Consider the following 56,796-nt stretch of genomic DNA (forward strand, 5'->3'; position numbering starts at 1 on the left):
CAGCGGGTTCGCGGCGCCGTATCTCACCGGCTGGCTGGCCGACCTGACGGGAACCCAGCGCGCGGGGCTGTGGGTGGTGGGGGCATCGATGGTGCTCGCGGGTCTCGGTGTGTTCGCCCTGCGATCCGGAAGCGGCGCTACCGGCTCGACCGACAGCGCACCGAGTTAACCCTCGGCCGCCAATTGCCCGCAGGCCGCGGCGATCTCCTGCCCCCGGGTATCGCGCACCGTGCAGGGCACACCCTGTGCCTCCACTCGTCGCACGAATTCCCGCTCGACGGGTTTCGGCGACGCGTCCCATTTGGAGCCCGGCGTCGGGTTGAGCGGGATGAGGTTGACGTGGACGCGGGAGCCGAGTGCCTTGTGCAGTTTCGAGCCCAGCATGTCGGCGCGCCACGGCTGGTCGTTGATATCGCGGATCAGGGCGTATTCGACCGAGACCCGACGGCCGGTCTTGTCGGCGTAATACCGTGCGGCGTCGAGTACTTCGGCGACCGACCAGCGATTGTTGACCGGCACCAACGTATCTCGCAATTCGTCGTCCGGTGTGTGCAGGGAGACGGCCAGCGTCACCGACAGGCCCTCGTCGGCCAGTTTGCGGATTGCGGGGGCCAGGCCGACGGTCGACACGACCACGTTGCGCTGCGAGATACCCAGGCCGTCCGGGGCGGGCGCGGTGATTCGCCGGACCGCCGCCACCACGCGCTTGTAGTTGGCGAGCGGCTCACCCATCCCCATGAACACGATGTTCGACAGCCGGCCGACACCGCCGGCCACCTCGCCGTCACGCAACGCCGCGGCGGCCGCGCGCACCTGGTCGACGATTTCGGCGGTCGATAGATTGCGATTCAGTCCGCCCTGGCCGGTCGCGCAGAACGGGCAGGCCATACCGCAGCCGGCCTGACTGGAGATACACAGCGTGTTGCGGTCGGGATAGCGCATCAGCACGCTCTCGAGCAGCGTGCCGTCACCTGCGCGCCACAGGGTCTTGCGGGTGGTTCCCTCGTCGCACACCACTTGCCGCACCTCGCTGAGCAGCGGCGGGAACAGCGCCTCCGCGATCTTCTCCCGCATCGGCTCGGGCAGATCGGTCATCTGCCGCGGGTCGGCCTGCAACCGCGCGTAGTACTGCCGGGCGATCTGATCGGCCCGGAACTTCGGCAGTCCGAGCTCCTCCACCGCCTGCCGCCGCTGGGCCGAATCGAGGTCGGCGAGATGCCGCGGCGGCATTCCACGGCGCGGGGCATCGAAAACGAGCGGCAGGGAGGTAGTCATAACCCTTCCAGTGTCGCATTGCCGGTACCGGCCCGCCGCCTGCGGGCAGGGATAACCCGATCACAGTTACGGCGCGGCCGAACGGGTATTCCGGAGATACGCATATCCGCCATAGCGATCGGGAATGATCGAAATATGACCAGCGACGCAGTACCGAGCCACGGACCGGATCCGGTCCCGCACACCGATCCCCCGCGCGTCGACACTCCGCGCGTCGACACTCCGCCCTCGACCGCACCCGTCCGGCGCAACCGAGCCCTGAAAACCCGCGCGGGCTACACCTGGGTGGCGCTGGTGGCGGCGGCGGTAATCGGGGTGCTGCTGTTGATCTTCATCCTGCAGAACCTCGATCAGGTGCGGATCCACCTGTTCTTCTGGCAGTTCAACCTGCCGCTCGGCGTCACGCTGCTGCTGTCGGTGATCGCCGGAGCGCTGGTGATGGCGCTGGCCGGCGGCTGGCGGATCATGCAGTTGCGGCGCGCGGCGAAGCGGCGCTGAACCCGGAGCGGCGGGGTCTCAGAGCAGGGCGGTCAGCACCAGCCAGGAGACGAACGCCGAGGGCAGCATCGAGTCGAGGCGATCCATGATGCCGCCGTGTCCGGGCAGCAGCGTGCCCATGTCCTTGATGCCCAGCTCGCGCTTGATCTGCGATTCGATCAGATCCCCGCAGGTCGCAACGAGCACGACCGCGATGCCCAGCAGCACGCCGATCATCGAATTGGCCTGCAGCAGCAGCGTCACCGTGAGCAGTCCGCCGATGATGCAGAACACCAGCGAGCCGGCGAAACCCTCCCAGGACTTCTTCGGGCTGATGGCCGGCACCATCGGATGGCGGCCGAACAGCACCCCGGCCACGTAACCGCCGACATCGGAGCAGACCACCAGGATCATGAAGGTCAGCACCCGGAGATTGCCGTCGTCCTGTTGCAGCATCAACACCGCGAACGAGGCCAGCAGCGGGATCCAGGACACCACGAATACCGTGATCGCGGTGTCGCGCAGGAAGTTTCGCGGCGTGGCCGACAAGCCGTGGTCGAACAGCCGCCAGACCATGCACACCAGCGCGGTCGCCGCGAACGCACCCGCCACGCCCTGGGGGCCGTAGGGCCAGGCCAGCCAGATCATCGCCTGCCCGCCGACGATCAGCGGCACCCGCGGCACCAGGACATCGGCCTCGCGCAGCCGCTTGGCGACCTCCCAGGTGGCGATCGCCATCGCGACCGCGATGACTCCGATCAGAACCTTCGGAACGAACAGCAGGATCGCGATCAGCGATGCGCCGAGGCCGACACCGACCGCCAGCGCGGCCGGTAAGTTGCGACCGGCGCGTGAGGGCTTACCGCTCGGCTGCGCCGAGGGCGTGTCGGGAGCCGGTGTTGCACCGGCCGGGTCGCTCACCGGCATCGTCTCGCCGGCTGCGGCGTCTTCGGCCACGATTGTCCCGTCGCTCACTTATTCGTCCACTCCGTCCCCGGGCCCGTGCCGCATCGTCGCGCCGGGCCGAGTCTCACACCTCGAGCAGTTCCGATTCCTTGTGCTTGACCAGCTCGTCGATCTGGGCAACGTACTTCTGGGTGGTCTTGTCCAGTTCCTTCTCGGCGCGACCGACCTCGTCCTCACCGGCCTCGCCGTCCTTCTGGATGCGGCTCAGCTCATCCATCGACTTGCGCCGCACATTGCGAATGGCGATCTTGGCGTCCTCACCCTTGGATTTCGCCTGCTTCACCAATTCCCGCCGCCGCTCCTCGGTCAGCTGCGGAATCACCACGCGAATGATCGTGCCGTCGTTGGTCGGATTCACGCCCAGATCCGAATTGCGGATCGCGGTCTCGATCGTCTGCAACTGCCCCTGCTCGTAGGGCTTGATGACGACCATGCGCGGTTCGGGCACGGTGATGCTGGCCATCTGGGTGATCGGCGTCGGCGAGCCGTAGTACTCGACCACGACCCGGTTGAACATGCCCGGGTTGGCGCGGCCGGTCCGAATACCTCCGAGGTCGTCCTTCGCCACCGAGACAGCCTTTTCCATCTTCTCCTCGGCGTCGAAGAGCGCTTCATCAATCACGACCGTTTCCTCCACAGCATCGTTTCGGGGCCCGGAATTCGCGAGGACCGATCCCCGCAGGGTTCAGGACCGAACCAGTGTGCCGATTTTCTCACCGGCCACCGCGCGGGCGATATTGCCCTTGATCAACAAATTGAACACCAGCATCGGCATCTGGTTGTCCATACACAAACTGAACGCGGTCGCATCGGCCACCTTGAGTCCGCGCTCGAGGACTTCCTTGTGGGTGATCTCGGAGAACATGATCGCCTCCGCCTCGACCTTGGGGTCGGCGGTGAAGACGCCGTCGACGGCCTTGGCCATCAGCACCACCTCGGCGCCGATCTCGAGCGCGCGCTGCGCCGCGGTGGTGTCGGTGGAGAAGTACGGCATGCCCATACCGGCCCCGAAGATCACCACGCGGCCCTTCTCGAGGTGCCGCTTCGCCCGCAGGGGCAGATACGGCTCCGCGACCTGTCCCATGGTGATGGCCGTCTGCACCCGGGTGTCGACACCCTGCTTCTGCAGAAAGTCTTGCAGCGCAAGGCTGTTCATCACGGTGCCGAGCATACCCATGTAATCGGAGCGGGCCCGCTCCATGCCGCGCTCCTCGAGTTCGGCGCCGCGGAAGAAGTTGCCGCCACCGATGACCACCGCCACCTGCACGCCGGTCGAGACGACCTCGGCGATCTGCTCGGCTACGGTCTGGACCACATCCGGGTCGAGCCCGACCTCGCCGCCGCCGAACATCTCCCCACCCAATTTGAGGAGTACTCGGCGATAGCCCTTGCGGTCGGGCGCCGTATCCGGGTCCGTCATCGGTCTCCTAGTCCTCGGCAGTCGAGCGAGCGCACGCACGGGAAATTACCCTCCCGGGTGCGATTGTTCGCGCGGGACGGTAACACGCTGCGTCCATCCTGCACCACGCGAGGTCGAGCCGGTGAGCCGACCCTCGAATACGCCGCAATTCCCGGATCCCACTCCGAAACGTTGTTGTTTCAAATAAGGTGCGGCCGCATGAAGATCACTCGCCGGACGGTTCACTTTCTCTGCGCCGCAGCGTTGCTCGGCGCCGCACCCCTCGCCGTCGTCTCTCCCGCCACGGCGGCGGTCGTTCCGCTGACACCGGAGGCCACAGCGGCGCCGGACAACCTCGATTCCGCCACGCCGACCAGTTTCACCGGACCGATCCCGACCGGCAGCACCGCGGCGGCGTTCGGCAGCGTGGACAACAGCACGCCGATCATCAGCCTGCTCCCCGTCATACCGTTCCTGGCGAACTGGGCCATCACCGGGAGCAACGAATGCATCATGCCGGGAACGGGCCACTGCGGCACCGGTGGCTGATCGATACCGAAAGGCCCCCGGCGCAACGGAATTCGTCGCGCCGGGGGCCTTTGCGGTGTATCAGGCCTGGCCGACCTCGAAGCGAGCGAAGCGGGTGACGGTGACACCGGCCTCGTCCAGCAGCTGCTTGACGGTCTTCTTGCTGTCGGTGACCGACGACTGCTCCAGCAGGACGACGTCCTTGTAGAAGCCGTTCACCCGGCCCTCGACGATCTTCGGCAGCGCGGCCTCCGGCTTGCCCTCTTCCTTGGCGGTCGCCTCGGCGATCTCGCGCTCCTTGGCGACGACCTCGGCCGGGACCTCCTCGCGGGTCAGGTACTTGGCCTTCAGCGCGGCGATCTGCATCGCGGCGGCGCGAGCAACCTCGGCGGCGGCGGCGCCCTCACCCTGGTACTCGACGAGCACGCCGACGGCCGGCGGCAGGTCCGAGGACCGCTTGTGCAGGTAGGTCGCGACCGGGCCCTCGAAGGACACGACGCGACGCAGCTCGAGCTTCTCGCCGATCTTGGCGGCCAGCTCCTGCACCACCTGGTCGGCGGTCTTGCCGTTGACGTCGACGGCCTTGAGCGCCTCCAGATCGGCCGGGCGCACCTTGGCGGCGGCGTCGACGATGTCGCCGGCGGTGTTCTGGAACTCGTCGTTCTTGGCGACGAAGTCGGTCTCGGAGTTGAGCTCGATCATCACGCCGTTCTGCGCGGCGACCAGACCCTCGGCCGTGGCGCGCTCGGCGCGCTTGCCGACATCCTTGGCGCCCTTGATCCGCAGAACCTCGACGGCTTTATCGAAGTCGCCGTCGGTCTCCTCCAGGGCCTTCTTGCAGTCCATCATTCCGGAGCCGGTGAGCTCGCGGAGCCGCTTCACATCCTGGGCGGTGTAGTTCGCCATCGTGGCGAGCCTCCTCGAAGATTTACGAAAGTTGTCAGGTCTCTTAGCACCACCATGCCGACCGCTTCCGAACAGGAAGGGCCGGCAAGGTGAACAGACAATCGCGGTGGGAACCGCGCCGGATCAGAAGTCGGCCGGGGTCTTGGTGGCCGGTTCTTCCTTCAGCTCCGCCTCGGCGGCGGTCTCGGCCGGAGCCTCGGCGGCAGCCTCGCCGCCCTCGGCGGCCGGGGTCGCCTGCGCCAGCAGTTCCTGCTCCCACTCGGCGAGCGGCTCGCCGGCGCCGGCTTCGGGCTTCACATCGCCCGAGGCGCGGGAGGCACGGGCCTGCACGCCCTCGGCGACCGCGGAAGCGACAACCTTGGTGAGCAGCGCGGCCGAGCGGATCGCGTCGTCGTTACCCGGAATCGGGTAGTCGACCAGGTCGGGGTCGCAGTTGGTGTCCAGGATCGCGATGACCGGGATGTTCAGCTTGCGAGCCTCACCGACGGCGATGTGCTCCTTGTTGGTGTCGACGACCCAGATGGCCGAGGGCACCTTGGCCATATCGCGGATACCGCCGAGGGTGCGCTCCAGCTTGTTCTTCTCGCGGGTCAGCATCAAGATTTCCTTCTTGGTGCGGCCCTCGAAACCACCGGTCTGCTCCATCGCCTCGAGTTCCTTCAGGCGCTGCAGCCGCTTGTGCACGGTGGAGAAGTTGGTGAGCATGCCACCCAGCCAGCGCTGGTTGACGTAGGGCATCCCGACGCGAGTCGCCTCGGCCGCGATCGACTCCTGAGCCTGCTTCTTGGTGCCGACGAAGAGAACGGTGCCACCGTGGGCGACGGTCTCCTTGACGAACTCGTAGGCCTTGTCGATGTAGGTCAGCGTCTGCTGCAGGTCGATAATGTAGATGCCGTTGCGGTCGGTGAAGATGAACCGCTTCATCTTCGGGTTCCACCGCCGGGTCTGGTGACCGAAGTGTGCGCCGCTGTCGAGCAGCTGCTTCATGGTTACGACAGCCATAGCCGCGTATCCGCCTTTCCTGTGCCGGTTGACGCAGAAACCGAGGGTCGGTCTCTGCCCTGGCGTCCGTGGCCGCCGGACCTTCCGGAAGAATTTTCGGGAGGACCAGCCGACGGCACCGTGATCGGACGCGCGAAGTCGATCCGCGTACAGCGAACCGCGTGGCCAGTCTACGACCAGCGCAGGTGAGAACATAAACGGGGTGGTCAGCGCCCGGTTTCGCGGGCGGGCTCAGCGGACGCCGGGCAACCCGCCGATCCGCAGATCAGCTCACAGTCGCCAACCGGGCATCGACTCCAGCAACGCCACGACGAGCGCAGCAAGCGCCACCACGCAGATCGCCACGCTCGTCGTCGACATCGCGAACCGTCCGTCGCTCCAGCTTCCCCACGCATGAGTGTGCAGGGTCCGGCTGCGTACTACGCAGACGGTGGCCACCACGCCCAGCGCACCGATCGCCACCAGCGCGAGCACGAGGGCCGCACGGTCGCCGCTGGTCAAGGCCACGTGCAGGAACAGCAGCGCGTTGGCCATGGCCCCCACGGCGGTGCGCCACCACGACAACGCCGTCCTCTCGGCCTGCAAACCGCGATCGGCCGCCACGGCAGGCGGGCGCTCCGGCGGGATCGAGGTCATGACAGCAGCAGTCCGATGCCGGCCAGCACGGCGATCACCGCGATACCGATCGCCAGAATCGGCACCATCACCGTGTGCGGGAGCGGACGGCCCTCCCGCATCGCCGCCCCCACCATCCGCCAGCGACCGAGGGCGCCGAGTGCGATCACGGCCGCCAGCACGATGCAGCTGATCGCCAGCGCCGATCGGATGTCGTAATGCCCGAACGGCTGCACCAACTCGTGCACCGCGACCCCACCGGCGAGCAGGCCGAGGGCGGTGCGGATCCAGGCCAGGAAGGTGCGTTCACCGGCGAGGGTGAAGCGATAGTCGAGTTCGGGGCCCTCCGTCGCGTCGGACGCGGCCGGTTCGCCGCCGGTGTCCGTGCCCGCGCGGGCGGAGCGGGGCCCGGGGGGCGCCGACGATGCGGCGGCGGGCGCGCCGGGCGGGTTCGAGTCCGCGGTGCGCGGGTCCGGCGGTGTGGCCGGGGCGGAGTCGGGCGTCTCGGCGCTCATGATCCGAACCACCGGCGAACGCGGTCCACGGAGGAGACGGCGGCCGGGCGGCCGCCGGTCATGCACGGGCCGATCACCCGTCTGCCGAACGAAACAACATGCGCCGCGGAGGTTCTCGGGACGGCCGTGACCGATTCGGCGGAATCACGACACGCGACCATCGACTGCACCTTCCTCGGGCGAGTCCGGCGGGCTCGAGCGACCACCGCGGCGTCCCACCGGGAACGCGCCCTGTTCACATGCTTGCGAGTTGTCCACACACGCCGAGACCGATCTTTCCATGCCCGTCGGTTGCGGCGAGGGTGGGACGCATGCGCTGGTTGTCGAGATTTCTTCCGGGAGTGGTGATGATGGCCGTGAGCTGCGGCGGTGCGAGCGCGTCCGCCGCGCCCCCGGCCGGATTCGGCTGGCCGCTGGAGCCGCGCCCGGCGGTCGTGCGCGGCTTCGACAAACCGCCGCACGACTGGCTACCGGGCCACCGCGGAGTGGATCTCGCCGGCGCCGACGGGCAGCCGGTACTCGCCGCCGGTGCCGGAATCGTCGTCTTCGCGGGTGAGGTGGGTGGCAAACCGGTCGTCTCGGTCGACCATCCGGGCGGACTGCGCACGACCTACGAGCCGGTACGAGCGGACGTGCCGGTCGGTCGCCGGGTCGAGCGCGGGGCGGTCCTGGGGATGCTGCAATCCGGACATGCCGGTTGTCCCGGCGTCTGTCTGCATTGGGGTCTGCGGCGTGGCCGTGACTATCTCGACCCGCTCGGCCTGGTGCGCCACGCTCCCGTGCGCCTGAAACCGGTGCGACCGCCGGCGCCCTCGGAGGCCCGCCGAGGTCCGGCGGAGGCCCGCGCCGATCTAGCGAACGGCCTCGGCGGCGGATTCCTGTTCGGACAGTTCACGTTTCCACTGCCGGAAGCCCTCCTCGGTGCGCCCGCGCCGCCAGTATCCGGAGATCGAGGCCCAATCGGCCGGCACCCCGCGCTCGGTGCGGACGTAGCGCCGCAGATCGTGCATGACCTTGTCGGCCTCGCCGTGGATGAAGACGTGCACGCGGCCTTCGCGCCAGGGCTCGGCACGGACCGCGGCGGCCAGCGCTTCGCCGGGGGTGCGATCCCCACGATGTACCCACGCGAGTTCGACCGCCGCGGGGCGCGGGAAATCCAATTCGTCCGTGGGCCCGGCGATTTCGACGAATACCCGGCCGAGGGCGTCGGACGGCAGGGCGGCACACGCCGCGGCGATGGCGGGCAGAGCCGCCTCGTCACCGGCCGCCAGATGCCAATCCGCCTCCGACTTGGGGGAATACGCACCGCCCGGCCCGAAGAGTTCGATGCGGTCGCCCGGTCGAGCCGCGGCCGCCCACGGCCCGGCGACCCCCTCGTCACCGTGGTAGACGAAATCGATCGCGATCTCCTCGGCCTCGGGGTCGACGGCGCTCACGGTATAGGTGCGCGTCGTCTCACCGTCCGGGCCGGGGAACAGCAGTTTGACGTAGGCGTCGGTGAATCCGTTGGGATGGAAACCGGTGAAACCCGGGCCGCCCAGATACACCCGGATCATGTGGTCGGTCAGGCGTCGCGTGCGCCTGACCTCGAAGGACAGTTTGGTGCGAGTACGAGCCACAGTGCGATACCTCCGATATTAGGGTTACCTAAGGAAGCGTAGCACGACTTATCTCCGATAGCTCGAAGTATATCGTCGATAATGTCGAGAGGACGATCTCGCTTCGATGCGCCATGTCGCGGCACTGCGCTGCGGGTAAGGATGGTGTTATGGCGAATTTCCCGGCCGCCGAGCCGTTCACCTATCCGGAAGTCGGAGCGACCGCCGGGGAATTCCCGCCCGGCTATCACCACTTTCGGCTGCGCCGTCGCATCGGCAGCGGACGGGCGCTGTTCGAATCCGCCGGCGATCAGATCCTGGCCTACCGCATGCAGCGCGGCACCGGCATTTTCGAACACGCCGATACCCCGGCCGCCGAACCGGGAACGGCTCTGACGGTGCGCCTGGGTATCGCCGGTATCGGCATCACGGCGCCCTGCCGGGTGATCTACGTCGTCGATGAGCCGACCCGCCGCGGCTTCGCCTACGGCACCCTGCCGGGCCACCCGGAAATCGGCGAGGAACTCTTCGCGGTGGAATACGACCCCGCCGACGAGGCGGTCTACGGCGTCGTGGCCGCCTTCTCGCGGCCCGCCGCCTGGTACACGAAACTCGGCGGCCCTGTGGTCCGTGCGGTGCAGCACTTCATCGCGGGCCGCTACATCGACGCCATCCGGCCGTAGACGACTTCCGTTGTCGGCCTCGGCGGGCATGCGCGGCGATTGTCGGATCGGCGATAAGGTCGTCCCATCGGCGTGCGACATCGCAGTATCTTGCACGACAACGTGTTTCAGCCCGGCAGCTCAGCGGAACACGGCCACCCTGCGGTCGTGACATGGCCACCCTACGACGAGGCCACGGTCGCGCCGCGCCGCTGCCTCGGCGATTCCGCTCCTCAGGCGCGGGGATGGGCTTGGTCGTGCACCCGCTTCAGCCGTTCGATCGAGACGTGGGTGTAAAGCTGGGTGGTCGCCATACTGGCGTGACCGAGCAGTTCCTGGACCACGCGCAGGTCGGCTCCGCCTTCCAGCAGATGGGTCGCGGCGGTGTGGCGCAGGCCGTGCGGACCCATGTCCGGTGCTCCCGGTACGGCCGAAACAACCTCGTGGACAACGGTTCTGGCCTGGCGCTGGTTCAGCCGGCGGCCGCGCCGGCCGAGCAGCAGCGCTCGCCCGGATTCGGTGGTGGCCAGGTGCGGGCGCCCGAAGTTCAGCCAATTCTCCAGTGCCCGATCGGCGGGCAGGCCGAACGGCACCGAGCGCTCCTTGTTGCCCTTGCCCAATACCCGCACCAGCCTCCTGCCCCGGTCCACGTCATCGATGTCGAGTCCGCACAGTTCGCTGACCCGGATTCCGGTGGCGTACAACATCTCCACCACGAGCCGATCCCGCAGAGCCATCGGGTCACGCTGCGCCGCACCGGATTCCGCGGCGTTCATGGCGGCATCGGCCTGATCCTTGCCCAGTACGGCGGGCAGCACCCGGTGCGCACGGGCCGCGCCCAGCCGTGGACCGGGATCGGCCGCGAGGCGGCCGGTGTGGGTCAGCCAGGCGGTGAACGTCCGCGCCGCCGAGGCACGCCGCGCCATGGTGGTCCGGGCTGCGCCCCCGGCCGATTGTTCGGCCAGCCACGATCGCAACAGCGGCAGATCGATCTCTCCCACCGCGGCATCGGGCGACCGGGCGCACAGATGCTCCAACAGGGATCGCGCATCCCCGAGATAGGCCCGCACCGTGTGCGCGGACCGGTTGCGTCCCAGCAGCAGATGCCGTTCGTACTGCTCGAGCAGATCCACGAGATCGCCCGGTAATCCGTCCATTTCTCCACGTTCACCGGCGCCCGGCCGGCGCGCAAGCCACCGCGCCGACAGCAGTACGGAAGGACTCGCAGATCACCGCGGAGCACGCACGTCGCATTCGCCTTTCACGCCTCCTTTCGCACGGTGCGGAACCAGCCCGAACTGTCCGACCCGACCAGGCCGGCGACCTCGAGGCCAACCAGTGCCGCGCGCACCGCGTGGATGGCGAGGCCGCTCTCGTCGGCGATCTGTTTCGGCAGTCGCGAACCGGCCACCGGCAGTTCGGCGAAGACGGCCGCCTGGTCCCCGGCCAGATCGGCGCCGGCTTCGCTGCTCCCAGGCAGTGACAGTCGCAGCGGTCCGACCTCGTCGTGGATTTCGTCGACCCGACTGACGAGAATCGCTTCGCGGTCGCGGATCATCCGGTGGCAGCCGACCGACGCCGCGGCGGTGATCGGCCCCGGCACCGCGAGGGCCGGACGGCCCAGGCGCCGCGCCCATTTCGCGGTATTGCGCGCGCCGCTGCGCATGCCCGCCTCGATCACCAGCACCCCGTCGGACAGGGCGGCGATCAAGCGGTTCCGAGCCAGGAACCGGTGTTTGTGAGCGGCTGCGCCGGGCGGATACTCGCTCACCACCACACCCGTTTCGGCGATCTCGGCCAGGAGGCGTTCGTGCTGAGCGGGATAGGGCCGGTCGATCCCGCAGGCCAGCACGGCAATCGTGTTGCCGCCGACGGCCAGCGCCGCGCGATGCGCCATCCCGTCGATGCCGAAGGCGGCACCGGACACGATCGTCCAGCCGTGCGCGGCCAGTTCGCCCGCGAGTTCGGCGGTGACCTGTTCGCCGTATCCCGAGGAGCAGCGTGCGCCGACCACGGCGATGGCCTGTTCGGTGTACTGCTGCAGTGACAACGGACCGCGGGCCCACAGCACCAGCGGCACCCCGGCGTCGGCGTCGCGGGCCGGGTCGAGTTGCGTCAGGCCCAGCAGGCGCCACTGCGGCCACTCCGGATCGTCCGGCGTGATCACCCGTCCGCCGATGCGCGCCATCAGCTCGAGATCACGCTCGGCACGGTCGATCTCGCGCCGGCGTTCGGTCGGACCGCGCAGCGATGCGGGCAGATCGCATTCCCGCACCGCACGTGCGGCCTCCACCACGCCGACTCGTGCGATGAGCGCCGACAACGCCGGACACGGGCCCTCCACCACACGGGACAGATAGACCCACGCCAGCCGTTGTTCGTCCGCGTCGACGGTCACCAGGGACGCGACGCCACCACCCGAATCGCCGCCCCCGCCGACGCTGTGACCGGTCACCGCCACACCTCCGCCTCGCCGCGGACGCGGCCCGCATGTCGCGGGTGGTGTCGCGGAACCGGACAGGCCCGTATCGCGGTCGTGTCGTCGCCCGACCTGCGAAACACGCTGTGGCTCTCCGCTCGTTCCCGACTCCGGCCGCGCTCGGCGACCACCGTCCCCACGCGGCCCATCGATCGACGGATCATCAATTCCCTCCCTTAACTCCGCATTCGGTCATCCGTACCCACGCCCACGCCCACGCCCACGCCCACGCCCACGCCCACGCCCACGCCCACGCCCACGCCCACGCCCACGCCCACGCCCACGCCCATACGATGGGCGCCGACCGGCAACGCTCGACGCTTCAGGACACGCCGCGTTGCCGAAAGTTCAACGCCTGCAGCACGTCCTGCGCCGACGGCACTTCTCCCCCGCGTAGGTCGCAGACGGTCCAGGCGACTCGGATCGCCCGGTCCGCACCCCGGGCGGACATCCGGCCCTGGCGCAGCGCGCTCTCCACCGGCGCCAGCGCATCCGCCGGCAGCCGGAAGCGCTGGCGCAGCACATGTCCCGGTACCTCAGCGTTGACGGTCCACCCGTACTCGGACCAGCGCCGCGTCGCGGCCCGGCGCGCCAGCTCGACCCGTTCCCGCACGACCACACTGGATTCGGCGTCGGAGGAAGTGAACGTCCCGGCGGCGTGCGCATGCATCTGGACCCAGATGTCGATGCGATCCATGAGCGGGCCTGACAGTTTGCCCAGATACCTGCGGCGGGCCAGCGGTGCACAGATGCAGTCGACGTCGCGGGCCGGAGCGCACGGACACGGATTCGCCGCCAGAATGAGCTGGAATCGCGCCGGGTATCGCGCCACGCCGTCACGACGGGCGATGCGAACCTCGCCCTCCTCCAAGGGGGTTCGCAACGCCTCCAGCACCTTGGTGCCGATTTCGGCACATTCGTCGAGGAAGAGGACGCCGCGATGCGCCCGGCTGACGGCGCCCGGCCGTGCGGATCCGGAACCACCGCCCACCATCGCCGATACGGAGGTCGAATGGTGCGGTGCCACGAACGGTGCCGTCGTGATGAGCGGATGATCGTCCGACAGCGTCCCGGCCACCGAATGGATGGCGGTGACCTCCAGCGACTCCGATTCCGTCAACGCCGGCAACAGCCCCGGAAGACGTTGCGCCAACATGGTTTTGCCGATGCCGGGCGGGCCGGTCAGCAACAGATGGTGGCCGCCGGCCGCGGCCACCTCCAATGCCCAGCGAGCCTCGTCCTGTCCGACCACCTCGTTGAGATCGCCGATACTTCGTCGCGGGGCGGTGTAGCTACCGTCCGGAGCCGACAGTTCGCCCTCCCCGCGCAACCAGTCGATCAGCGCGCGCAGTGTCGGCGCCCCGAGCACAGTGATCCCGTCCACCAGCCCGGCCTCACCTAGCACCGACTCGGGCACCACGACGGTCCTGCGACCGGCGGTCCGCGCCGCCAGCACGGCGGGAAGGATGCCCCGCACCCGCCGTACCCGGCCGTCGAGGGCCAGTTCACCGAGCAGCACCGTACCGGCGAGCTTCGACCCGGGCACCGAATCACCGGCGTGCAGCACGGCCGCGGCCAATGCCAGGTCGTACACGCTGCCGACCTTCGGCAACGTGGCGGGCGACAGGGCGAGGATGACGCGGCCGTCGGGCCACTTCTCACCCGAGTTCGCGACCGCGGCCCGGACCCGGTCCCGCGATTCCTGCAGGGTGGTGTCCGGACGCCCGACCAGATGGACCGACGGCAATCCCTGCCCGATATCGGCTTCGATCTCGACGAGTTGTCCGTCCACCCCGGTCACGGCCACCGAATGAGCGCGTCCCAGGGCCATCAGAACGCCGCCCGGACGTGCTCTATCCGCGCGTCCCGGCCGGGGAGCAGCAGGACCGACACCACATCGAAGCGGACCCGCCGCCACGGTCCGCTCTGTTCGGCCAGCCACAGCAGCGCGAGCCGGCGAATGCGCTGCTGTTTGGCGAAGGTCACCGACTCGGCCGGTGTGCCGAACCCCAGCCCGGAACGGGTCTTGACCTCGACGAAGGCCGTGGTGTCCGCTTCCCGGGCGATGAGATCCAATTCGCCGTAGCGACACCGCCAATTTCGTTCGACGATCCGCATCCCGGCCCCCTGCAGGAACTGCGCGGCCAGTTCTTCTCCGTGGGCGCCGAGCGCCAGATTGTGTGCCACCTGCTCAGCATGCCGTCGGCGAAACTACGGTCCGCCGGTCTCACCTGCGGAAACAGAAAGCCTGTGGATGAACCCGGGGCTGTGGATCACCAGCCGGGCCGGCGACCGATCTCCCCAGGTCGGGCCCGCTCTCGCTACCTGCGCGCTATTCGGGGAGGCGCAGGTCCGGCTTCTCCAGTTCCTCGATATTCACGTCCTTGAACGTGATCACGCGGACGTGTTTGACGAAGCGGGCGGGCCGATACATATCCCACACCCACGCATCCGACATCCGCACCTCGAAATACACCTCACCGTCGGCGTTCTGCGGGCGCAACTCGACAGAATTGGCCAGATAGAAGCGGCGTTCGGTCTCGACGACGTACGAAAATTGACCGACGATGTCCTTGTACTCGCGATACAGCGAGAGTTCCATCTCGGTTTCGTACTTCTCGAGGTCCTCGGCGCTCATGCCTCGCTCCGCTCGCTCATCGGGTGGAATATCCTCCTCTATCGCCACGAACGCGTGTAGCGTGCTCACATCATCCCGCATGGGCGGTATCGGCGGCCACCCGCCCGGTCTCCGCGGCCTCGGTGCCCCGGACATTGCGCCACGACCGGCGGTGTTCGTCACTGGGCCCGAGCCGCTCCAGCGCCGCCAGATGCTCGGGCGTGTTGTAGCCCTTGTGCGCGGCGAAGCCGTATCCGGGCAGGTCACGGTCCATCGCGACCATGATGCGGTCGCGCGTCACCTTGGCGAGGATGCTGGCCGCGGCGATACAGGCCGCCGCCGCGTCACCACCGATCACCGGCAGCGACGGGACGCTGATACCCGGCACCCGGAAGCCATCTGTGAGTACGTAGCCGGGCCGCACCTCCAGACCCGCCACCGCCCGGCGCATGCCCTCGATATTGGCGACATGGATGCCGATCGCGTCGATCTCCCACGCGGGAATCACCACGACCTTCCAAGCCAGCGCCCGGCGCACGATCACCGGATACAACTGCTCGCGCACGGCCTCGGTCAGCTTCTTCGAATCGTCCAGTCCCGCAAGGGAATCGTAGGCCTTGGGCGCGAGCAGACAGGCCGCGACCACGAGCGGACCGGCGCAGCACCCCCGGCCCGCCTCGTCGACACCCGCGACCGGACCGAGACCACTGCGGATCAGCGCCGCTTCCAGCGTGCGCAGGCCACCGGCCCGCCGCATCACCACTCGCGGCGGCCAGTCTCCTGTGCGAACCACCGGCCGGATGATCTTGCCGCCCTTACCGTTGCGCGTCGTGCGTCGCGATGTCTCCGCCACTGCACCTACCGTTCGACTATCCCGTGACTCGATTATCTCGCGCCGCGCGCCTCAGTTCGTCTGCGGATTCTGTGACCGGACCGGGCCGATCCGGCTCGGCGGCCAGATCTTGAACACCGCCTTACCGCGCACTGCGTCGACCGGCACGGTGCCGGAGTACTCGTCGTCGACATGGGCGCGCGAGTCCGCGGATTCGTTGCGGTTGTCGCCCATCACCCACAGATTGCCCTCGGGCACCTTCACCGGGCCGAATTCGCGGCCGCGCGGGTCGATCGACAGCCCGCCGGCCACCTTGGTCGCATAGGCCAGCCCCGGCTGATAGGGGTAGATGTAGTGCGCGTACGGCTCGTCGAGCGGTTTACCGTCGACCATCACCCGGCCCTGCGCATCGCAGCACTGCACGGTCTGACCGCCGGTCGCGATCACGCGCTTGACCAAGTCGTTCTCATCCGGCGGCACCAGTCCGAAGAACGAGAAGAAGTTCTGCACGCCGCGCACGACGACATTGCTGGAGCGGTTGGAGTGGTAGGACTTGTTCCACGAACCGCTCGGGCCGACGAATACCACGACGTCGCCGGGCTTGGGATCACCGAAGTCGTAGCTCAGCTTCTCGACATAGATCCGGTCGCCCGTGCAGCCGGTGCAGCCGTGCAGCGTCGGTTCCATCGACTGTGACGGGATCACATACGGCCGGCCGATGAAATTCACCACCAGCGCCGCGATCACGGCGGCGATGACGATCAGGATCGGCAGTTCCTGCCAGAAGGGCCGCTGCTTCCGCTTACGCCTGCCGCGCCGACTGCGCGATGCGGACTCGTCTTTGCGTTCGCCACCGGCACGTTTGTCATCGGCTCCGGGCACCGCCACCGACTCGCTTTCGTCTGCCACGCCGAACAGGTTATCCCGCAGCCATGTTCGTCGTCGCCCCGGCGCACCCTGCGTGCCGAGAAGGCGCGCATATCCCGGCCGGTAAAAGAAAAACCCCCGGTCGCGAGGACCGGGGGCGGGCGTGAACGGGCAGAGCCCTGATGTTCAGCGCTTCTCCTTGATCTTGGCGGCCTTGCCGCGCAGATCGCGCAGGTAGTACAGCTTGGCCCGGCGGACGTCACCGCGGGTCACCACATCGATGTGGTCGATGTTGGGGCTGTGTACCGGGAAGGTGCGCTCGACACCCACGCCGAACGACACCTTGCGCACGGTGAAGGTCTCGCGGATGCCGCCGCCCTGGCGGCGGATGACCGCACCCTTGAAGACCTGGATGCGCTCCTTGTTACCTTCGATAACCTTCACGTGCACGTTCACCGTGTCACCCGGGCGGAAGTCCGGGATATCGGTGCGCAGCGACTTTTCGTCGACGAAGTCGAGGGTGTTCATTTCCGTCCTTTGGAAGTTCGCGTGAACAGAGGAACCTGGCGGCAACTGCTCGGCCGGTTCGTGCTCCGGATATTGGGCGGTGCGCCGGGTCGAATGCGCCCAGAGCAACCTGAGCATTGTGCCAGATCAGGCCGCTGCGGGAAAAATCGCCCCCAGGATCCGCGTCGTCCCGGCGTCAATGTCCGGTGTGCTGTGGGTGGGCCGCCGTCAGGTCGCCCGCGTCGGCCGGTCCCGGCGTACCCGCCGGTGGCGGCGCGGCGGCAGGCCCGGTGCGGTCCGGTCCGTCGCGCATGGTGGCCCGCATCGCTCTGGTCCGCAGGTGGGCGGGCGGAGCGGGGACCACGGTACGCGCCAATTCTTGCTCGGCCGCACTGCGGACGTGCGCGACATCGGGTTTGCCGGCGACCAGATCCTGCACGAAGATCTTGGCCCGGATCACCGGCCGCCGGTACCGGCGTTCGCGCACGACCGCCCGGTACATCAGGCGGCGGCGCTCGCCGTAGCGCCAGCGGGCCCACGGCGCACCCGGCCGGCTCAGCCGCAGTGCGCCCACGACGAGCAGCGGCAGGAAGAACATGCCGAACAATCCGGTCCAGATCTTGCCCTTGGCGATGACGATCGCGGCCAGCACCAGATTCACCAGCGCGAAGACGCCGAGGAAACTGCGTCCCGCGACGCTGTTGTCGTGCCGGATGTCGTTGACGTCGAGCAGCCACAGCGGGTGGAAGCCGAGCAACAGCAACCCGGTGACCGCGACCGCGACGAACACCGCATCGACGGAGGTGCGTCCCTGTTCCTCCCAGTACACGTCGCGCAGGTAATAGATCAGCGCGAATTCGTCGAGCACCAGCGCCGCGCCGATACCGAAGGTCGAGGCGAGCGCGGAGATCGTGCCGACCCCGGTGTTGTAGGTCGCGACCAATCCCAGTCCCGAGGCCAGAACCAGCACCACGCCGAACACCATGTGGTGAATGTGCACGTTGCCGGCGCGCAGGTTGCCCGGCCACCAGCGCACCTGCTTGCGAATCATCCGCACACTGAGCCGGATCAACAGGAATCCGACGATGAAGCCGAGCAGGAAGCACAGCAACGGCAGGCGTCCCTCCGCGAGGATCGCGTCGTCGAACCAGCGCCGCACAGCCGTCGTCCCCTCATTCGGAACCGGGGTGTCGGGGTAGTGATGCCCCGCGAGGCCGATCATCGAGACCTGACCCCGCGACTCCATTGTCTCGTACCCGGCCGCCGCAGTCGGGGCAAACCCGAATGCGGCGGCCGCCGAGGCTTACCGCCCGAAACCGGCGCGGCGCAGCGCATCCGCCATCGAGCCCGACGGTTCGGGCGCACCGCGACGCTGCTGATTGCGGCCCTGCCCCTTGTTCTGGCCGCCGCCCCGGTTCTGCCCGCCGCGATCCTGGCCGCCGCGATCCTGGCCGCCGCGGCCCTGATTGCCCTGGCCGCCGCGCGGCTGACCACCCCGGTTCTGCCCGCCGCGCTGGCCCGCGCCGCCCTTCTCGGCTTTGCCCGCGCCGGGCTCGTCGTCCAGACGCAGGCTCAGGCCGATGCGCTGGCGGGCGACGTCGACCTCCAGCACCTTCACCTTCACCACGTCACCGGATTTCACGATCTCGCGGGGATCGCGGACGAACGAATGCGACATGGCCGAGACGTGGACGAGACCGTCCTGATGGACACCCACATCGACGAAGGCGCCGAAGGCGGCCACGTTCGTCACCACACCTTCGAGCACCATGCCGGGTTCGAGGTCGGCGACCTTTTCCACGCCGGCGGCGAATTCGGCGGTCTTGAATTCCGGGCGCGGGTCACGGCCGGGCTTCTCGAGTTCGGCGATGATGTCGGTGACGGTCGGCACACCGAATTTCTCGTCGGTGAATTCGCCCGGCCGCAGTGCCCGCAGGGCCGAGGTGTTGCCGATCAGGCCGGGCACGTCGCGTCCGGTCGCCTCCAGGATCCGGCGCACCACGGGATAGGCCTCGGGGTGCACGGCCGAGGAGTCCAGCGGGTCGTCGCCGCCGCGGATGCGCAGGAAGCCCGCGCACTGCTCGAATGCCTTGGGGCCCAGCCGCGGAACCTCAAGCAGCGCGGTGCGGCTGCGGAACGGGCCGTTCTGATCGCGATGCGCGACAATCGATTCCGCGACCGAGGAGGCGATGCCGGAGACACGGGACAGCAGCGGCACGGAGGCGGTGTTGACGTCGACACCGACCGCGTTCACCGCGTCCTCGACCACCGCGCCCAGCGACCGGGCCAGCAGGGTCTCGGAGACGTCGTGCTGGTACTGGCCGACGCCGATGGACTTCGGCTCGATCTTCACCAGTTCGGCCAGCGGATCCTGCAGCCGCCGCGCGATCGAAACCGCGCCGCGCAGCGAGACGTCCAGTTCCGGCAGTTCCTGCGAGGCGTACGCGGAGGCGGAATACACCGAGGCGCCCGCTTCCGAGACCACGATCTTGGTCGGCTTCCGCGCGCCGGGCGTCGCACCGATCCGCGAAATCAGTTCCACGGCAAGGGCATCGGTCTCCCGGGAAGCGGTGCCGTTGCCGATCGCGATGAGCTCCACGTCGAACCGCGCCACCAGCGCCCCGAGCACCGCCAGCGACTTCTCCGTCTGGCCCTGCGGTTTGTGCGGATAGATCGTCTCGGTGGCCACCACCTTGCCGGTGCCGTCCACCACGGCCACCTTCACGCCGGTGCGGTAGCCCGGGTCCAGGCCCATGGTGGTGCGGGTGCCGGCGGGTGCGGCGAGCAGCAGGTCACGCAGGTTGGCGGCGAAGATGTCGACGGCGTCCTTCTCGGCGGACTGCCGCAACCGCATCCGGATATCGATGCCGAGGCTGACCTGCAGTTTGGTCCGCCACGCCCAGCGCACGGTGTCGAGCAGCCAGGTGTCGGCCGGGCGCCCCTGGTCGGCGATGCCGAACTTGTGCGCGATCCGGCCCTCGTAGATGGTGCGCTGCCCCGGCTCCGGTTCCTCGGTATCGGATTCGAGCGACAGGCTCAGCACGTCTTCCTTCTCGCCGCGCAGCAGCGCCAGGATGCGGTGCGAGGGCAGTTTGGCGAACGGTTCGCTGAACTCGAAGTAGTCGGCGAATTTGGCCCCGGCCTCTTCCTTGCCGGTCCGGACCCGCGAGGTGACCTGGCCGCGCTCCCACATCAATTCGCGCAGTTCACCGACGAGGTCGGCGTCTTCGGCGAATCGCTCGACCAGAATCGCGCGGGCCCCGTCGAGCTGTTCGGCGGTGTAGCCGGACGGATCGGTGGTGGGGTCGCCGATGAGGGCGTCCGCGACCGGTTCGTGTCCGGCCTCGCGGGCGATCTGCGCCTTGGTGCGCCGCTTCGGCTTGTAGGGCAGGTAGATGTCCTCGAGGCGAGCCTTGGTCTCCGCGAGCATGATCTGCTGTTCCAGCGCGGCGTCCAACTTGCCCTGTCCGCGAATGGATTCCAGGATCGAGTTCCGGCGCTCGTCGAGTTCGCGCAGGTAGTGCAGCCGCTCCTCCAGTTGCCGCAGCTGCGCGTCGTCGAGCCCGCCGGTCACCTCCTTGCGGTAGCGGGCGATGAACGGCACGGTCGACCCGCCGTCGAGCAGCTCTACGGCGGCACGGACCTGTTCGTCACGGACCGAGAGCTCCTCGGCGATCCGCCTGCCGACACTGGCCAGGCGCACCTTTCCAGGGGCGGCGGCTTCCGTGCCGGTGGTTGCTTCGGTGCTGACGGGTTCGGAGGCTGTCGTCACGCTGGCTGACACTACCGTCGGCCTCCGACAGCGGACCAGGTGGAGCGCCCGGTGCGCACGCAGCCGCACCCGGTGCCGGCGCGCCGCGAACGGAAATGACCGAAAACCGGCTGGCCACAGCCTCGCCGACCTCGTGACTGCGAACGAACTGGGCAACCCCGGCGACCACACATCCGCACCCCGTATGGGCGCGTCGGCCACGTCCTGCACGCGATGCGGCGACACGGCTAATGCGACGCCTCGACCGGTGAAGTCCTGTCGCGCAGAGTTTTCGGCTACTCCGGCGGCAGCAGATCCGGGCGGCGCTCCCGGGTGCGCCGCAGTGACTGTTCACGGCGCCACGCGTCGATGCGCGCGTGATTGCCCGACAGCAGAATCTCGGGCACATCGAGTCCGCGCCAGCTCACCGGCCGGGTGTAGCTGGGGCCTTCGAGCAGCCCGTCGGAGAACGAATCCTGTTGGTGGGAGGCCTGATTGCCCAGGACGCCGGGGATCAGGCGCACCACCGCCTCGGCCATCACCAGCACGGCGGCTTCCCCGCCGATCAGGACGTAGTCGCCGATGCTGACCTCTTCCACCCGGACCCGGCGGGCGGCATCGTCGAAGACGCGCTGATCGATCCCCTCGTAGCGGCCGCAGGCGAAGACCAGATGCGATTCGGCGGACCAGCGCTGGGCGGTTTCCTGGGTGAACGGCACTCCGGCCGGGGTCGGCACGACGAGCAACGCCTCGTCCGGGCACACCTCGTCGAGCGCGTCACCCCAGACGACGGGTTTCATGACCATGCCCGGCCCGCCCCCGTAGGGAGCGTCGTCGACCGACTGGTGCACGTCGTGGGTCCAGCGCCGCAGATTGTGCACGCCGAGCTCGACGATGCCCTTCTCGATCGCCTTGCCCAGCAACGCCGTCCGCAGCGGCTCGAGATATTCGGGGAAGATGGTGACGACGTCGATGCGCAGAGCTGACGAGCGCTGCGCGGGATCGTCGGCTCCGGTGCCCATCGCTACTCCTCGTCCAGCAGGCCTTCGGGTGGGTCGATCACGATCAGGCCCTCGGCGACCGACACGGTCGGCACGATCGCGGTCACGAAGGGCACCAGGATTTCCCGGCCGGCACGCCCGCCGGCGCCCGCACCGGCCCGGATCGACAGCAGTTCGCCCGCGGCCGAATGCAGGACCTCGTTCACGGTGCCGATCTCGGTGCCGTCCGCGAGCCGAACGCTCAGACCTTCGAGTTCGTGGTCGTAGAACTCGTCGGGATCCTCCGACGGCGGCAGTTCCGCGGTATCGACGAGAAACAGAGTGCCGCGCAACGCATCCGCGGCGGTACGGTCGCCGACACCCTCGAGACGAACGAGAAGCCGGCCCGAATGCTCTCGGGCCGACTCCACCGTGAATATGTCCACCGCTTCGCTTCTCGGCGCCCGGCCACGCAGGCGGGCGCCGGGAGCGAAGCGGAGTTCGGGTTCGTCGGTACGTACCTCGACCACGAGTTCGCCGCGCACACCGTGCGATTTGGCGACCCGCCCGACTACCAGTTCCATCTACTGATCGGTATCGACCACGTCGACCCGGATACCGCGGCCACCGATGCCGGCGACCAGGGTGCGCAGCGCGGTCGCGGTACGACCGCCGCGGCCGATCACCTTGCCCAGATCATCGGGGTGGACGTGGACCTCGACGGTGCGTCCACGCCGGCTGGTGATCAGATCGACGCGCACGTCGTCCGGATTCGCGACGATGCCGCGCACCAGGTGCTCGACGGCATCGGCGACGACCGCACTCATTACTCGGCAGCCTCGGTCGCGGCCTCGGCCTCACCCTCGGCGGCCTTGGACTTCTTCTTCTTGGGGGTGACGGCCTCGGCGACCGGCTCGCTGTCGGCGGCGGCCAGGGCAGCGTTGAACAGGTCCAGCTTGCTCGGCTTGGCGGCCTTGACCTTCAGGGTGCCCTCGGCGCCCGGCAGGCCCTTGAACTTCTGCCAGTCGCCGGTGATCTCCAGCAGACGCTTGACCGGCTCGGTCGGCTGCGCGCCGACACCCAGCCAGTACTGCACGCGCTCGGAGTCGACCTCGATCAGCGAGGGCTCTTCCTTCGGGTGGTACTTGCCGACGTTCTCGATGGCGCGGCCGTCGCGGCGGGTGCGCGCATCGGCGACGACGATGCGGTACTGGGGGTTGCGGATCTTGCCCAGACGGGTCAGCTTGATCTTGACAGCCATGGCTGTATCAATGCCTTTCGATGGCGGCCGCCCGAGGGCAGCCTGAGTGGTCACGGCGCAATTCAGCAGCCCGCACGGGGTGCGGACCCGGTTTTGCGTTGAGTGTGTGACCGCCGCGCGGTACGTAACCGGAGACGGGCTGACACTGTCCCCGAATACGGAACCGCGAGCGAGTCGCGGTCGTCGACGAGGACGGTCGTTCATTGTGCCAGACGCGCCCGCGCCCGGAGAAATCGCCCCGCACCGAGCGGGCCGTTTCCCCGAGCACGCGCAGGTCGGTGACCAGCGCCGTTGCCGCGCAGTTCGTCGCCCCGACGGCCCTAGCGGTGTCCGGTGACCGGATCCCGGCCCGGGTACACCCGCCCGCGCAGGACGACGTAGGCCGGGGCGTCGAGCGCATCGCGACTCGACCGCGGATCGGTGCGGTAGACGACGAAATCGGCCGGTGCGCCGTCCTCGATACCCGGTCGGCCGAGCCACTCCCGGGCCCGCCACGAGGCCGCGGCCAGCGCCTCGTGCCGCGACAGCCCGGCACCGGCCAGCGCGTCGATCTCGTCGGCGATGCGGCCGTGCCGGATCGAACCGCCGGCGTCGGTGCCGGTGTAGATCGGCACCCCCGCCGCGTGGACGTCGGCGACGGTGTCGCGGACCCGGCGGTGCAGATCGCGCATATGGGCGGCGTAGACCGGGAATTTGGCCGCACTGTCGGCGATATCGGGGAAGGTGTCGATATTCACCAGCGTGGGCACCAGAGCGGTGCCGTGTTCGGCCATCATCTCGATGGTGTCGTCGGTGAGTCCGGTGCCGTGCTCGAGGCAGTCGATTCCGGCGTTGATCAACCCTGGTAGCGCGTCTTCACCGAAGACGTGCGCGGTGACGCGGGCTCCCTCCCGGTGCGCGGCGTCGATGGCCTCCTTCAGGATCGCGTCGCTCCACAACGGCCGCAGATCACCGGCGGACCGATCGATCCAGTCGCCGACGATCTTGACCCAGCCGTCGCCGAAGCGGGCCTGTTCGGCGACGATATCGGGCAGGTCGCGCTCGTCGTTCAGTTCGATGCCCAGTTCGCGGATATACCGCTTGGGACGGGCGATGTGGCGGCCGGCCCGGATGATCTCCGGCAGTTCGTGATGATCGTCGATGAAGCGGGTGTCGATGGGGGATCCGGCATCGCGCAGCAGCAGCGCACCCGCGTCGCGTTCCACCTCCGCCTGCGCGATCGCGCCCTCGCGATCCTCGTGCCCGCCGCCGTAGCGAATGCCGACGTGGCAGTGCGCGTCGACCAGCCCCGGCACGATCCACCCTGTGTCACACACGGTTTCGGCGTCACGCACCGGTTCGAAGGAGATCACCCCGTCGCGGACCCACAGATCGCGCACCTCGTCGCCGGGAAGGACCACCCCACGCAGATGCATCCGCATATCGCTCCTCACCACATCGCCGGAAGCCGATCGCCGCCCGATCCCAACCTACCGGGACTTCCGCGGCGAGGCCGGTCGGCGATAGTCGTCACCTCATTCGCCGACGGGGCGGGCCGCGCGCAGCAGGATGTCGGCGACGGCTCGCGCCTGTCGCGCCACCTCGGGGTCGTCGTGCATCGCGGCCGTGACCATCGCGCCGTTGGCGACGATCAGCAACTGGTCGGCCACGGATTCGGGCAGCGCACACTCGGTCACGAGATCAGCCAGATAGTCACGCACCGCACGCTTGTGCCGGGCGGCGATCCGGCCGACCTCGTCGGATGTGCCGCCCAGTTCCCCCACCGTATTGATGAACAGGCAGCCGCGGAAATCGGGCCCGCTGAACCACTCGTACAGGAAGTCGAACACCGCCAGCACCCGCTCCCGGGGAGTGCTCGCGTTGTCGTCGACGTACCGCGCGAGCGCGGTGCGCACGTCGTTATCGCGCCGCGTCAAGACCGCGTGCACGAGATCGGACTTCGAGGGAAAGTCGCGGTAGAGCCGTTTCAGCGGCACATCCGCGGCATCTCGGATCGCGTCCATACCGACGCCCTGAATTCCGCGTTCGTTGAACAGCCGGTCGGCCGCGCCGAGGACCCGCGCGGCATCCGCTTCACCCTGCACAACCGTCTCCCTTGCGTGAGAACCATCGTTCTCCTATGCTACCGGAGTCCGCCGAGAACGCTCGTTCTCCCGATGACGGATCTTCCGATCGAAAGGAATCACCATGTCCGCCTTCGCCACCCGACAGCACACGACCACGGTCCGTGGACTCGAGGTGTTCTATCGGGAAGCCGGAAATCCGGACCGTCCGACCCTCGTGCTGCTGCACGGCTTCCCGTCCAGCTCGCACATGTTCCGCCACCTCATGTCCGAGCTGTCCGACGAGTTCCACCTCGTGGCGCCGGACTTCATCGGGTTCGGCAACTCGGCCGCGCCGGGCGTCGACGAATTCGACTACAGCTTCGACCAGCTCGCCGACATCACCGAAGAGCTACTCGATCAGCTGGGCGTGCGGCGCTTCTCGCTCTACATCCAGGATTACGGCGCCCCGATCGGGCTGCGGATCGCAAGCCGCAATCCAGAGCGGGTGACGGCGCTGATCTCGCAGAGCGGCAACGCGTACCTCGAAGGCTTCACCCCGTTCTGGGATGTCCTGTTCGCCCATGCGAAGGACCGGGCAGCCAACGAAGCGGCGGTCCGAGAACTGTTGGAGCCCAAGTGGACTCAATGGCAGTACACCCACGGCGTACCCGCCGACCGGATGGACCGGCTGGCTCCGGAAGCCTGGCAACTCGACCAGGCCAAGCTGGATCGGCCCGGCAACGACGCGATTCAGCTGCAGTTGTTCTGGGATTACCAGTTCAATCTGGACGGGTATCCCGCCTATCAGCAGTACTTCCGCACCCACCAGCCTCCGACCCTCATCACCTGGGGCCGTAACGACGAGGTGTTCGGTGCCGCCGGGGCAGAGGCCTACCTGCGTGATCTCCCGAATGCCGAGCTGCATCTGCTCGACGCCGGACATTTCGCACTGGAGACACACGGCGACGAGATAGCGGCATACATCCGCGACTTCCTCCGGCGCGCACTATGACATCCGGCTCGCCGCGGCGTCACGCCGCGGCGAGTGGAGCGGGTCGATAGGGCTCAGTTCTTGGGGAACTTCAGCTTGGACAGGTCGAAACCCTCCAGCCCCGGCGGCAGTTCGTCCAGCCCCTTGGGCATATTGGACAGATCCGGCATCCCCGCGGCGGGCATCCCCGGCATTCCGCCCGGCATACCCGGCATACCCGGGAATCCTCCGCGCATGCCCTTCGGCGGAGTCGGGCCGCGTCCGCCCTTCTTGCCCTTCTTTCCCTTCTTGCCCTTGGCGTTTCGCCGCGACCCCGGCAGGCCCATCTGCCGGCCCATCGCGGCCATCATCTTGCGGGCTTCGAAGAACCGGTCGACCAGCTGGTTCACGTCGGAGACGGTGACGCCGGAACCGTTGGCGATGCGCAGGCGGCGAGAGGCGTTGATGATCTTGGGGTTGGCCCGCTCGGCGGGGGTCATACCGCGGATGATGGCCTGCACCCGGTCGAGCTGTTTGTCGTCGACCTGGGCCAGCACATCCTTCATCTGGCCGGCGCCCGGCAGCATGCCGAGCAGGTTGCCGATCGGGCCCATCTTGCGGATGGCCAGCATCTGGTCGAGGAAGTCCTCGAGGGTGAGCTCGCCGGAGCCGATCTTGCGGGCGGCCTCCTCGGCCTGCTGCTGGTCGTAGACCTGTTCGGCCTGTTCGATCAGGGTGAGCAGATCGCCCATGCCGAGAATGCGGCTCGACATGCGGTCGGGGTGGAAGACGTCGAAGTCCTCGAGCTTCTCACCGGTCGAGGCGAACAGGATCGGGACGCCGGTGACCTCGCGGACCGACAGCGCGGCGCCACCGCGGGCGTCACCGTCGAGCTTGGTGAGCACGACACCGGTGAAACCGACACCGTCGCGGAAGGCCTCCGCCGTGCTGACCGCGTCCTGGCCGATCATGGCGTCGAGGACGAACAACGTCTCGTCCGGATGCACCGCGTCGCGAATGCCGGCGGCCTGGCGCATCAACTCCTCGTCGATACCGAGGCGGCCCGCGGTGTCGACGATGACGATGTCGTAGTGCTTCTGCTTCGCTTCCTCGACACCGGCCTCGGCGACGCGGATCGGGTCGGCAGCGGTGACGCCCAGGGCGTTGTCGCCGCCACCGATCGAGGTGCCCGGATGCGGGGCGAACACCGGCACACCGGCTCGTTCGCCGACCACCTGCAGCTGGGTGACGGCACCCGGCCGCTGCAGGTCACAGGCCACCAGCAAAGGCGTATGCCCTTGGCCCTTCAGCCATTTCGCGAGCTTGCCCGCGAGTGTGGTCTTACCGGCACCCTGCAGACCGGCGAGCATGACGACCGTGGGCGGGTTCTTCGCGAACTGCAGGCGCCGGGTCTCGCCACCGAGGATGCCGATCAATTCCTCGTTGACGATCTTCACGACCTGCTGCGCGGGGTTCAGCGCGGCCGACACCTCGGCGCCCTTGGCGCGTTCCTTGACGCGGGCGATGAACTCCCGCACGACCGGCAGCGCCACGTCCGCCTCGAGCAGGGCGAGCCGGATCTCGCGCGCGGTCGCGTCGATATCGGCCGGTGACAGACGCCCCTTGCCACGCAGATCCTTCAGGGCACCGGTCAACCGGTCGGAAAGGGATTCGAACACCGATCGCGCTCCTGGTCTCGTCGAGGGACGTCACTCGGGTTACCAGGGTACGGGCAACTCCGCGATCGGTGGATTCGCCCTAGTCGAAGCCCCGCCGCCGGCCGGGCGGCGGGCTCGTCACCGGCCTGCGGTCAGGACAGCGCGCTGTGCCGCGGCCGCGGGGCCCGGCTGAAGTCGTGCTGTTCGTAGGCCACCAGATAGACGGCCTCGCGGCCGGTCAGACCCAGTGGCAGTGCCATGGCGTCCAGGGTCGCCCAGTCGGCGTCACCGGGTGCACCGTCGACGAGCGCGCCGGCCAGCTTCATGGCCGCCACCGCCTGCCCGCCGGTCAGCGTGCGGCCCGGAAGCCAGGACACCACCCAGTGGTCGCCGCCGACACAGCGAGCGATGTGGTGGGTCGAATCGCTGGTGATCATGGATGAGGACACAACTTCGTTTGCCATCGACCTGCTCCCCTCAACGCACCCAACTCGCCGGACAGGTACAGCAACAGCTCGAACAGCTTGCGATCACGATCAACTTCACGATCTACACCAGATCGTAGAGTGGCGGACATCACATCCAGCAGAGGTTGCCGCAACGATCTGGTTACCGCGTTACGGACCAAACGACCAGGTTGCCCCGATAACCGGGCGAAGGTTGGTAAACCTAACCGGCACCCGTGGCGGTGTCCGTTTCGCTCGGTTTCTTCGGCTCCTGATGCGGGACGACCCCCAGCAGTGCCGCCTCGATGGCACGGCGGCGCTGCGGGGTGTCGTCCTCGCCCAGACCGAGGCCGAACGAGTCGACCACCACCGAGCCCATCGTGTCGGCCTTCGCCCACCGCACATCCGCGCCCTGAGCGGCCAATGCCGCGGCCAACCGGCTGAGCAGGCCGATGCGGTCCTCGGCACGCAGTTCGAGCACCACCTCACCGGGCCGGTCGACCTCGATCCAGATCACCCTCGGCTCGGCCTGGGCGTACGGACTGGTTCGAGCCGCCGCGTCGCGCTCCTTGTCCGCGAGCACGGAGGCCAGCTTCAGATCGCCGTTGATCGCGCGGATCAGCTCCTGGCGCAACAGTCCGGCGTCGGGCGGATTGCCGAAGGTCGGTGTCACCACGAAGGTGTCGATCGCGGTGTCACCCGAGGCCGCCAGCGTCGCGGACAGCACCCGCAGGGAATGCAGGGCGAGCACCCCGGCCGCCTCCGAGAGCAGGCCGGGAGTATCGGGGGCGACGACCGTCACGTGGTGAATGTAGCGTCCGTCGCCGGGAGTCAGTTCCACGTGCACACCACCGGCCGCGGCCCTGTCCAGCACAGCCGCGTTGACCACCGTCGGCGTCGGCGAAACCCGTTGTGGTGCGGGCTCTCCCGCCATCGCGGCGTGGCCGCGGCGCACCAGTTCCGCGATCAGGGAGGCCTTCCACTCCCCCCACACGCCCGGGCCGGTCGCCAGCGAATCGGCCTCGGCGAGGGTGTGCAGCAGCTCCAGCAACTGCCGGTCACCGCCCAGCGCCTCCACCACGCCGGCGGCGGTCGCCGGATCGTCGAGATCGCGCCGGGTCGCGGTCTGCGGCAACAGCAGATGATGCCGCACGATCGTCGCCAGGCTGTGGACATCGTCGGGCCACAGGCCCAGCCGCTGACCGATCCGATCGGCCAGTTCGGCACCCACCACACTGTGATCCTCGGTGCGGCCCTTGCCGATATCGTGCAGCAACGCTCCGAGCAGCAGCAGGTCCGGCCGGGCGACCCGGGTGCTCAGCGCACCGGCGTAGGCGACGGTCTCGACCAGGTGGCGGTCGACGGTCCAGGTGTGCACGGCATCGCGGGGCGGCAGATCGCGCACTGCCCCCCATTCCGGAAACAGCCTGCCCCACAAGCCGGTTCGATCCAGGGCCTCGACCGCGTCGATGGTGCCTCGGCCGGCGCCGAGCAGCACCAGCAGATCGTTGAGCGCCTCCCGCGGCCACGGCTCGCGCAGTTCGGGGGCATCCTCGGAGAGGCGGTTGAGGGTGGTCGCCGACATCGGCAGGCCGGTGCGCGCCGAGGCGGCGGCGACCCGCAGGATCAGGCCGGGATCGCGCTGCGGCCGGGCGTCGCGGGCCAGCACCACCTCACCGGCATGTTCGACCACGCCCTCGTCGAGCGGGCGGCGCACGGGCAGGCGCCGCAATCGGGCCAGACCGCGGCGCGGCAGCGCGTTGGCCGCGGTGCGCAGGCCGACGTCGACCGAATAGACGACCGTGCGCGCCGCATCGCTGAGCGTGCGCGCCAGATCGAATCGATCGCCGATGCGCAGGGCGGCGCCGATTTCGTCCGCGTCCTGGGCGCGCAGCTGATCACGGGAACGCCCGGCCACCCGGTGCAGTTCGGTACGCACGTCGAGCAACCGGCGATGGGCGGCCTCGAGACCACCGCCGGGAACGTCGGGTCCCAGGCCGGGCATGGCGTCGGTCAGCTGGGCGATGGCCAGCGCGTCGAGCAGCTGGATATCGCGCAAACCGCCGCGCCCGTTCTTGAGGTCCGGTTCGGCCCGGTGCGCGATCTCACCGTTGCGCTTCCACCGCGCCTGCGTCTGTTCCACCAATTCGCCGAAGCGGGAACGGATTCCGGTCCGCCATTCGCGGCGCACGCCACCGATGAGCAGATTGCTCAACTCCGCGTCGCCGACGATGTGGCGGGCATCGAGCATGCCCAGCGCGGCGGTGAGATCGTCGGCGGCCACCCGCAGCGCCTGCGGCACGGTCCGCACGCTGTGGTCGAGCTTGATGTGGGCGTCCCACAGCGGATACCAGAGCCGGTCGGCCACCTCGGCGACCCGCGCCGGGTCCACGTCGTCGTGCAGCAGCATCAGATCCAGATCGGAATACGGCAGCATCTCGCGCCGTCCCAGTCCGCCGACCGCCACCACGGCCAGCCCGCTGTCGGCGGTGATGCCCAGCTCCGCGCCCTTCGTGGTCAACCACAGCTCGTGCAGGTCGACCAGCGCCTGCCGCAGCGCCTCGGCGCTCAGCCTGGGCCGCCGGGCATCACCACCGTCGAGCAGTTGATCTCGTGCGGCCACCAGATCCTTGGCGCCCTGGGACAATTCGTCTGCACTCATACCCGCAACCACCACCCGTTCATGCGGGCAGCCCCGTCCCCGGCCGGTGCCAGGGAGCGGGGCTGCCCGAATCGTTCATCTCCTATAGTGCGTCGGCACCGCGTTCACCGGTTCGGACCCGGATCACCGATTCGACGGGGGTCACCCAGACCTTGCCGTCACCGATCTTTCCGGTGCGCGCGGCCTCGACGATCACCTCGACGACCTTCTCGACCGAGGCGTCGTCCACGACGACCTCGACCCGGACCTTCGGCACGAAATCGACCGAGTACTCCGCGCCGCGGTAAACCTCGGTGTGCCCCTTCTGGCGGCCGTACCCCTGGACTTCGCTGACCGTCATTCCCAGCACACCGGCCTGCTCGAGCCCGGACTTGACGTCCTCGAGTGTGAACGGTTTGACGATTGCAGTGATCAGTTTCATTGCGTCATGCCTCCTTGACGGCGGTACGTGCCGTGCCACCCACAGCAGCGAAATCGTATGACGTCTCCGCGTGCTCCGACTCGTCCATACCCTTGAACTCGTCTTCCTCGGAAGCACGAATGCCGATCGTGTACTTGATGATCAGACCCAGAATCAGCGAGACGACGAAGGAGAACGCCAGCACGGTGAAGGCACCGACGGCCTGCTTGCCGAGCTGGTCGAAACCACCGCCGTAGAACAAGCCCTTCGCGCCGCCGGAGGCCGCGCCCGATTCCGGGGCGAGGAACAGACCGATCAGCAGCGTACCGACCACACCGCCGACCAGGTGCACACCGACCACGTCGAGCGAGTCGTCGAAGCCGAGCTTGAACTTCAGGCCGACCGCCAGCGCGCACAGCACACCGGCCACCGCGCCGATCACCAGCGCGCCCAACACGTTCACAGACGAGCAGGACGGGGTGATCGCGACCAGACCCGCGACGATGCCCGAGGCGGCGCCGAGGCTGGTGGGCTTGCCGTCGCGGAACTTCTCCACGACCAGCCAGCCGAGCATCGCGGCGCAGGTGGCGAAGGTGGTGGTCAGGAAGGTGGAACCGGCCAGGCCGTTGGAGCTCACCGAGGAACCGGCGTTGAAGCCGAACCAGCCGAACCACAGCAGACCGGCGCCGAGCATGACGAAGGGCAGGTTGTGCGGGCGCATCGGCGTCTTCGGCCAGCCCTTGCGCTTGCCGAGCACCAGGCACAGCGCCAGGCCCGCGGCACCGGCGTTGATGTGCACCGCTGTACCACCGGCGAAGTCGATGGCCTGCAGCTTGTTCGCGATCCAGCCGCCGTGGTGGACGATGTTGCCCGCGGCGTCCTTGACGTCGAAGTCGAAGACCCAGTGCGCGACCGGGAAGTAGACGATGGTCGACCACGCGATCGCGAAGACCACCCACGCGCGGAACTTCATGCGGTCGGCGACCGCACCCGAGATCAGGGCCACGGTGATGATGGCGAACATCAGCTGGAAGGCCACGAACACCGTCATCGGGATGGTGCCGGCCAGCGGAATGTTCACCTGATCCACCGCGGACGCACCGGTCGACGGGTCGGCCGGGCTGGCCTTGACGGCGTTGGTGCCGATCAGGCCCTTGAGCCCGAAGAACTGGGCAGGGTTGCCGATCAGGCCTAGTTTGTTGTCACCGAATGCCTCGGAAAAGCCGTAGAGCGACCACAGCACGCCGACTATGCCCATCGCGCTGATGCTCATCATGATCATGTTGAGCACGTTCTTCGACCGGACCATGCCGCCGTAGAAGAACGCCAGTCCCGGGGTCATCAACAAAACGAGCGCGGAGCTCGCCAGCATCCACGCGGTGTCGCCGGTGTCGGGCACACCGAGCAAGGGATACGCCACCTTGTTCCTCCTCATCTCGGGCCCGGCCGAACTGCGGCAAACGAGCCTGCACAGAAGGGTCGCGATCGGGTGTTTCATCCGTGCCGCCGCGATGTTTCGCATGCGTGAACGGATCAGCTTCCCGTGTTGCTACCAGGTTTCGGCGCGCACACAGCGCATGTCGGCGCACCGTGAGGACCGTGTCGAAATGAGGAGGAACTGCCGTTTTGCTTCTCGCCGCTACCCGAGGAGGGCGTCGACGAATGCGGACGGTTCGAAGGGGGCCAGATCGTCGGCGCCCTCGCCGAGGCCGACCAGTTTCACCGGCACACCGAGCTCGTGCTGCACCTGGAAGACGATGCCGCCCTTGGCGGTGCCGTCGAGTTTGGTGAGCACCACGCCGGTGATGTCGACGACCTCCGCGAAGACCCGGGCCTGGGTGAGCCCGTTCTGCCCGACGGTCGCGTCGAGCACGAGCAGGACCTCGTCGACGGCGGCCTTCTTCTCCACCACGCGCTTGACCTTGCCCAGCTCGTCCATCAGACCGGTCTTGGTGTGCAGCCGGCCCGCGGTGTCGACCAGGACCGCGTCGACTCCCTCCTCGATGCCGGCGCTGACCGCGTCGAAGGCCACCGATGCCGGATCCGCGCCCTCGCGGCCGCGCACGGTGTCGGCGCCGACGCGTTCGCCCCAGGTCTGGAGCTGGTCGGCGGCGGCGGCGCGGAAGGTGTCGGCGGCGCCGAGCAGCACGCGGCGGCCGTCGGCGACGAGCACGCGCGCCAATTTGCCGGTGGTGGTGGTCTTACCGGTGCCGTTCACGCCGACGACCAGCAGAATCGACGGGTGGTCGGCATGCGGCAGCGCCCGGATCGAACGATCCAGGTCCGGGCGCAGGGCCTCGATCAGCACATCCCGCAGCACCTGCCGGGCCTGTTCGGAGGTGCGCACGCTGCGCGCGGCCAACTCCTCGCGCAGTCGCTCGACCACGGTCGTCGTGACCGAGGTGCCGAGGTCGGCCATGACCAGGGTGTCCTCGATCTCTTCCCACGAGTCCTCGTCGAGGTCGCCACCGCCGAGCAGACCGAGCAGACTCTTGCCGACCGCGTTCTGCGACCGTGACAGCCGCCCACGCAGGCGGGTGAGGCGCCCGGCGGTGGGTTCGATCTCCTCGACCGCGGCGGGCTCGGGCACCGGGGCCGTGGGTGTCGGTGCGGTGGGCGTCGGCGCGGTCGGGGCGGGTGCGGTCGGGACGGGTGCGGTCGGGGCCGAATCCGCCGGAGCGGCCTCGGGCGGCTCGACGGGGGCGGGCGCGATCGTGGCGGCGCCGTCGGTCGAGGGCGGCGCGGCGGGAGCTTCGGCCGGGGCTTCCACCGGGGCCGCCTCGGCCGGCGCTTCGGGCGCGGCCACGCCGTCGCCGGGTGTTTCCGTCGTCTCCGGCTCGACGGTCGGCGCGGTCGCGCTCGCGCCGTCCGCCGGGCGGTCGGCGAGGGTCTCCGGTTCGGGCAACCGCACGTCGGTGATGGTCCGGCGCACCGAGTCGCGCGGGATGGCGGCGTCGTCGCCGACATGCGGCTGACCTTCGTCGTCGGTGCGTTCGATCGGGACCGGTTCGGGGCGCGGTGGCGTCAGTGTGCCCGAGCCCGCGCCGCTCTGACTGAAGTTGAAGCCACCGGCTGCGGTATAGCCACCCGACCGGTCGGTCAGCTGCTTGTCCGGTTCCTCCGCCGGGGTGATGCTCACTCGGCGGCGCTTGTACAGGACGAATCCGGCAACGAACGCCACCAGTAGTACGGCGACGATCGCGGCGATCAGAATCCAGGCTTGCGCAGTCACGGCTCCCATCCTGTCAGAACCCGCGAACGCCCCCGCGTGGCGGCAGGCAGGTGTTGCGCCCGCGGCGGTACGGGTGATTCGTCACTCTCCGCGCAACGATCCGCGAACCCCCGACACGCCGACGACGTCGGACGATAGGGCGTCCGGCCACGCATCACCGGCAACCGTCCGGATACCAACCGCCCAAGGCGCGGCGAATCCGACACAGAGACAATAGGATCGGCTCGTGACCGATCGAAATGTGCTTGGGGGACCGCTGGAGGAGTGTGGCACCGATCCTCTCACCGGCTTCTACCGGGACGGCTGCTGTAGCACCGGCCCCGAGGATCTGGGTAGCCACACCGTCTGCACCGTCGTGACCCAGGAGTTCCTGGAGCATCAGAAATCGATCGGCAACGATCTGCTCACCCCACGTCCGGAGAACAACTTCCCCGGACTGCAACCCGGCGACCGCTGGTGTGTGGTCGCGGTCCGGTGGCTGCACGCCCACGAGGACGGGGTGGCCGCGCCGGTCGTTCTGGCCGCGACCCACGAGAACGCGCTCGAGGTCGTGCCGATGGAAACCTTGCGCAAATACGCCGTCGACGTCCCCGACGACGTCAGCGATCTGCTGTGATCGCTCACCGGCCCGTCGATCGAGCCTGAGCATCGCGCTCCCGGCGACCGAGAGGTTCGGCGCACGGCGCGATGGTCAGGCGGCCGCGAACAGGCGGACCGCGGTATTGCGCAGCCCGATGGCCGGACGCGATCCCGGCACCATCAGCGCCGAAGCGAATCGAACCCCTCGATGCGTCGGTCTCATCATGACCCTGCAGGTCTACGCCCAGCCCGGCGAGTCCTATCCGGCAGCGGTGGACCGAGTGCTCGCCATAGTGTTCGACGGGCTGTCGTCCACTCGGCGCACGGCACACGACATTCCGGGCAGTGAGGCGTAAGGGCCGGTTCTCCTTCGGGGAATGGACGAATCCACAAGGCCGTGGATCACTCGGCAGCTGGAGAATTACTTCCCGCCACGCGCGCCGCCCGGCGCAGCCGGTGGGCCTTCTGCCGGCACGCGGACGAGCAGTACCGGGCGGGACGTCCGGTCTCCGCGTGCGCCACTTCCGCCCCGCAGATCGGACAACTGCGGCCGTCACGATTCGCGGTGTCCGCCACTGTTTCGTTACGCCCGAGTGAAGAGTTTTCCGGTTTCGTTACGGCCGGTTCGGTGCGCATCGCCGCCAGCAGCATGGCGGCGGGGCGGGACAGTTCGTCCCGCGTGTTCGAAACGCGTTGCATGGCAACACATCCGGTGAAGATGGCCAGCACGTCGGCGAGAGTCAGGTCGGCACGTACCCCACCCGAGCGCCGGGCCGCCTCCAGCAGCTGCCCGAGAGCCAGGTGAAATCGCTCCCCCGCATCCCGCAGCAGCGTCCGCGGCCAGCCGTCGTCGGCGTCGAGCAGATCGCACATCGCCTTGTTGCCCGGAGTGCGGGTGACGACCTCGGCGCAGAATCCCAGGAAGGCCGCCGCGGGATCCGGATCGTCGCGCAGTGCCAGCGCCCGGGCGGTGAGCCGATCGATCCGTTGCTGTAGCACCGCCTCGAGCAGGTCGGTCTTGGTCGGGAAATGGCGATGCACGGTCCCGGCCCCCACCCCCGCGCGGCGGGCGATCTCGGCCAGCGACACCGACGTTCCGGATTCGGCGAAGGCTCGTTGCGCGGCGGCGAGGACGCGAGCGCGGTTGCGGCGAGCGTCGATTCGGGTCCCCGGCACTCCTGGCGCCGGGGCGCGCAGGTCGTAACGAAACCCCACATCTGCGGATGGCGGAGACGACAACGCTGTTCCTATCGTGCGAATACGGGTCGACCGACCCGATTCTATCGAAAGGTTCCTCCGACATGACCGTCCACGACAACCTCGTTCTCGTCACCGGCGCGACCGGCAAACAGGGCGGCGCGACAGCCCGCGCGTTACTCGCCCGCAACGTCGGGGTCCGCATCCTGGTCCGCGATCCGGCCGCCGCCGGAGCGCGCGAACTCGCCGCACTGGGCGCGCAGGTGGCCGTCGGCGACTTCGACGCCCCGGCCACCCTCACCGCGGCGGTGGCCGGAACTCGCGGCGTCTTCCTCGTGCCACCGGCGGCCTTCGGGCCCGACGGCTGGGATGTCGACCTGGAGGCGACCCGCGGCGCCGCCGTGATCGATGCCGCCCGGCACGCCGGAACCGACCACATCGTGTTCACCGGCGTGGCCTCCTTCGACAACGAGACCTCCTGGGGCAGTTCCGGAAAGCGGCAGATCGAGCAGGCACTGGCCGACAGCGGCATGCGCTACACCGTGCTGCGCCCGGTCCGGTTCATGGAGAACTACCTGGCGCAGGGTATGCCGCTCGACGGCTTCGTAGACGGGGTGAACGTCCACCTGTTTCCAGCCGATCGACCGGCCCAGATGATCGCGGTCGACGATATCGCCGCGGTGGCCGCGCTGGCCTTCGCCGACCCCGAACGATTCTCCGGCCGGACACTCGAACTCGCCGGCGACGCCGTGGCCCCCACTGCCGCCGCGGAACTGATCTCCCGCGCGACCGGATATCCGGTGCGGTATCGCGAAATCACCGAGGCGGAAGCCGACGCACTGGGTGAACAGATCGGCAACACCTGGCGCCTGGCCCATCAGGGCCACGGCTGGCATGCCGATATCGAGCAGATCCGCTCGATCCACCCCGGCCTGCAGAGCCTGGAAACGTGGCTGGCCGGCACCGGCGCCGCGGTCCTGAAATCCCGGTTCGCGGCGGGCGACTAGGTCGTCGCGCCGACCAGATTTTCCCCGCGCATCCGCTGCGAGATGACCTGGGTGATGCCGTCGCCACGCATGCTCACCCCGTACAGCGCGTCGGCGATTTCCATAGTCGGCTTCTGGTGGGTGATGACGATCAGCTGCGACTTCTCCCGCAGCTGTTCGAACAGGCCGATGAGGCGGCGCAGGTTGGTGTCGTCCAGCGCCGCCTCGACCTCGTCCATCACGTAGAACGGCGACGGCCGGGCCCGGAAGATCGACACCAGAAACGCCACGGCGGCAAGGGATTTCTCGCCACCGGACAGCAGTGAGAGCCGCTTGACCTTCTTGCCCGGCGGCCGGGCCTCCACCTCGATGCCGGTGGTGAGCATATCGCTGGGGTCGGTCAGCAGCAGCCGTCCCTCGCCGCCGGGGAAGAGGCGGCCGAACACCTGCACGAATTCGCGTTCCACGTCCTCGTAGGCCTCGGTGAACACCTGCAGGATGCGGGCGTCGACCTCGGCCACCACATCGAGCAGGTCCTGGCGGGCCTTCTTGACGTCCTCGAGCTGGGTCGACAGGAAGTTGTAGCGCTCCTCCAGCGCCGCGAACTCCTCCAGCGCCAGCGGATTCACCTTGCCGAGGGTGGCGAGATCCTTCTCGGCGCGTTTGACGCGGCGCTCCTGGGTCGCGCGGTCGTAGGGCATTTCCTGCGGCGCGCTCACCTGGTCGCCGCGCTCGCGGGCCTGCTCGTACTCCTGCATCTCCAGTGCGGTCGGCGGCATCGGCACATGCGGACCGTATTCGGCGACGAGTTCGTCCAGCGCGATGCCGAACTGCTCGGCGATGGTGGTCTCCAATTGTTCGATGCGCAGCGCGGATTGGGCCCGCGCCACCTCGTCGCGATGCACGGCATCGGTCAGCTGCGTCAGTTGCGTGCTCAGCGCCCGCACCCGCTCCTTGATCTGATCCACCTGCCCGGCGCATTCGGTGCGCCGGCGAACCAGCTCGTCGCGCCGCGCGGCCGCCTCGCCCACCACGGTTTCCAGCTCCGCGGCGATCCGCTCGGCCGATTCGGCGACCACCGCCGCCACCTCGGCGGCACGGCGGCGGGCGGCCTGGGCTCGTTCGGCCCGGGCGCGGGTCTCACGTTCGGCGCGGGCCGCACGCCGCAGCGAATCCGCTTTGCCCCGTACCGATTCCGCGCGCTCCTCGGCGGTGCGCACCGACAGCCGGGCCTCCACCTCCATGGCACGGGCCTCGGCCAGCGCCGCGGCGGCCTGTTCACGCTCCTGCCCGGCGGTGTCGGTGCCCGCGTCGGCATCGGAATCCAGATCGGACTGTTCGGATTCGGCATGACGCAGCCGGCCCTCGAGTTCGGCCAGGGCCGTCAGATTCTGGTCGCGCGCGGTTTCGGCCTCGGCGCGCTGGGTCAGCAGCCGCTCGTATTCGGACTGGGCGCTGCGCGCCGTCGCGCCGAGGCGACCCAGCCGGTCGTAGATCGCGACCAACGCCTGATCGGATTCGTGCAAGGCCAGCAAAGCCTGGTCGACGGCCTGTTTGCGATCGCTCTGCTCGGCCAGCGCACCCGACAGCGCGGCCTCGACCTCCTCGGCCTGCCGCTGCCACGACACCAGTTCGGCCGCGGCGGCATCGATCTCGGCCTGCACCTCGATCTGGCTCGGCGCGCGGTCCGAGCCGCCGAGCACCCAGCCCGAACCGCTCAGATCCCCGTCGCGGGTCACCACCCGCAATTCCGGCCGGGCGGAGAGGACTTCGACCGCCTGCGCCAGATCGTCGACGACCACGGTGCCGGCGGTGAGGGCCCCGACCGCACCCCGCAGCCGGTCGGGACAATCGACCACCTCGACGAGCGGGCGCACTCCCGCGGGCAGATCACCGATCTCGCCACCGGGTTGCGCCGCACCGCCGTAGACGACGGCCGCGCGGCCACCGTCGGCCTCCTTCAGCGCCCGCACCGCCGCCTGCGCGGTGGGGTGCGCGTCGGCGGCGATAGCGTCGGCCAGCGGCCCGAGCGCGGCGGCCACGGCGGCCTCGAATCCGCTGTGCACCCGCACCATCGCCGACAGCCGGCCCTGCAAACCGTCGGCGCGGTTGTCCAGCAGCCAGGCGCCGCCGTCCTTGCGGGCCAGGCCCATGGTCAGCGCCTCGATGCGGGCGGTCAGCGAGGCGACCTTCTTCCCGGCCTCGCGGTCGCGTTCGCGCAGTTCGGTAACCCGCGCATCGGCCAGTTCCAGCGCCTGGGCGGCGTGTTCGTAGGCGGCGTCGAGCCCTTCCTCACCGGCGTCGAGTTCGCTCAATTCGGTTTGCACGGCCTCGAATTCGGCCTCGGCGGCATCCCCGCGCTGCCGGGCGGCGGCCAGCGACTCCGACAGCCGGGCGATATCGCCGTCGGCCGATTGGGCGCGGTGGCGCAGCGTATCCACCTGACCGGCAAGGCGGGCCAGGCCCTCACGCCGATCGGCGATGGCGCGCACCGCGGCCAGGTGGGCCTGTTCGGCGGCCTTGGCGGCCTGCTCACGATCGAGCAACTGATCGCGAGCGGCCTCCAGGGTCGCCGTGGCCACCTCGACCGCCTCGAGCAGTTCGGCCTCCTCGGCCTGCACCCGATCCGCCTCGGCCTCGAGCTGTTCCGGATCGCGGCCGGTCCCGGTGGGCTGTTCGATGGTGAGGTTGCGAGCCCGGTCCCGGGCGATCCGGATGGTCGCGTTGACCCGCTCCACCAGCGCCGAGAGCTGGAACCAGGTCTGCGCGGCCGCCTCGGCGCCAGGAGTGAGCCGCGAGAGCTGGAATTCCTGCTGCGCCAGCGCGGCATTGGCGGCATCCAGTTCCGCCTGCACGTTGATCTGCTGTTCGCGGGCGAATGCTTCCTTGCTCTGCTGACTTTCCAGTTCACGCCGGCGCGCCACCAGATCGTCGGCGGCCAGTCGTAGCCGGGCATCGCGCAATTCGGCCTGGACGGTGGCCGCGCGCCGGGCCACCTCGGCCTGGCGGCCCAGCGGTTTGAGCTGACGGCGCAGTTCGGTGGTGAGGTCGGTCAGACGAGCCAGATTGGCCTGCATCGCATCGAGTTTGCGCACCGCCTTCTCTTTGCGCTTGCGGTGCTTGAGCACGCCCGCGGCCTCTTCGATGAAGGCGCGGCGGTCCTCGGGGCGCGATTCCAGAATCGCCGACAGCTGGCCCTGGCCGACGATGACGTGCATTTCCCGGCCGATGCCGGAGTCCGAGAGCAGTTCCTGGACATCCATCAGCCGGCAGGAGTTGCCGTTGATCTCGTATTCACCGGCGCCGTCGCGGAACATCCGGCGGGTGATCGAGACCTCGGAGTAGTCGATGGGCAGTGCGCCGTCGGAATTGTCGATGGTCAGCGTGACTTCGGCGCGGCCCAGCGGCGCCCGTCCGGCGGTCCCGGCGAAGATGACGTCCTGCATCTTGCCGCCCCGCAGCGCCTTGGCGCCCTGCTCCCCCATCACCCAGGTCAGCGCGTCGACGACGTTCGATTTACCGGACCCGTTCGGCCCCACCACACAGGTGATGCCGGGCTCGAGCCGCAGCGTCGTCGCGGACGCGAAGGATTTGAATCCCTTCAGCGTCAGACTCTTCAGGTGCACAGTCGGTCAGGCTACCCGGTCGGGCCTCGTTGCCGGACGGATGCCGGGCGAACGTGTTCGCCCGGCATCCGTCGAATCGGGGCCGGATCAGGCAGCGGTGACGGTCAGCGTGTAGTCGCTGGGCGAGCCGTCGGCGGAGGTGACGGTGATCTGGTAGTCGAGGCCGTCGGCGACGATCTCGGCGTGCGGAACCTCGGTGGCGGCCATCGGGCCGACCAGCGGGCCGACGGTCACCCGGGCGTTGCCGTTGTTCGAGGTGACGTCGAAGATCAGCTTCTGCCCCTGCGCGGACGCGATGGAGTAGTTGTCCAACTTGCCCTCGGCCACGGTGCCGCTGCCGCCGGTGCTGTTCTGGCCGGGGGCGATCGCCAGGCGGGTGACGGCGCCGGGCAGCGCGGGCACGCCCGGCAGCGGCTGAGCGGAGGCGACGCCACCGGCGACCGCGAAGGTGGCCGCGGCGATCAGCGTGACGAGCACGGCCGGAACGGCGCGCACGAACAGACGAAGTACTCGAGATGCGTACATGAACCCACATCTTTCCTCACACCATGCGCAAGATCGCAAGTCCCGGCACGGGTTTCGCGTTCCGACACGCCGTCGCCCACCAGCCCGCCACAGCCCCGGCACACCGCCCGCAACGCAATAAGTTAACGACCATTTGCGCTCGACCCGAAGTAAATGAGAAGGTAGAGGCCCGTTTATCGCACAAGGAGTTCTTCGTGAATCTGGACTGGTCGCCCACCGATCTGGCGTTTCGCGACGAGGTGCGGCGCTTCCTGGACGAGAATTTGACCCCGGAACTACGTCGCGCCGGTCAGCTCGCCACCAGCGTGTACCCGGATCACGAGGCCAGCATGCAGTGGCAGCACATCCTGCACGCCCGTGGCTGGGCCGCGCCGGCCTGGCCGGTCGCCCACGGCGGCTGTGACTGGAGCATGACGCAGCACTACATCTTCGATCGTGAATCCACCCTCGCGGGCGCACCCGCGCTCTCGCCCATGGGCATCCGGATGGTCGCGCACGCGATCATCGCCTTCGGCACCCCCGAACAGAAGGACTACTTCCTGCCGCGCATCCTCACCGGCGAAGTCTTCTTCTGCCAGGGCTATTCCGAGCCGGAGGCCGGTTCCGATCTGGCCTCGCTGACCATGGCCGCGGTGTCCGACGGCGACGATCTGGTGTGCACCGGTTCCAAGATCTGGACGACGCACGCCACCGAGGCGAACTGGATCTTCGCCCTGGTCCGCACTTCGAAACTGGAACGCAAACAGCAGGGCATCACTTTCGTGCTGATCCCGATGGACACCCCCGGCATCGAGATCCGGCCGCTGGTCATGACCTCGGGCGAACAGGTCCAGAACCAGGTGTTCTTCGATCAGGTGCGGGTGTCGAAGACCAACGTCATCGGCCGCATCGACGAGGGCTGGACGGTCGCCAAACACCTGCTGAACTTCGAGCGCGGCGGTTCGGCCTACGGCCCGGCGCTGCAGGTGCTGGCCGAATCGCTGGCCGAGCACGCCGCCGGACAGCCCGGCTTCGCCGGCGGCAGTCTGCTCGACGAACCGGCCTTCGCGGCGAAACTGGCCGACGCGCGCATCCGCGCCGACGTGCTGGAGATCCTGGAATACCGCACGATGTCGGCGATTTCGCGGGGTAAGGATCCGGGCCCGGCCGCCTCCACGATCAAGATCCTGGGCACCGAACTGAGCCAGCGGCTCACCGAATTGGCCCTCGAGGCCGCCGGTCCGCGCGGGCGCGCCTATCAGCCGCACGCGGCCATGCCGGGCGGTCCGGTCGCCGACTTCGTCGCTCCCGCCGACGGATATCTCAGCGGCGAACCGTGGCAGGCCGTCGCGCCGCTGCGGTACTTCAACGACCGCGCGGGCTCGATCTACGCGGGCAGCAACGAGATTCAGCGCAACATCATCGCCAAGGCAACCCTGGGACTGTGAGAGATGGACTTCGAATTCACTGCCGAACAGCAACTGCTCCGTGACACGGTCACCGAATTTCTCGCCGCCCGTTACGATCTGGAGAAAAGCCGGGCCGCGGCACGGGTCGGCGCCGGTCACCAGCCCGAGATCTGGCGTGGCTTCGCCGAGGAGGTCGGCATCCTGGGCGCCGCCCTGCCCGAGAGCGTGGGCGGATTCGACGGCGGCCCCATCGAGACCATGATCATCGCCGAGGCGCTCGGCGGCGCCTTGGTCGTCGAACCCTATGTCGACACCGCCGTCCTGGGCGGCGGACTGCTGCGCCGCGCGGGTGGCGCCCGGGCCGGGGAACTGTTGCGCGGCATCGTCGACGGTTCCGTGATCACGGCCTTCGCTGCCCTGGAAGCCGACTCCGGCTACGACCCCGCGCGCGTCGCCACGACCGCTCGCCGCGACGGCGACGACTGGGTCCTCGACGGCGCCAAGGCGGTGGTGACCACTGCGCCGCTGGCGACCCACCTGCTGGTGACGGCACGCACCTCCGACGCGGCGGGACTATCGCTGTTCCTGGTGCCGGCCGATGCGGCCGGTCTGACGCAGCATCCGTATCGCACGATCGACGAACGCCGCGCGGCCGATCTGGTTCTCGACGCCGTCCGGGTTCCCGCCGATGCGCTGCTGGGCGACGAGGGAACGGCCGACGCGTCGGTCGAGCGCTCGATCGATGAGGCGATCGCCGCCATCTGCGCAGAGGCCGTGGGCGGCATGCGGCGGGTACTCGCCGACACCGTCGAATACAGCAAGCAGCGCCGCCAGTTCGGCGTGCCGATCGCCAGTTTCCAGGTGCTGCAACACCGCATGGTCGATATGCATCTGGAGCTGGAACAGGCCGTGGCCGCCACCTATCTGGTGACGCTGAAACTCGACGCCGAACCGAAGGTCCGCGCCCGGGCCGCCGCCGCGGCCAAGGCCACCGTCGCCCGCGCCGCCGGCTTCATCGGCCAGCACGCGGTGCAACTGCACGGCGCGATGGGCATGACCGAGGAACTCGCGATCGGGCATTTCTTCAAGCGGCTCACCGCGATTCGCACCGAATGGGGTTCCGCGGACCAGCACATCGCCCGCTACGCCGCGCTGACGCGGGCCTGAGCGGCGCGCACGATCTTCGGGGCGCGGTCCCATACCGCTGCGCCCCGGACATGTTTTCGGCCGGAATCCGAATCGGATTCCGGCCGAAAACGCGCCGGGGATGCCGGGCTCGCCCCGCCACCGTCGGGAGCGAACCCGTGCCAATCATCGGTCCCGACGTGATCGGGTCACCCCCGCTCAGCGCACGGGGGTGAAATCGCGCGAGGCGATGTAGGTCGGCCGCGGATGCCCGGCCGAATACGGTTCTTCGAGGGTGTTCTCCACGCTGTTGAACACCAGGAAGACGTTCGAGCGCGGGAACGGGGTGATGTTGTTCGAGGAGCCGTGCATGATGTTGGAATCGAACAGCAGCGCCGAACCTCGTGCGCCGGTAAACTGCGCGATGCCGTACTTGTCGGCCAGTTGGGCCAGATCCTCCTGCGCAGGCACCCCGATCTGCTGCTCGCGCAACGATTCCCGGTAGTGCTCGTCGGGAGTCTCACCCTGGCACGGCATGAACTGCCGGTGCGAGCCCGGCAGCAGCATCAGGCTGCCGTTGAACGGGTAGTTGTCGGTCAGCGCGATCGACAGGCTCACCGCACGCGGTGAGGGCATCCCGTCCTCGGCGTGCCAGGTCTCGAAATCCGAATGCCAGTAGAAACCGGCACCCTCGAATCCGGGCATGTAGTTGACCCGGCTCTGATGGATGTAGACCTCGGAACCGAGAATCTGGCGAGCCATCCCGACGATCCGCTCGTCACGCACCAGCTCCGCTACCACGGCGCTGATCTTGTGCACCTCGAAGATCGAGCGAACGCTGTTCGACTTCTTCTCGATGATCACCCGCTCGTCGGCACGCAACACCGGATCGGCGGCCAGCCGATCGATGTCGGCGGCGATATCGGCCACCTCCATCGGGGTCAGCAATTCGTCGAGGATCGCGTACCCATCGGCATCGAAATTCTGCAGCTCCGGCGAGGTCACCGTGCCCCACACCGTGGGGTCGGTGCGCTCCACCGGCGGTACCGCTACGGCCGTTCTGGTCCGATAACGGTCGATTCGACTCTCCGCCAACGTCATCGCGGCGTCGTCCTCCTCACTACATCACTACTCGCCTACGGCCACCAACGGGTAGACACCGTTCTCGTCGTGAACTTCCTTGCCCGTGACCGGCGGATTGAACACACACAGCATCCGCATCAGCGTGCGGGTCTCGACCCGATGCCGCTCGTGCCCGTTGAGCAGGTACATCGTTCCCGGCGCCAGGTCGTAGGTGACGTCGTTGGTCAGATCCGTGAGCGTGCCCTCGCCCTCCACCAGCCACACCGCTTCGACGTGGTTCTGGTAGTGGAACTCGTGCACGGTGTTCGGCTGAATCGTCGTCTCGTGGAAGGAGAAACCCACCCCGTCGCCGCCGAGGATGATCCGCTTGCTGCGCCAGTCCTCGGCCGCGACGTCGCGGTCGGTTCCGGTGATCTCGGCAGTGGTACGCACGATCATGGTCAGTTGCCTCCTCGGGCCATGTCGACCGCCCGGTCCAGGATGCCCAGGCCATGGTCGAGTTCGTCGTCGGTAATGGTCAGCGGCGGCAGCAGCTTGACCACCTCGTCTTCGGCGCCGGAGGTCTCCACCAGCAGGCCCTCCTCGAAGGCGATGCTGCTGACCTTGCCCGCCTCCGAGGCGTCGTCGAACACCAGTCCCTGCACCAGCCCGCGTCCGCGGGTCGAGACACCCTCGAAGTTCTCCGAGAGCGCCTCGAACGACTTTCGGATCTTCTCGCCCTTGGCGGCGGTGGAGGCCTCGAGACGGTCGTCGGTCCAGTAGTGCTCGAGCGCCACGCGGGCGGTCACGAACGCCGGGTTGTTGCCGCGGAAGGTGCCGTTGTGCTCACCGGGCGCCCACTGGTCCAGCTCACGCTTCATCAGCACCAGCGCCAGCGGCAGGCCGTAGCCGCCGATCGACTTCGACAGCGTGACGATGTCCGGGGTGATGCCGGCGATCTCGAAGGAGAAGAACGGACCGGTCCGGCCGCAGCCCATCTGCACGTCGTCGACGATGAGCAGAATTCCGCGCGCGGCGCACAGCTCCGACAGGTGCCGAAGCCACTGCGCCCGAGCGACGTTCACGCCGCCCTCACCCTGCACGGTTTCCACGATCACCGCCGCGGGCTTGTCCACACCGGAGGAATTGTCATCGAGGACCCGCTCCATCCATGCCAGATCGTCGGTGCCGTCCAGATACCCGTCGTAGGGCATCGGATTCACGTGATTCAACGGTACTCCGGCGCCCGCGCGCTTGGTCGCGTTACCGGTCACCGAGAGCGCACCGAGGGTCATGCCGTGGAATGCGTTGGTGAAATTCAGAATCGACGTGCGGCCGGTCACCTTGCGGGCCAGTTTCAGCGCCGATTCCACCGCGTTCGCACCGGTGGGGCCGGGGAACTGGACCTTGTAATCGAGGCCGCGCGGATCCAGCAGAACCTTGTTGATCGTCTCGAGCAATTCACGCTTCGCGACGGTCGACATATCGAGTCCGTGCGTAATTCCGTCACGGGCGATGTAATCGATCAATGCTTCTTTGAGAACGGGATTGTTGTGCCCGTAGTTGAGCGCTCCGGCGCCCGCGAAGAAATCGAGGTAATCACGTCCGCTACCGTCGCGCAGCCAAGCGCCGGAGGCGGTGTCGAACAGCGTGGGCCAGGAACGGCAATATCCACGGACATTCGATTCGAGCGATTCGAAAACGGTCATCTCAGCGGTGGTCATCGATGATCCTTCCTATCGTTTTGCGTCACTCTGCAGTGGCGCGATCCGGTACAGGTCCTCCGATTCGTGCCCGTCCGGAAAATCTTCTGGCTCGAACAACGTCTCCCGCGTCATTTCCGCGTCACGGCGCCGGGCCAGTGACGCGAACATTGCCAGCGAGGCTTCGTTGTCCGGCGAAACGGTTGTCTCCAACTTCGAAACACCTTGGTCGGCAACGTCTTCGACGAGCCGATCCAGCATTGCTACGCCCACTCCGCGGCCGCGGAAGGCGTGATCGACGGCTACCTGCCAGATGAACAGCGTGTCCGGCGATTCCGGGCGCAGATATCCGGTGACGAATCCTGCTATCTCCGAGTCGATTTCGGCCACGACGGTGGTCGAGGCGAAGTCACGACTCCAGAGCAGATACGCGTAACTCGAATTGGCGTCGAGCACTTGGGAATCCACTGCGATTCGCCACATCCGCGCTCCGTCGTCCACCCGCGGCCGACGAATCAGCGTCTGGGTCGAAACGTTCCGACGGCCGTTCCGCTCGTCGGTTGCCGGAGAACTGAATGACATACTCCGCGTTCGGGTCTGCATCACCTCTTCAGAATTGCCCGCGAACGTTGAGGTCTATCGTGCGGCTACTTTACGGTTGTGTTACAGAAGTATGATCGGTGAATTTCGTCACGGTGGGCAACCACACCATGAATCGTGCCCCGCCGCCGGGACGGTCGTCACATTTCACGCGGCCGCCGTGGGCGGCCACGGTTTCGGCCACCAAAGCCAATCCGATGCCGGTGCCCGACCGTTTCCCGCGGCGGGCGGTCACGAATCTTTCGAAGATGCGTTGCCGATCCTGCGGGGCGACTCCCGGACCGGCGTCGTCGACCGTGATCACCATTTCGTCGCCGGCGCGCGCGACGCCCACCGCGATCACTCCGCCACCGTGCCGCTGCGCATTCTCGAGCAAATTCACCAGGGCACGCTCGAGTTCGAGCTTTCGCCCGGTCACGATTCCGTCGTCGGCGACGGTCAGCAGATCCGGTGAATAATGCATTTCCGCGAGGGTGTGGGTGAGCAGTTCGCGCACCGACAGCGGTTCGGCGTCGGCGCCGTGCATCCGCGCCTCGGCCCGGGCCAGCGCCAGCAGATCGTCGAGCAGTCTGCGCAGATGGTCGAGTTCGGCGCGGACCAGCTCCAGCGCCCGCCGCGACCGTTCCGGCAGTTGATCCTCGTAGCGCGACATCACTCCGACGCTGGTGGTGAGCGTGGTCAGCGGGGTGCGGAGCTCGTGGCTCACGTCACCGACCAGCCGGCGCTCGCGATCGATGCGGTTCTGCAGCGAGTCGACCATGGTGTTGAACGCGTCCACGGTCGGGGCGAGATCGGGATCGTCGGTATCGGGCAACCGGGTGCCGAGCTCACCGGAGGCGATCTTGGCCGCGGTGCCGGTGACCTGGCGCAACGGTTCCAGCAAACGGTGTGACAGCCAGATTCCGAAGATCGCGCCGATCACGGTGCCGCCGAGCGCGCAGGCCAGTGCGGTGCCCCATCCGCCGCCGTCGATCCTCGCGATCAACACCGCCAGCAAGGCCGAGACCAGGCCCGTGACGGTGAAAGCGACGATCACGCGACCGCGCAGAATCTGGCGGCGGGGCAGGCGCGGAAATCTAGCGCTGCACATCGAGGCGGTAGCCGAGCCCGCGCACGGTTACCACGATCGCCGGCTCCGACGGGTCGCGCTCGATCTTGGTCCGCAGCCGCCGGACGTGCACGTCCACGATCCGCTCGTCACCGAAGAACCCACGGTCCCAGACCCTTTCGAGCAGGACGCTGCGCGACAGCACCCGCCCGGGAGTCTCGGCCAGTTCGCACAGCAGCCGGAATTCGGTGAGGGTGAGGTGCAACTCCTCGTCGCCGCGGTGCACAGTGCCGCCGTCGGCCGAAAGCACCAGCGGCGCTTCGGGATAGGCGTCGAGCACGACCTCCTGCGGGGCCGGCGGCTCCACGGTTTGCTGGGCGCGGCGGCGCAGCGCCCGCATCCGCGCGGTGATCTCCTTGATCTCGAACGGCTTGGTGACGAAGTCGTCGGCGCCGGCCTCCAGAGCGGCCACGACGTCGTGAGTGTCGTCACGCGCGCTGACCACGATGATCGGCACGTCGTGATCGCGACGAATCTCACGAATACAGGTGAATCCGTCCATCTCCCCCAGCATCAGATCCACGATCATCACATCCGGTGCGCCGTTGTCACGCAGATGTACGAGCGCATCCTCGGCCTCCTCGGCCTCGGCGACGTCGTAGCCCTCGTCCTCCATGGCCAGCCGCAGCGCACTGCGGACCCGGTCGTCGTCCTCTACGATCATCAAATTTGCACTCATCGTCACACCTCGTCCAGCTGCGCGTCATCGGAGCGTGGTTCCCCGACCCGTCCGTTCCTCAGCAGTGCGAGCGGCCGCGCAGCCTGTGGTCTCGCACCGTTCTCTCATAACCACACATCCCTGACAGACATCGGTGGCGGACCACACGACGCCGGGCACGCCGGTCGATCGGTCACTGAGCGCCCACTGGGCACACAACAGTAACTGGAGTACCCGGCGCGACGATGCGTAAACACGGGGCAACACCACCGAGGTGCAAGCACCTGAAAAAGCCCCGTAAACTACGTACCGAGACAGTAAGGCGATTGGTGCGCTGCGGGGGCTTGCCCAGGCGCACGGCTAACGCAGGAGACACCATGTCCACTCGCCGCTGCCGATTCAGTGTTGCGCTCGGGGTTATCGCCCTGGTGACGACGCTGATGGCCGCGTGCTCGTCATCCCCGGATCCCGCGTCGAATCCGACGCGGGGCACCCCGGGGCCCGCCGCGCCGGCCATTGCGATGGTCCCGGCCACGGGTAGTGCCGACGTCGATCCGCTCGGCACCATCGAGGTGAGCGCAACCGACGGCATCCTCACGGATGTGACGTTGACCAACGAAGAAGGCAAACAGGTCGACGGCACGCTCAATCCGGAGCGGACCGCGTGGAAACCGAAGGTCCCGCTCGGTTACGGGCACAACTACACCATGACCGCCAAGGGCATCACCGTCACCGGACCCAGCGGTCCGATGACGTCGTCGTTCACCACGCTCACTCCCAGCAACCAGGTCAAGGCGTATCTGACCACCACCGGCGGACAGCCGCTGGCCGAGGGCGGAACCTACGGTGTGGGCACGGTCATCGTCGCCCACTTCGACGAGGCGGTCGGTGACCGCGCGGCGGCCGAGAAGCGGCTCTCGGTCACGACCGAACCGCAGGTCCAGGGTTCGTGGTACTGGCTCGACGACAAGAACGCGCACTGGCGCCCGCAGCAGTACTGGCAGCCCGGCACCAAGGTCACCGTCGCGGCGAACATCTTCGGCGCGCAGCTGGGTCCCGGCCTGTTCGGCCAGGAGGACTCCAAGACCAGCTTCACCATCGGCGACTCGCACGTCTCCATCGCCGACGACAACACCCACGAAGTGCAGGTGTTCGAGAACGGCAAACTGATCCGCACCATGCCCACCTCGATGGGACGCGGCGGCAGCGAGCAGGTCGGCGGCAAGACGATCTACTTCAACACCCCCGCGGGCATCTACACCGTGATGGGCAAGGGCAATCCGGTGATCATGGATTCCTCCAGCTACGGCCTGCCGGTGAACTCGCGCCTGGGTTACAAGGAGGCGATCGGCTGGGCCACCCAGATCAGTGGCGACGGGATCTACCTGCACCAGCTCGACTCCACGGTCTGGGCGCAGGGCAATACCGACACCTCGCACGGCTGTCTGAACCTGAACCTGGACAACGCTCGCTGGTTCTACAACTTCGCGGTTCCGGGTGATGTGGTCGAGGTTCGCAACACCAGCGGCCCGCCGCTGCCGTCGTGGAACAACGGCGACTGGATCGTGCCGTGGGATCAGTGGGTGGCGGGCAGCGCGCTGCACTCCTGATCGCCACCGGCACCGATCGCCACGGCACGTCGTGTTCGCGGGCGCCGAGCCTCAGCGCCGCGCCGGGTAGCGCTGGTCCAGCTCGAGATTCAGGCCGAGGACGTCGACCCTGGGCTCTCCCAGGAAGCCCAGGTCCCGACCGTCGGTATGTGCCGCCACCACAGCGGCGACCTGTTCGGCCGTGACACCCCGGGCGGCCGCCACCCGCGCGCTCTGGATCTGCGCGTAGCGCGGTGAGATGTGCGGATCCAGTCCGGACCCCGACGCGGTGACCGCGTCGGAGGGCACCGGGGTATCGGCCGGCGCGTCACCGCGGACGGGGACGATCAGCCCGGCCGAATAGTCCGTTCCGGGCTCGGCACAGTCCACCCGGACCCCGCGGTAGGCGTCCTGGAACGGCGTCGCCGGGCACGCCTCGTTCACGCTGACGACCTTCGTGGGGGCGGTGACCTGCCCGTGGCTGTCGCGGGGGCCGAAGACCGCCAGCACCGCACCGACCCCGCCGGGTGTGCAGAAGGGGCGCGCCCCGGAGACGCCCTCACGCTCGCCGATCTGTTTGCTGCGCGTGCAGACCGTGGTCAGCAAACCGGTCTTCGTCTGCGACGGGTCGGCGGCCAGAGTGTCGACGACGTCCTCGGGACCTTTGTTGCCGAAGCCGGTGTTGGTCGGGTCGTAGCCGTCGGGGCGGCTGCCGTCGGCCGGGGCGGAATTCGACGGGCGGGTCTGGAAGTACTGCGGCAGCGCCGTGCCGTTGCCGTCGGTGAACGCCTGACCGATGAGGCTGCTGCCCACCAGCTTCCCGTCGCGGTGGACGAGCGAACCTTCGGCCCGGTTGTGCAGGCCCGGCAACTGCGCGACCGCGAATACGGCCAGCGGATAGGCGATTCCGGTGATCACCGTCAGCACGAGCAGTGCCCGCACGGCGGCCAGATGCTGACGGAACCAGGTGGTGTATCGCATCGAGAACGAAGGCATATCAGGACATCCCAGGCAGGAATCGGACGACAAGGTCGATGAGTTTGATGCCGATGAACGGGGCGACGATGCCGCCCGCCCCGTAGATGGCGAGATTGCGGCTGAGCAGTTTCGACGCACTCGAGGGGCGATAGTCGACGCCGCGCAGAGCCAGCGGGATCAGCGCCACGATGACGATCGCGTTGAAGATCACCGCGGACAGGATCGCCGACTGCGGACTGTGCAACCGCATCACGTTGAGCACGGCCAGACCGGGGAACAACGCCACGAACAGCGCGGGAATGATCGCGAAGTACTTCGCGATGTCGTTGGCGATGGAGAAGGTCGTCAGCGCGCCCCGGGTGATCAGCAACTGTTTGCCGATCTCGACGATTTCGATCAACTTGGTCGGATCCGAATCCAGATCGACCATGTTGCCGGCTTCCTTGGCCGCCGACGTTCCGGTGTTCATCGCGACGCCGACATCGGCCTGCGCCAGCGCCGGAGCGTCGTTGGTGCCGTCGCCGGTCATGGCGACCAGGCGCCCGCCGGCCTGTTCGTTCTTGATCAGCGCCAGCTTGTCCTCGGGAGTGGCCTCGGCCAGGAAGTCGTCGACTCCGGCCTCGTCCGCGATCGCCTTGGCGGTCAGCGGGTTGTCGCCGGTGATCATCACGGTGCGAATCCCCATGCGGCGCATCTCGTCGAAGCGCTCCCGCATGCCCTGTTTCACCACATCCTTCAGATGGACCACACCCAGCAGCCGGGCGTTCCCGTCGAGCAGTTCGCCGACCACGAGCGGTGTCCCGCCGGAGGCGGAGATGCCGTCCACGGTCCGCCCGACGTCCTCCGGTACCGAACCACCATGGACCCGAACCCATTCCGTGACCGCACTCGCGGCGCCCTTGCGCAACCGATGCCCGTCCCGCAGATCCACCCCCGACATCCGGGTCTGGGCGGTGAACTCCACCCAGTTCGCACCCGCGAGCTCACCAGGGGTGCGTTCGCGTTTGCCGTATGCGGATTTCGCGAACACCACGATCGAGCGGCCCTCGGGTGTTTCGTCGGCCAGGCTGGAAAGCTGTGCGGCGTCGGCCATCTCGTCCTCGGTGACGCCCGGCATGGCGACGAAGCTCGACGCCTGCCGGTTGCCGAGGGTGATGGTGCCGGTCTTGTCGAGCAGCAGCGTGTTCACATCGCCGGCGGCCTCGACCGCGCGACCCGACATCGCCAGCACATTGCGCTGGACGAGGCGGTCCATGCCCGCGATGCCGATCGCCGACAGCAATGCGCCGATCGTGGTGGGAATCAGGCAGACCAGCAGCGACACCATGACGATGCCGGTGATGCCGTGCGCGTTCAGCGCCGCGCTGTCGCCGACCCCCGGATTGTTCACCTTGGAGAAGATGGCCGGCGGCTGCAACGTCACGACCGCGAACACGAAGATGATCGTCAACGCGGCCAGCAGGATGTTCAGCGCGATCTCGTTGGGTGTCTTCTGCCGGCTGGCGCCCTCTACCAGCGCGATCATCTTGTCGATGAAACTGCCGCCCGGCTCCTGGGTGATCTCGACGACGATGCGGTCCGAGAGCACGGTGGTGCCGCCGGTGACCGCGGACCGGTCGCCGCCGGATTCGCGGATCACCGGCGCGGATTCCCCGGTGATCGCCGATTCGTCGACCGAGGCGATGCCCTCGACGACGTCGCCGTCACCCGGGACCACCTGCCCGGCCTCGACCACGACATAGTCGCCGCGCCGCAGTTCGGGTGCGGGGACCCGCTCCTCGACCGGCGCCTCGGCGCCCGGATGCCAGTTCACCAGCCGCCGGGCGACGGTGTCGGTCTTGGCTTTTCGCAGCGTATCGGCCTGGGCCTTACCGCGGCCCTCGGCGACGGCCTCGGCCAGGTTGGCGAAGATCACCGTCAGCCACAGCCAGATCACGATCGCCCACGCGAAGACCGTGGGATGGGCGACGGCGAGGATCGTGGACCACAGGGCGCCGATCTCCACGATCAGCATCACCGGATTGCGCCACAGCGTGCGCGGATCCAGTTTGCGCAGGGCCTCGGGCAGCGACCGCGCCAGCAGCGCCGGATCGAACATGCCCCGGGACTTCCGGCGCGAGGAAGGCTCGGCACCGCGCGGGGTGGCCACGGAATCGGTTGTCGGAGCGGTCATGTCAGTGGATTCCTTCGGCGAGCGGCCCGAGCGCCAGCATGGGCAGGAAGGTCAGGGCGACCAGGATCAGCGTCACGCCGGCGACCATGCCGACGAACTGCGGCCGGTGCGTCGGCAACGTGCCGATCGATTCGGGCGTATGGCCCTGGGCGGCCAGCGATCCGGCCAGCGCGAGCACCAGGATGATGGGAACGAACCGGCCGAACACCATCGCCAGGCCGAGGGCGGTATTCCACCAGACGGTGTTGCCGCTGAGCCCGGCGAAGGCCGAGCCGTTGTTGTTGGCGGCCGAGGTGAAGGCGTAGAGCACCTCCGACAGGCCGTGTGGACCGGAGTTCGCCATGGCCGCGCGCTCGCCCGGCAACGCCATCGCGATCGCGGTGCCCACCAGCGCGATCAGCGGTGTGATCAGGAAATACGATGCGGCGAACTTGATTTCGCGCGGGGTGATCTTCTTGCCGAGATATTCCGGTGTGCGCCCGACCATCAGCCCGGCGACGAATACGGTGATCACCGCCAGGATCAGCATCCCGTACAGACCCGATCCGACACCGCCGGGCGCGACCTCGCCCAGCTGCATGTTCACCATGGTCATCATGCCGCCGAGGCTGGTGTAGGAATCGTGGGCGGAGTCGACGGCACCGGTGGAGGTCAGCGTCGTGGACGCGGCGAAGGTCGCGGAATCGGCTACGCCGAACCGTGTTTCGACGCCCTCGAGCGCCGAGCCGACCGCCGTCGGCACGGTGCCGTGATGGCGCAACTGCAGGAAGTTGGTCAGCGTCACGCTGATCAGCGCGAGCACGCCCATCACCGACGCGATCGCAAAACCCTGCCTGGTGCTGCCCACCATGCGGCCGAAGGTCCGCGGCAGCGAGAAGGCGATCAGCAGGATCAGGAAGATCTCGACCCAGTTGGTCCAGGCCGTCGGGTTTTCGAACGGGTGCGCGGAGTTGACGTTGAAGAAGCCGCCACCGTTGGTGCCCAGCTCCTTGATGCTCTCCTGCGAGGCGACCGGCCCGCCCGGAATCGTCTGCGTCGCACCGGTGATCGTCTGCGCGACCTGGTCGTGCAGGTGGAAGTTCTGGATCGCGCCACCGGCGACCAGCACGATCGCGAATACGAACGCGATGGGCAGCAGGATCCGGAGGGTGCCGCGCACGAGGTCGACCCAAAAGTTGCCGAGGTCGCCGGTGTGGCGGCGAGCGAACCCGCGCACCAGCGCGACCGCGACCGCCATCCCGACCGCGGCCGAGACGAAGTTCTGCACGGCCAGGCCCGCCATCTGGACCAGATGTCCCTGCGTCGACTCACCGGCGTAGTTCTGCCAGTTGGTGTTGGTGACGAAGCTGATCGCGGTATTCCACGCCAGCGCCGCGGTCATCTCGGTCCCGGGCTCGTGCAGATGCAACGGCAGGTGGCCTTGAATCAGCTGCAGGAAGAACAGCGCCAGAACGCTCACCGCGGAGAAGGCCAGCACGCTGCGGGCGTAGACGCCCCAGGTCTGCTCCACTCCGGGCTGGACCCCGATGGCGCGATAGAGGAGGCGTTCGGCGCGCGAGTGTTTCGTGCCCGAATACACCCGGTACATGTAGTCGCCGAGCGGGATGTGGACCGCCGCGAGCGCGATGATCAGGGTCGCCACGAAGACGACCCCGGCAGTGGTTGTGCTCACCTAGAACCTCTCCGGGAACAGCAGCGCCGCGATCATGTAAACGGCGACGCCGAGCGCCAGGATCAGACCGACGATGTTCTCGATCACAGCCGTTCCACCCCCCGTTGGAGCAGGCCGAGCAGGGCGAAGATCGCCACGGTCACGACGGTGAACACCGCGACAGACATAAGTGCAAACCTCTCTGTTGACGGCATCCGGAGCGGATGCGCCGCCAGAGAGTCAAGCGTCTCGAACGGTCCGTTCTCGACGGCCTTGACGGCTTCTTAGCGGCGCGGACGACGGCTTTGACGAGGTGCTTACGTCCCTCCAGCGTCCGCGAACGCGCCGTCAAAGTCAGCACCGGCCCCGTCAAGAAAGCGTCAAGATCGGCGAACGATCACCCGCGCAGGTGCACAGTGTGTTGTCCGGTTCGCCCAGTCGACCGGCACATCGGCAATCATCGGGGTCGTGAGGAGAAGACAGTGCCGGATTTCGCGGTCGCGGCGATGGTGATCATCGTCTTCGTCAGCTGCGCGCTGGGTCTGCGCGTGGCCGGCGGGCGCACCACCCGGGTCGTCCGGGTTTCGCGCCGTCCACGTCGTCCGAATCGCGCGATGATGGACCTGTGAAGCGCGGACAACTACGCATCTACCTCGGGGCCGCGCCCGGCGTGGGAAAGACCTACGCGATGCTCGGCGAGGCGCATCGGCGGATAAGCCGTGGCCGCGACGTGGTCGCCGCGGTGGTGGAAACCCACGGCCGCAGCAAGACCGCGGAACTGCTCGAGGGCATCGAACGGATACCGCCGGCGATGCGCACCTACCGCGGCACGACCCTGCCCGAGCTGGATCTCGACGCGGTGCTGCGGCGGGCGCCGGCCGTGGCCCTGGTGGACGAACTCGCGCATACGAACGTGCCGGGATCGAAGAACGAGAAGCGCTGGCAGGACGTCCACGAACTGCTCGACGCCGGTATCGATGTCATCTCCACGGTCAACGTCCAGCATCTGGACAGCCTCAACGACGTCGTCGAGCAGATCACCGGCGTGGTGCAACGCGAAACCGTCCCGGATTGGGTGGTACGCGGCGCCGACCAGGTCGAACTGGTCGACATCACCCCGGAGGCATTGCGGCGCAGGCTTTCCCACGGCAACGTCTATACCGCCGACAAGGTCGACGCGGCGCTGCGCAACTACTTC

At 68.2% G+C, this 56,796-nt stretch carries 55 protein-coding genes and 3 pseudogenes (2 of these 58 running past the window's edge); 14 read left to right on the forward strand and 44 right to left on the reverse strand.

The window, feature by feature from the left end; all coding sequences use genetic code 11:
- Window positions 1–169: pseudogene (locus ACPCUW_RS18225) on the forward strand (MFS transporter); it begins 1,119 nt to the left of the window's first position.
- Here ACPCUW_RS18225 and rlmN read toward each other — a convergent pair.
- Window positions 166–1,275, reverse strand: coding sequence for a 23S rRNA (adenine(2503)-C(2))-methyltransferase RlmN (gene rlmN, locus ACPCUW_RS18230; protein ID WP_063014965.1), 1,110 nt, complete (start codon window positions 1,273–1,275; stop codon window positions 166–168). The pseudogene ACPCUW_RS18225 and the gene rlmN overlap by 4 nt on opposite strands.
- Before the next feature lie 135 nt (window positions 1,276–1,410).
- Here rlmN and ACPCUW_RS18235 point away from each other — a divergent pair, with 135 nt between their 5' ends.
- Window positions 1,411–1,773, forward strand: a complete 363-nt coding sequence (locus ACPCUW_RS18235; protein WP_423426075.1) for a LapA family protein — start codon at window positions 1,411–1,413, stop codon at window positions 1,771–1,773.
- Window positions 1,774–1,791: 18 nt separating this feature from the next.
- Here ACPCUW_RS18235 and ACPCUW_RS18240 read toward each other — a convergent pair whose 3' ends face one another.
- The 3 genes from ACPCUW_RS18240 to pyrH form a co-directional block, all read right to left on the reverse strand.
- Window positions 1,792–2,679 carry a phosphatidate cytidylyltransferase gene (locus ACPCUW_RS18240; RefSeq protein ID WP_064904027.1) on the reverse strand — a complete coding sequence of 296 codons (888 nt, stop codon included), beginning with the start codon at window positions 2,677–2,679 and terminating at the stop codon, window positions 1,792–1,794.
- A 103-nt stretch (window positions 2,680–2,782) separates the two neighbouring features.
- A complete protein-coding gene (gene frr, locus ACPCUW_RS18245; RefSeq protein ID WP_064904025.1) occupies window positions 2,783–3,340 on the reverse strand; it encodes a ribosome recycling factor in 558 nt (185 codons plus the stop codon).
- A 63-nt stretch (window positions 3,341–3,403) separates the two neighbouring features.
- Window positions 3,404–4,138 (reverse strand): UMP kinase, encoded by a 735-nt coding sequence (gene pyrH / locus ACPCUW_RS18250; protein WP_030513088.1) that lies wholly within the window; start codon window positions 4,136–4,138, stop codon window positions 3,404–3,406.
- A 198-nt stretch (window positions 4,139–4,336) separates the two neighbouring features.
- On the opposite strand from pyrH, the gene ACPCUW_RS18255 reads away from it, so the two are divergent.
- Window positions 4,337–4,666, forward strand: a complete 330-nt coding sequence (locus tag ACPCUW_RS18255) for a hypothetical protein (protein WP_423426077.1) — start codon at window positions 4,337–4,339, stop codon at window positions 4,664–4,666.
- A gap of 60 nt (window positions 4,667–4,726) precedes the next feature.
- Here the strand turns inward: ACPCUW_RS18255 and tsf are convergent, their stop codons facing one another.
- The 4 genes and pseudogenes from tsf to ACPCUW_RS18275 form a co-directional block, all read right to left on the reverse strand.
- Entirely contained in the window at window positions 4,727–5,551 is an 825-nt protein-coding gene (tsf, locus tag ACPCUW_RS18260) for a translation elongation factor Ts (protein ID WP_423426079.1), read from the reverse strand.
- A 123-nt stretch (window positions 5,552–5,674) separates the two neighbouring features.
- Window positions 5,675–6,553: a 30S ribosomal protein S2 gene (rpsB, locus tag ACPCUW_RS18265; protein ID WP_036503641.1), complete on the reverse strand. Its 879-nt coding sequence runs from the start codon at window positions 6,551–6,553 to the stop codon at window positions 5,675–5,677.
- Between the two features lie 270 nt (window positions 6,554–6,823).
- A complete protein-coding gene (locus ACPCUW_RS18270) occupies window positions 6,824–7,189 on the reverse strand; it encodes a DUF202 domain-containing protein (protein WP_064903939.1) in 366 nt (121 codons plus the stop codon).
- A pseudogene (locus ACPCUW_RS18275) lies at window positions 7,186–7,506 on the reverse strand (YidH family protein); the annotation flags it as partial. The pseudogene ACPCUW_RS18275 and the gene ACPCUW_RS18270, both read right to left, overlap by 4 nt.
- A 524-nt stretch (window positions 7,507–8,030) precedes the next feature.
- Here ACPCUW_RS18275 and ACPCUW_RS18280 point away from each other — a divergent pair.
- Window positions 8,031–8,480 (forward strand): annotated as a pseudogene (locus ACPCUW_RS18280) (M23 family metallopeptidase); the annotation flags it as partial.
- Window positions 8,481–8,534: 54 nt separating this feature from the next.
- On the opposite strand, the gene ACPCUW_RS18285 reads toward ACPCUW_RS18280, so the two are convergent.
- Window positions 8,535–9,302, reverse strand: a complete 768-nt coding sequence (locus ACPCUW_RS18285; RefSeq protein ID WP_423426082.1) for a siderophore-interacting protein — start codon at window positions 9,300–9,302, stop codon at window positions 8,535–8,537.
- Between the two features lie 149 nt (window positions 9,303–9,451).
- Between ACPCUW_RS18285 and ACPCUW_RS18290 the strand changes: the two genes are divergently transcribed.
- Window positions 9,452–9,964, forward strand: a complete 513-nt coding sequence (locus tag ACPCUW_RS18290) for a DUF1990 family protein (protein WP_423426083.1) — start codon at window positions 9,452–9,454, stop codon at window positions 9,962–9,964.
- Between the two features lie 212 nt (window positions 9,965–10,176).
- Here ACPCUW_RS18290 and ACPCUW_RS18295 read toward each other — a convergent pair whose 3' ends face one another.
- From ACPCUW_RS18295 to ACPCUW_RS18370, 16 genes are all read right to left on the reverse strand, one after another.
- Window positions 10,177–11,100 (reverse strand): tyrosine recombinase XerC, encoded by a 924-nt coding sequence (locus ACPCUW_RS18295; RefSeq protein ID WP_423426085.1) that lies wholly within the window; start codon window positions 11,098–11,100, stop codon window positions 10,177–10,179.
- A 104-nt stretch (window positions 11,101–11,204) separates the two neighbouring features.
- Window positions 11,205–12,341, reverse strand: coding sequence for a DNA-processing protein DprA (gene dprA / locus ACPCUW_RS18300; protein WP_423426139.1), 1,137 nt, complete (start codon window positions 12,339–12,341; stop codon window positions 11,205–11,207).
- 403 nt (window positions 12,342–12,744) lie between these two features.
- Window positions 12,745–14,253 (reverse strand): YifB family Mg chelatase-like AAA ATPase, encoded by a 1,509-nt coding sequence (locus ACPCUW_RS18305; protein ID WP_423426087.1) that lies wholly within the window; start codon window positions 14,251–14,253, stop codon window positions 12,745–12,747.
- The gene (locus ACPCUW_RS18310; protein ID WP_063018385.1) at window positions 14,253–14,609 is read right to left on the reverse strand and encodes a YraN family protein; all 357 of its coding nucleotides are present in this window, start codon (window positions 14,607–14,609) and stop codon (window positions 14,253–14,255) included. The genes ACPCUW_RS18305 and ACPCUW_RS18310 overlap by 1 nt, the downstream gene beginning before the upstream one ends.
- A gap of 145 nt (window positions 14,610–14,754) precedes the next feature.
- Window positions 14,755–15,060 (reverse strand): DUF2469 domain-containing protein, encoded by a 306-nt coding sequence (locus tag ACPCUW_RS18315; RefSeq protein ID WP_011210678.1) that lies wholly within the window; start codon window positions 15,058–15,060, stop codon window positions 14,755–14,757.
- Between the two features lie 70 nt (window positions 15,061–15,130).
- Window positions 15,131–15,832 carry a ribonuclease HII gene (locus ACPCUW_RS18320; RefSeq protein ID WP_255401827.1) on the reverse strand — a complete coding sequence of 234 codons (702 nt, stop codon included), beginning with the start codon at window positions 15,830–15,832 and terminating at the stop codon, window positions 15,131–15,133.
- Between the two features lie 111 nt (window positions 15,833–15,943).
- Window positions 15,944–16,780: a signal peptidase I gene (gene lepB, locus ACPCUW_RS18325; protein WP_169812472.1), complete on the reverse strand. Its 837-nt coding sequence runs from the start codon at window positions 16,778–16,780 to the stop codon at window positions 15,944–15,946.
- A 144-nt stretch (window positions 16,781–16,924) separates the two neighbouring features.
- Window positions 16,925–17,266, reverse strand: a complete 342-nt coding sequence (gene rplS / locus ACPCUW_RS18330; protein ID WP_030513071.1) for a 50S ribosomal protein L19 — start codon at window positions 17,264–17,266, stop codon at window positions 16,925–16,927.
- 175 nt (window positions 17,267–17,441) lie between these two features.
- The gene (locus ACPCUW_RS18335) at window positions 17,442–18,404 is read right to left on the reverse strand and encodes a hypothetical protein (protein ID WP_423426141.1); all 963 of its coding nucleotides are present in this window, start codon (window positions 18,402–18,404) and stop codon (window positions 17,442–17,444) included.
- Window positions 18,405–18,548: 144 nt separating this feature from the next.
- Complete coding sequence (locus ACPCUW_RS18340) at window positions 18,549–21,017, reverse strand: Tex family protein (protein WP_181065123.1); 2,469 nt, start codon at window positions 21,015–21,017, stop codon at window positions 18,549–18,551.
- 275 nt (window positions 21,018–21,292) lie between these two features.
- Entirely contained in the window at window positions 21,293–21,976 is a 684-nt protein-coding gene (gene trmD / locus ACPCUW_RS18345) for a tRNA (guanosine(37)-N1)-methyltransferase TrmD (RefSeq protein WP_030513068.1), read from the reverse strand.
- A 44-nt stretch (window positions 21,977–22,020) separates the two neighbouring features.
- Entirely contained in the window at window positions 22,021–22,560 is a 540-nt protein-coding gene (gene rimM / locus ACPCUW_RS18350; RefSeq protein ID WP_063018387.1) for a ribosome maturation factor RimM, read from the reverse strand.
- Window positions 22,561–22,803: an RNA-binding protein gene (locus ACPCUW_RS18355; RefSeq protein ID WP_036503663.1), complete on the reverse strand. Its 243-nt coding sequence runs from the start codon at window positions 22,801–22,803 to the stop codon at window positions 22,561–22,563. It abuts the gene before it with no gap.
- On the reverse strand, window positions 22,803–23,237 hold the full coding sequence (rpsP, locus tag ACPCUW_RS18360) for a 30S ribosomal protein S16 (protein ID WP_030513065.1): 435 nt from the start codon (window positions 23,235–23,237) through the stop codon (window positions 22,803–22,805). Before rpsP ends, ACPCUW_RS18355 begins: the two co-directional genes overlap by 1 nt.
- A 320-nt stretch (window positions 23,238–23,557) precedes the next feature.
- Entirely contained in the window at window positions 23,558–24,658 is a 1,101-nt protein-coding gene (locus tag ACPCUW_RS18365; RefSeq protein WP_423426089.1) for an amidohydrolase family protein, read from the reverse strand.
- A 93-nt stretch (window positions 24,659–24,751) separates the two neighbouring features.
- Window positions 24,752–25,321 carry a TetR/AcrR family transcriptional regulator gene (locus ACPCUW_RS18370; protein ID WP_423426090.1) on the reverse strand — a complete coding sequence of 190 codons (570 nt, stop codon included), beginning with the start codon at window positions 25,319–25,321 and terminating at the stop codon, window positions 24,752–24,754.
- Window positions 25,322–25,424: 103 nt separating this feature from the next.
- Here ACPCUW_RS18370 and ACPCUW_RS18375 point away from each other — a divergent pair, with 103 nt between their 5' ends.
- Window positions 25,425–26,294, forward strand: coding sequence for an alpha/beta fold hydrolase (locus ACPCUW_RS18375; RefSeq protein WP_064908123.1), 870 nt, complete (start codon window positions 25,425–25,427; stop codon window positions 26,292–26,294).
- Between the two features lie 53 nt (window positions 26,295–26,347).
- Here ACPCUW_RS18375 and ffh read toward each other — a convergent pair whose 3' ends face one another.
- The 6 genes from ffh to ftsY form a co-directional block, all read right to left on the reverse strand.
- Complete coding sequence (ffh, locus tag ACPCUW_RS18380; RefSeq protein WP_030513061.1) at window positions 26,348–27,931, reverse strand: signal recognition particle protein; 1,584 nt, start codon at window positions 27,929–27,931, stop codon at window positions 26,348–26,350.
- A gap of 131 nt (window positions 27,932–28,062) precedes the next feature.
- Window positions 28,063–28,374, reverse strand: a complete 312-nt coding sequence (locus ACPCUW_RS18385) for a hypothetical protein (protein WP_063018393.1) — start codon at window positions 28,372–28,374, stop codon at window positions 28,063–28,065.
- A 205-nt stretch (window positions 28,375–28,579) separates the two neighbouring features.
- Window positions 28,580–31,018 carry a [protein-PII] uridylyltransferase gene (locus ACPCUW_RS18390; protein WP_423426092.1) on the reverse strand — a complete coding sequence of 813 codons (2,439 nt, stop codon included), beginning with the start codon at window positions 31,016–31,018 and terminating at the stop codon, window positions 28,580–28,582.
- 82 nt (window positions 31,019–31,100) lie between these two features.
- Window positions 31,101–31,439 carry a P-II family nitrogen regulator gene (locus ACPCUW_RS18395; protein WP_030513058.1) on the reverse strand — a complete coding sequence of 113 codons (339 nt, stop codon included), beginning with the start codon at window positions 31,437–31,439 and terminating at the stop codon, window positions 31,101–31,103.
- Between the two features lie 4 nt (window positions 31,440–31,443).
- Window positions 31,444–32,853, reverse strand: coding sequence for an ammonium transporter (locus ACPCUW_RS18400; protein ID WP_030513057.1), 1,410 nt, complete (start codon window positions 32,851–32,853; stop codon window positions 31,444–31,446).
- A 204-nt stretch (window positions 32,854–33,057) separates the two neighbouring features.
- Window positions 33,058–34,650, reverse strand: a complete 1,593-nt coding sequence (gene ftsY, locus ACPCUW_RS18405) for a signal recognition particle-docking protein FtsY (protein ID WP_423426094.1) — start codon at window positions 34,648–34,650, stop codon at window positions 33,058–33,060.
- A 226-nt stretch (window positions 34,651–34,876) separates the two neighbouring features.
- On the opposite strand from ftsY, the gene ACPCUW_RS18410 reads away from it, so the two are divergent.
- Window positions 34,877–35,266, forward strand: a complete 390-nt coding sequence (locus ACPCUW_RS18410) for a DUF2237 family protein (RefSeq protein WP_030513055.1) — start codon at window positions 34,877–34,879, stop codon at window positions 35,264–35,266.
- Between the two features lie 118 nt (window positions 35,267–35,384).
- Window positions 35,385–35,585, forward strand: a complete 201-nt coding sequence (locus tag ACPCUW_RS18415; RefSeq protein ID WP_423426096.1) for a hypothetical protein — start codon at window positions 35,385–35,387, stop codon at window positions 35,583–35,585.
- Window positions 35,586–35,631: 46 nt separating this feature from the next.
- Here the strand turns inward: ACPCUW_RS18415 and ACPCUW_RS18420 are convergent, their stop codons facing one another.
- A complete protein-coding gene (locus tag ACPCUW_RS18420; protein ID WP_423426098.1) occupies window positions 35,632–36,444 on the reverse strand; it encodes a TetR/AcrR family transcriptional regulator in 813 nt (270 codons plus the stop codon).
- Between the two features lie 86 nt (window positions 36,445–36,530).
- Between ACPCUW_RS18420 and ACPCUW_RS18425 the strand changes: the two genes are divergently transcribed.
- A complete protein-coding gene (locus ACPCUW_RS18425; protein WP_423426100.1) occupies window positions 36,531–37,433 on the forward strand; it encodes an NmrA family NAD(P)-binding protein in 903 nt (300 codons plus the stop codon).
- Here ACPCUW_RS18425 and smc read toward each other — a convergent pair.
- Together smc and ACPCUW_RS18435 are read right to left on the reverse strand one after the other, a co-directional pair.
- Complete coding sequence (smc, locus tag ACPCUW_RS18430) at window positions 37,430–41,038, reverse strand: chromosome segregation protein SMC (protein WP_423426102.1); 3,609 nt, start codon at window positions 41,036–41,038, stop codon at window positions 37,430–37,432. The two genes, ACPCUW_RS18425 and smc, sit on opposite strands and share 4 nt — an antisense overlap.
- A gap of 87 nt (window positions 41,039–41,125) precedes the next feature.
- Complete coding sequence (locus tag ACPCUW_RS18435) at window positions 41,126–41,563, reverse strand: hypothetical protein (protein WP_423426104.1); 438 nt, start codon at window positions 41,561–41,563, stop codon at window positions 41,126–41,128.
- A gap of 194 nt (window positions 41,564–41,757) precedes the next feature.
- Here ACPCUW_RS18435 and ACPCUW_RS18440 point away from each other — a divergent pair, with 194 nt between their 5' ends.
- Both ACPCUW_RS18440 and ACPCUW_RS18445 read left to right on the forward strand, forming a co-directional pair.
- On the forward strand, window positions 41,758–42,990 hold the full coding sequence (locus tag ACPCUW_RS18440) for an acyl-CoA dehydrogenase family protein (protein ID WP_030513048.1): 1,233 nt from the start codon (window positions 41,758–41,760) through the stop codon (window positions 42,988–42,990).
- 3 nt (window positions 42,991–42,993) lie between these two features.
- A complete protein-coding gene (locus tag ACPCUW_RS18445; RefSeq protein ID WP_423426106.1) occupies window positions 42,994–44,118 on the forward strand; it encodes an acyl-CoA dehydrogenase family protein in 1,125 nt (374 codons plus the stop codon).
- A gap of 177 nt (window positions 44,119–44,295) precedes the next feature.
- Here ACPCUW_RS18445 and thpD read toward each other — a convergent pair whose 3' ends face one another.
- The 6 genes from thpD to ACPCUW_RS18475 form a co-directional block, all read right to left on the reverse strand.
- Window positions 44,296–45,177 (reverse strand): ectoine hydroxylase, encoded by an 882-nt coding sequence (gene thpD / locus ACPCUW_RS18450; protein WP_063018028.1) that lies wholly within the window; start codon window positions 45,175–45,177, stop codon window positions 44,296–44,298.
- Window positions 45,178–45,204: 27 nt separating this feature from the next.
- Window positions 45,205–45,597, reverse strand: coding sequence for an ectoine synthase (locus ACPCUW_RS18455; RefSeq protein ID WP_030513045.1), 393 nt, complete (start codon window positions 45,595–45,597; stop codon window positions 45,205–45,207).
- Between the two features lie 2 nt (window positions 45,598–45,599).
- A complete protein-coding gene (gene ectB / locus ACPCUW_RS18460; RefSeq protein WP_423426109.1) occupies window positions 45,600–46,862 on the reverse strand; it encodes a diaminobutyrate--2-oxoglutarate transaminase in 1,263 nt (420 codons plus the stop codon).
- A 12-nt stretch (window positions 46,863–46,874) separates the two neighbouring features.
- On the reverse strand, window positions 46,875–47,324 hold the full coding sequence (gene ectA / locus ACPCUW_RS18465; RefSeq protein WP_228794116.1) for a diaminobutyrate acetyltransferase: 450 nt from the start codon (window positions 47,322–47,324) through the stop codon (window positions 46,875–46,877).
- Between the two features lie 169 nt (window positions 47,325–47,493).
- Entirely contained in the window at window positions 47,494–48,477 is a 984-nt protein-coding gene (locus ACPCUW_RS18470; RefSeq protein WP_423426110.1) for a HAMP domain-containing sensor histidine kinase, read from the reverse strand.
- Between the two features lie 40 nt (window positions 48,478–48,517).
- Window positions 48,518–49,228, reverse strand: a complete 711-nt coding sequence (locus ACPCUW_RS18475) for a response regulator transcription factor (protein ID WP_423426111.1) — start codon at window positions 49,226–49,228, stop codon at window positions 48,518–48,520.
- Window positions 49,229–49,584: 356 nt separating this feature from the next.
- Here ACPCUW_RS18475 and ACPCUW_RS18480 point away from each other — a divergent pair, with 356 nt between their 5' ends.
- Window positions 49,585–50,817: a L,D-transpeptidase gene (locus tag ACPCUW_RS18480; protein ID WP_030513040.1), complete on the forward strand. Its 1,233-nt coding sequence runs from the start codon at window positions 49,585–49,587 to the stop codon at window positions 50,815–50,817.
- Window positions 50,818–50,868: 51 nt separating this feature from the next.
- On the opposite strand, the gene ACPCUW_RS18485 is transcribed toward ACPCUW_RS18480, so the two are convergent.
- From ACPCUW_RS18485 to kdpF, 4 genes are read right to left on the reverse strand one after another with little or no spacing between them, the layout of a single operon-like run.
- Window positions 50,869–51,777, reverse strand: a complete 909-nt coding sequence (locus ACPCUW_RS18485; RefSeq protein WP_423426143.1) for a potassium-transporting ATPase subunit C — start codon at window positions 51,775–51,777, stop codon at window positions 50,869–50,871.
- Between the two features lie 16 nt (window positions 51,778–51,793).
- Complete coding sequence (kdpB, locus tag ACPCUW_RS18490) at window positions 51,794–53,947, reverse strand: potassium-transporting ATPase subunit KdpB (RefSeq protein WP_423426112.1); 2,154 nt, start codon at window positions 53,945–53,947, stop codon at window positions 51,794–51,796.
- Between the two features lies 1 nt (window position 53,948).
- A complete protein-coding gene (kdpA, locus tag ACPCUW_RS18495; RefSeq protein WP_423426114.1) occupies window positions 53,949–55,619 on the reverse strand; it encodes a potassium-transporting ATPase subunit KdpA in 1,671 nt (556 codons plus the stop codon).
- Complete coding sequence (gene kdpF / locus ACPCUW_RS18500; RefSeq protein WP_104363013.1) at window positions 55,620–55,706, reverse strand: K(+)-transporting ATPase subunit F; 87 nt, start codon at window positions 55,704–55,706, stop codon at window positions 55,620–55,622. It lies immediately after the preceding gene.
- Between the two features lie 374 nt (window positions 55,707–56,080).
- Here kdpF and ACPCUW_RS18505 point away from each other — a divergent pair, with 374 nt between their 5' ends.
- A complete protein-coding gene (locus ACPCUW_RS18505; RefSeq protein WP_156055458.1) occupies window positions 56,081–56,227 on the forward strand; it encodes a hypothetical protein in 147 nt (48 codons plus the stop codon).
- Window positions 56,224–56,796 carry the beginning of a sensor histidine kinase gene (locus ACPCUW_RS18510; RefSeq protein WP_063018040.1) on the forward strand. It continues 1,950 nt past the right edge of the window, so only the first 573 of its 2,523 coding nucleotides appear in the window; its start codon is at window positions 56,224–56,226; its stop codon lies beyond the right edge, outside the window. Before ACPCUW_RS18505 ends, ACPCUW_RS18510 begins: the two co-directional genes overlap by 4 nt.

The sequence above is a fragment of the Nocardia sp. AB354 genome, from assembly GCF_049538315.1.
GTDB lineage: Bacteria > Actinomycetota > Actinomycetes > Mycobacteriales > Mycobacteriaceae > Nocardia > Nocardia nova.

Excerpts from the sequence above, each read along its gene's own strand:
- rlmN (WP_063014965.1), bottom strand. The coding sequence starts at position 1,275 with ATGACTACCTCCCTGCCGCTCGTTTTCGATGCCCCGCGCCGTGGAATG.
- ACPCUW_RS18235 (WP_423426075.1), top strand. The coding sequence starts at position 1,411 with ATGACCAGCGACGCAGTACCGAGCCACGGACCGGATCCGGTCCCGCAC.
- ACPCUW_RS18240 (WP_064904027.1), bottom strand. The coding sequence starts at position 2,679 with ATGCCGGTGAGCGACCCGGCCGGTGCAACACCGGCTCCCGACACGCCC.
- pyrH (WP_030513088.1), bottom strand. The coding sequence starts at position 4,138 with ATGACGGACCCGGATACGGCGCCCGACCGCAAGGGCTATCGCCGAGTA.
- ACPCUW_RS18255 (WP_423426077.1), top strand. The coding sequence starts at position 4,337 with ATGAAGATCACTCGCCGGACGGTTCACTTTCTCTGCGCCGCAGCGTTG.
- tsf (WP_423426079.1), bottom strand. The coding sequence starts at position 5,551 with ATGGCGAACTACACCGCCCAGGATGTGAAGCGGCTCCGCGAGCTCACC.
- rpsB (WP_036503641.1), bottom strand. The coding sequence starts at position 6,553 with ATGGCTGTCGTAACCATGAAGCAGCTGCTCGACAGCGGCGCACACTTC.
- ACPCUW_RS18270 (WP_064903939.1), bottom strand. The coding sequence starts at position 7,189 with ATGACCTCGATCCCGCCGGAGCGCCCGCCTGCCGTGGCGGCCGATCGC.
- ACPCUW_RS18290 (WP_423426083.1), top strand. The coding sequence starts at position 9,452 with ATGGCGAATTTCCCGGCCGCCGAGCCGTTCACCTATCCGGAAGTCGGA.
- ACPCUW_RS18295 (WP_423426085.1), bottom strand. The coding sequence starts at position 11,100 with ATGGACGGATTACCGGGCGATCTCGTGGATCTGCTCGAGCAGTACGAA.
- ACPCUW_RS18305 (WP_423426087.1), bottom strand. The coding sequence starts at position 14,253 with ATGGCCCTGGGACGCGCTCATTCGGTGGCCGTGACCGGGGTGGACGGA.
- ACPCUW_RS18315 (WP_011210678.1), bottom strand. The coding sequence starts at position 15,060 with ATGAGCGCCGAGGACCTCGAGAAGTACGAAACCGAGATGGAACTCTCG.
- rplS (WP_030513071.1), bottom strand. The coding sequence starts at position 17,266 with ATGAACACCCTCGACTTCGTCGACGAAAAGTCGCTGCGCACCGATATC.
- rimM (WP_063018387.1), bottom strand. The coding sequence starts at position 22,560 with ATGGAACTGGTAGTCGGGCGGGTCGCCAAATCGCACGGTGTGCGCGGC.
- ACPCUW_RS18355 (WP_036503663.1), bottom strand. The coding sequence starts at position 22,803 with ATGAGTGCGGTCGTCGCCGATGCCGTCGAGCACCTGGTGCGCGGCATC.
- rpsP (WP_030513065.1), bottom strand. The coding sequence starts at position 23,237 with ATGGCTGTCAAGATCAAGCTGACCCGTCTGGGCAAGATCCGCAACCCC.
- ACPCUW_RS18365 (WP_423426089.1), bottom strand. The coding sequence starts at position 24,658 with ATGCGGATGCATCTGCGTGGGGTGGTCCTTCCCGGCGACGAGGTGCGC.
- ACPCUW_RS18375 (WP_064908123.1), top strand. The coding sequence starts at position 25,425 with ATGTCCGCCTTCGCCACCCGACAGCACACGACCACGGTCCGTGGACTC.
- ACPCUW_RS18385 (WP_063018393.1), bottom strand. The coding sequence starts at position 28,374 with ATGGCAAACGAAGTTGTGTCCTCATCCATGATCACCAGCGATTCGACC.
- ACPCUW_RS18390 (WP_423426092.1), bottom strand. The coding sequence starts at position 31,018 with ATGAGTGCAGACGAATTGTCCCAGGGCGCCAAGGATCTGGTGGCCGCA.
- ACPCUW_RS18395 (WP_030513058.1), bottom strand. The coding sequence starts at position 31,439 with ATGAAACTGATCACTGCAATCGTCAAACCGTTCACACTCGAGGACGTC.
- ACPCUW_RS18400 (WP_030513057.1), bottom strand. The coding sequence starts at position 32,853 with ATGAGGAGGAACAAGGTGGCGTATCCCTTGCTCGGTGTGCCCGACACC.
- ACPCUW_RS18415 (WP_423426096.1), top strand. The coding sequence starts at position 35,385 with ATGGCCGGACGCGATCCCGGCACCATCAGCGCCGAAGCGAATCGAACC.
- ACPCUW_RS18425 (WP_423426100.1), top strand. The coding sequence starts at position 36,531 with ATGACCGTCCACGACAACCTCGTTCTCGTCACCGGCGCGACCGGCAAA.
- ACPCUW_RS18435 (WP_423426104.1), bottom strand. The coding sequence starts at position 41,563 with ATGTACGCATCTCGAGTACTTCGTCTGTTCGTGCGCGCCGTTCCGGCC.
- ACPCUW_RS18445 (WP_423426106.1), top strand. The coding sequence starts at position 42,994 with ATGGACTTCGAATTCACTGCCGAACAGCAACTGCTCCGTGACACGGTC.
- thpD (WP_063018028.1), bottom strand. The coding sequence starts at position 45,177 with ATGACGTTGGCGGAGAGTCGAATCGACCGTTATCGGACCAGAACGGCC.
- ACPCUW_RS18455 (WP_030513045.1), bottom strand. The coding sequence starts at position 45,597 with ATGATCGTGCGTACCACTGCCGAGATCACCGGAACCGACCGCGACGTC.
- ectB (WP_423426109.1), bottom strand. The coding sequence starts at position 46,862 with ATGACCACCGCTGAGATGACCGTTTTCGAATCGCTCGAATCGAATGTC.
- ectA (WP_228794116.1), bottom strand. The coding sequence starts at position 47,324 with ATGTGGCGAATCGCAGTGGATTCCCAAGTGCTCGACGCCAATTCGAGT.
- ACPCUW_RS18475 (WP_423426111.1), bottom strand. The coding sequence starts at position 49,228 with ATGAGTGCAAATTTGATGATCGTAGAGGACGACGACCGGGTCCGCAGT.
- ACPCUW_RS18480 (WP_030513040.1), top strand. The coding sequence starts at position 49,585 with ATGTCCACTCGCCGCTGCCGATTCAGTGTTGCGCTCGGGGTTATCGCC.
- ACPCUW_RS18485 (WP_423426143.1), bottom strand. The coding sequence starts at position 51,777 with ATGCGATACACCACCTGGTTCCGTCAGCATCTGGCCGCCGTGCGGGCA.
- kdpB (WP_423426112.1), bottom strand. The coding sequence starts at position 53,947 with ATGACCGCTCCGACAACCGATTCCGTGGCCACCCCGCGCGGTGCCGAG.